The 42,394-nt window shown below is 43.9% G+C and carries 44 protein-coding genes; 10 read left to right on the top strand and 34 right to left on the bottom strand.

Annotated features, from left to right (window positions below; genetic code table 11):
• The 3 genes from modB to AB4232_RS07570 all read right to left on the bottom strand — a co-directional run.
• Window positions 1-656: molybdate ABC transporter permease subunit (gene modB, locus AB4232_RS07560; RefSeq protein WP_372086796.1), on the bottom strand; the 656-nt coding region annotated here is incomplete at its 3' end.
• A complete protein-coding gene (modA, locus tag AB4232_RS07565; protein WP_372086798.1) occupies window positions 657-1,415 on the bottom strand; it encodes a molybdate ABC transporter substrate-binding protein in 759 nt (252 codons plus the stop codon).
• 57 nt (window positions 1,416-1,472) lie between these two features.
• Window positions 1,473-2,939 (bottom strand): cobyric acid synthase, encoded by a 1,467-nt coding sequence (locus tag AB4232_RS07570; RefSeq protein ID WP_102582277.1) that lies wholly within the window; start codon window positions 2,937-2,939, stop codon window positions 1,473-1,475.
• Between the two features lie 262 nt (window positions 2,940-3,201).
• Between AB4232_RS07570 and AB4232_RS07575 the strand changes: the two genes are divergently transcribed.
• The 3 genes from AB4232_RS07575 (at window position 3,202) to AB4232_RS07585 (ending at window position 6,429) form a co-directional block, all read left to right on the top strand.
• Window positions 3,202-3,615, top strand: coding sequence for a YgiW/YdeI family stress tolerance OB fold protein (locus AB4232_RS07575; RefSeq protein WP_012600619.1), 414 nt, complete (start codon window positions 3,202-3,204; stop codon window positions 3,613-3,615).
• 112 nt (window positions 3,616-3,727) lie between these two features.
• A complete protein-coding gene (locus AB4232_RS07580) occupies window positions 3,728-4,252 on the top strand; it encodes a hypothetical protein (protein WP_009845348.1) in 525 nt (174 codons plus the stop codon).
• Between the two features lie 290 nt (window positions 4,253-4,542).
• Window positions 4,543-6,429 (top strand): methyl-accepting chemotaxis protein, encoded by a 1,887-nt coding sequence (locus AB4232_RS07585; protein ID WP_017098265.1) that lies wholly within the window; start codon window positions 4,543-4,545, stop codon window positions 6,427-6,429.
• A 239-nt stretch (window positions 6,430-6,668) separates the two neighbouring features.
• On the opposite strand, the gene AB4232_RS07590 is transcribed toward AB4232_RS07585, so the two are convergent.
• The 4 genes from AB4232_RS07590 to AB4232_RS07605 all read right to left on the bottom strand — a co-directional run bounded on the left by AB4232_RS07590 (window position 6,669) and on the right by AB4232_RS07605 (window position 11,542).
• Window positions 6,669-8,276 carry an ABC-F family ATPase gene (locus AB4232_RS07590; protein ID WP_080518033.1) on the bottom strand — a complete coding sequence of 536 codons (1,608 nt, stop codon included), beginning with the start codon at window positions 8,274-8,276 and terminating at the stop codon, window positions 6,669-6,671.
• Window positions 8,277-8,568: 292 nt separating this feature from the next.
• Entirely contained in the window at window positions 8,569-9,255 is a 687-nt protein-coding gene (locus AB4232_RS07595; RefSeq protein ID WP_371726744.1) for a RimK/LysX family protein, read from the bottom strand.
• Window positions 9,256-9,266: 11 nt separating this feature from the next.
• Window positions 9,267-10,451, bottom strand: a complete 1,185-nt coding sequence (locus tag AB4232_RS07600) for an amino acid aminotransferase (protein ID WP_372086800.1) — start codon at window positions 10,449-10,451, stop codon at window positions 9,267-9,269.
• A gap of 251 nt (window positions 10,452-10,702) precedes the next feature.
• Window positions 10,703-11,542, bottom strand: coding sequence for an AraC family transcriptional regulator (locus AB4232_RS07605; RefSeq protein ID WP_017098263.1), 840 nt, complete (start codon window positions 11,540-11,542; stop codon window positions 10,703-10,705).
• Window positions 11,543-11,632: 90 nt separating this feature from the next.
• On the opposite strand from AB4232_RS07605, the gene AB4232_RS07610 reads away from it, so the two are divergent.
• Complete coding sequence (locus tag AB4232_RS07610; RefSeq protein WP_372086802.1) at window positions 11,633-13,060, top strand: MATE family efflux transporter; 1,428 nt, start codon at window positions 11,633-11,635, stop codon at window positions 13,058-13,060.
• 114 nt (window positions 13,061-13,174) lie between these two features.
• Here AB4232_RS07610 and nrdG read toward each other — a convergent pair whose 3' ends face one another.
• A complete protein-coding gene (gene nrdG, locus AB4232_RS07615) occupies window positions 13,175-13,645 on the bottom strand; it encodes an anaerobic ribonucleoside-triphosphate reductase-activating protein (RefSeq protein ID WP_372086804.1) in 471 nt (156 codons plus the stop codon).
• Between the two features lie 174 nt (window positions 13,646-13,819).
• Window positions 13,820-15,940: an anaerobic ribonucleoside-triphosphate reductase gene (gene nrdD / locus AB4232_RS07620; protein ID WP_372086806.1), complete on the bottom strand. Its 2,121-nt coding sequence runs from the start codon at window positions 15,938-15,940 to the stop codon at window positions 13,820-13,822.
• Window positions 15,941-16,241: 301 nt separating this feature from the next.
• On the opposite strand from nrdD, the gene AB4232_RS07625 reads away from it, so the two are divergent.
• Window positions 16,242-17,117, top strand: a complete 876-nt coding sequence (locus AB4232_RS07625) for an endonuclease/exonuclease/phosphatase family protein (protein WP_372086808.1) — start codon at window positions 16,242-16,244, stop codon at window positions 17,115-17,117.
• A 147-nt stretch (window positions 17,118-17,264) separates the two neighbouring features.
• Here the strand turns inward: AB4232_RS07625 and AB4232_RS07630 are convergent, their stop codons facing one another.
• The 5 genes from AB4232_RS07630 to AB4232_RS07650 form a co-directional block, all read right to left on the bottom strand.
• Window positions 17,265-17,696, bottom strand: a complete 432-nt coding sequence (locus AB4232_RS07630) for a DUF6691 family protein (protein WP_372086810.1) — start codon at window positions 17,694-17,696, stop codon at window positions 17,265-17,267.
• Entirely contained in the window at window positions 17,696-18,172 is a 477-nt protein-coding gene (locus tag AB4232_RS07635; protein WP_372086812.1) for a YeeE/YedE family protein, read from the bottom strand. The genes AB4232_RS07630 and AB4232_RS07635 overlap by 1 nt, the downstream gene beginning before the upstream one ends.
• Before the next feature lie 199 nt (window positions 18,173-18,371).
• Window positions 18,372-19,604 carry a glycosyltransferase gene (locus AB4232_RS07640; protein WP_017101878.1) on the bottom strand — a complete coding sequence of 411 codons (1,233 nt, stop codon included), beginning with the start codon at window positions 19,602-19,604 and terminating at the stop codon, window positions 18,372-18,374.
• A 99-nt stretch (window positions 19,605-19,703) separates the two neighbouring features.
• Window positions 19,704-20,168 carry a GNAT family N-acetyltransferase gene (locus AB4232_RS07645; protein WP_029223895.1) on the bottom strand — a complete coding sequence of 155 codons (465 nt, stop codon included), beginning with the start codon at window positions 20,166-20,168 and terminating at the stop codon, window positions 19,704-19,706.
• 22 nt (window positions 20,169-20,190) lie between these two features.
• Complete coding sequence (locus AB4232_RS07650; protein ID WP_372086836.1) at window positions 20,191-21,288, bottom strand: ketoacyl-ACP synthase III; 1,098 nt, start codon at window positions 21,286-21,288, stop codon at window positions 20,191-20,193.
• A gap of 122 nt (window positions 21,289-21,410) precedes the next feature.
• Here AB4232_RS07650 and trxC point away from each other — a divergent pair, with 122 nt between their 5' ends.
• The gene (gene trxC / locus AB4232_RS07655) at window positions 21,411-21,845 is read left to right on the top strand and encodes a thioredoxin TrxC (protein ID WP_017097619.1); all 435 of its coding nucleotides are present in this window, start codon (window positions 21,411-21,413) and stop codon (window positions 21,843-21,845) included.
• Between the two features lie 145 nt (window positions 21,846-21,990).
• On the opposite strand, the gene AB4232_RS07660 is transcribed toward trxC, so the two are convergent.
• Complete coding sequence (locus AB4232_RS07660; RefSeq protein ID WP_372086814.1) at window positions 21,991-23,640, bottom strand: GMC family oxidoreductase; 1,650 nt, start codon at window positions 23,638-23,640, stop codon at window positions 21,991-21,993.
• Window positions 23,641-24,089: 449 nt separating this feature from the next.
• On the opposite strand from AB4232_RS07660, the gene AB4232_RS07665 reads away from it, so the two are divergent.
• The gene (locus AB4232_RS07665; protein ID WP_372086816.1) at window positions 24,090-25,241 is read left to right on the top strand and encodes an MFS transporter; all 1,152 of its coding nucleotides are present in this window, start codon (window positions 24,090-24,092) and stop codon (window positions 25,239-25,241) included.
• A gap of 153 nt (window positions 25,242-25,394) precedes the next feature.
• On the opposite strand, the gene AB4232_RS07670 is transcribed toward AB4232_RS07665, so the two are convergent.
• From AB4232_RS07670 to AB4232_RS07680, 3 genes are all read right to left on the bottom strand, one after another.
• Entirely contained in the window at window positions 25,395-25,730 is a 336-nt protein-coding gene (locus tag AB4232_RS07670; protein WP_102258000.1) for a winged helix-turn-helix domain-containing protein, read from the bottom strand.
• A 171-nt stretch (window positions 25,731-25,901) separates the two neighbouring features.
• The gene (locus tag AB4232_RS07675) at window positions 25,902-26,075 is read right to left on the bottom strand and encodes a winged helix-turn-helix domain-containing protein (protein ID WP_240798054.1); all 174 of its coding nucleotides are present in this window, start codon (window positions 26,073-26,075) and stop codon (window positions 25,902-25,904) included.
• Between the two features lie 321 nt (window positions 26,076-26,396).
• Entirely contained in the window at window positions 26,397-27,290 is an 894-nt protein-coding gene (locus AB4232_RS07680) for a helix-turn-helix domain-containing protein (RefSeq protein ID WP_372086818.1), read from the bottom strand.
• A gap of 50 nt (window positions 27,291-27,340) precedes the next feature.
• On the opposite strand from AB4232_RS07680, the gene AB4232_RS07685 reads away from it, so the two are divergent.
• Window positions 27,341-28,738 (top strand): MATE family efflux transporter, encoded by a 1,398-nt coding sequence (locus AB4232_RS07685; protein WP_372086820.1) that lies wholly within the window; start codon window positions 27,341-27,343, stop codon window positions 28,736-28,738.
• Window positions 28,739-28,858: 120 nt separating this feature from the next.
• On the opposite strand, the gene AB4232_RS07690 is transcribed toward AB4232_RS07685, so the two are convergent.
• The gene (locus AB4232_RS07690; protein ID WP_065680040.1) at window positions 28,859-29,254 is read right to left on the bottom strand and encodes a nitrous oxide-stimulated promoter family protein; all 396 of its coding nucleotides are present in this window, start codon (window positions 29,252-29,254) and stop codon (window positions 28,859-28,861) included.
• A 93-nt stretch (window positions 29,255-29,347) separates the two neighbouring features.
• Between AB4232_RS07690 and AB4232_RS07695 the strand changes: the two genes are divergently transcribed.
• A complete protein-coding gene (locus AB4232_RS07695; protein ID WP_102249609.1) occupies window positions 29,348-29,557 on the top strand; it encodes a DUF2986 domain-containing protein in 210 nt (69 codons plus the stop codon).
• A 129-nt stretch (window positions 29,558-29,686) separates the two neighbouring features.
• Here AB4232_RS07695 and AB4232_RS07700 read toward each other — a convergent pair whose 3' ends face one another.
• The 9 genes from AB4232_RS07700 to AB4232_RS07740 form a co-directional block, all read right to left on the bottom strand.
• Window positions 29,687-30,610, bottom strand: a complete 924-nt coding sequence (locus AB4232_RS07700; protein ID WP_009845394.1) for an ABC transporter substrate-binding protein — start codon at window positions 30,608-30,610, stop codon at window positions 29,687-29,689.
• A gap of 2 nt (window positions 30,611-30,612) precedes the next feature.
• Entirely contained in the window at window positions 30,613-31,488 is an 876-nt protein-coding gene (locus tag AB4232_RS07705) for a metal ABC transporter permease (protein ID WP_012600593.1), read from the bottom strand.
• Window positions 31,488-32,222: a metal ABC transporter ATP-binding protein gene (locus AB4232_RS07710; protein WP_122047366.1), complete on the bottom strand. Its 735-nt coding sequence runs from the start codon at window positions 32,220-32,222 to the stop codon at window positions 31,488-31,490. The genes AB4232_RS07705 and AB4232_RS07710 overlap by 1 nt, the downstream gene beginning before the upstream one ends.
• Window positions 32,222-33,157 (bottom strand): metal ABC transporter solute-binding protein, Zn/Mn family, encoded by a 936-nt coding sequence (locus AB4232_RS07715; RefSeq protein WP_135381447.1) that lies wholly within the window; start codon window positions 33,155-33,157, stop codon window positions 32,222-32,224. The genes AB4232_RS07710 and AB4232_RS07715 overlap by 1 nt, the downstream gene beginning before the upstream one ends.
• 49 nt (window positions 33,158-33,206) lie before the next feature.
• Complete coding sequence (locus tag AB4232_RS07720; protein WP_372086822.1) at window positions 33,207-33,803, bottom strand: DUF6162 family protein; 597 nt, start codon at window positions 33,801-33,803, stop codon at window positions 33,207-33,209.
• Window positions 33,800-34,135, bottom strand: coding sequence for a hypothetical protein (locus AB4232_RS07725; protein ID WP_372086824.1), 336 nt, complete (start codon window positions 34,133-34,135; stop codon window positions 33,800-33,802). Before AB4232_RS07725 ends, AB4232_RS07720 begins: the two co-directional genes overlap by 4 nt.
• A gap of 115 nt (window positions 34,136-34,250) precedes the next feature.
• A complete protein-coding gene (locus AB4232_RS07730) occupies window positions 34,251-35,087 on the bottom strand; it encodes a DUF4198 domain-containing protein (protein ID WP_017102108.1) in 837 nt (278 codons plus the stop codon).
• 113 nt (window positions 35,088-35,200) lie between these two features.
• Window positions 35,201-35,719 carry a DUF2271 domain-containing protein gene (locus AB4232_RS07735; RefSeq protein ID WP_372086826.1) on the bottom strand — a complete coding sequence of 173 codons (519 nt, stop codon included), beginning with the start codon at window positions 35,717-35,719 and terminating at the stop codon, window positions 35,201-35,203.
• Window positions 35,720-35,789: 70 nt separating this feature from the next.
• Window positions 35,790-36,419 carry a PepSY-associated TM helix domain-containing protein gene (locus AB4232_RS07740; protein ID WP_065680034.1) on the bottom strand — a complete coding sequence of 210 codons (630 nt, stop codon included), beginning with the start codon at window positions 36,417-36,419 and terminating at the stop codon, window positions 35,790-35,792.
• Window positions 36,420-36,786: 367 nt separating this feature from the next.
• Between AB4232_RS07740 and AB4232_RS07745 the strand changes: the two genes are divergently transcribed.
• The gene (locus AB4232_RS07745; RefSeq protein WP_372086828.1) at window positions 36,787-37,104 is read left to right on the top strand and encodes a hypothetical protein; all 318 of its coding nucleotides are present in this window, start codon (window positions 36,787-36,789) and stop codon (window positions 37,102-37,104) included.
• A gap of 344 nt (window positions 37,105-37,448) precedes the next feature.
• Here AB4232_RS07745 and AB4232_RS07750 read toward each other — a convergent pair whose 3' ends face one another.
• The 6 genes from AB4232_RS07750 to AB4232_RS07775 are packed head-to-tail and all read right to left on the bottom strand — an operon-like array spanning window position 37,449 to window position 42,368.
• The gene (locus AB4232_RS07750; protein WP_372086830.1) at window positions 37,449-38,627 is read right to left on the bottom strand and encodes a hypothetical protein; all 1,179 of its coding nucleotides are present in this window, start codon (window positions 38,625-38,627) and stop codon (window positions 37,449-37,451) included.
• Window positions 38,624-39,244, bottom strand: coding sequence for an energy transducer TonB (locus AB4232_RS07755; RefSeq protein ID WP_372086832.1), 621 nt, complete (start codon window positions 39,242-39,244; stop codon window positions 38,624-38,626). The genes AB4232_RS07750 and AB4232_RS07755 overlap by 4 nt, the downstream gene beginning before the upstream one ends.
• 19 nt (window positions 39,245-39,263) lie before the next feature.
• The gene (locus tag AB4232_RS07760) at window positions 39,264-39,668 is read right to left on the bottom strand and encodes a biopolymer transporter ExbD (RefSeq protein WP_004731145.1); all 405 of its coding nucleotides are present in this window, start codon (window positions 39,666-39,668) and stop codon (window positions 39,264-39,266) included.
• Window positions 39,665-40,225 (bottom strand): MotA/TolQ/ExbB proton channel family protein, encoded by a 561-nt coding sequence (locus tag AB4232_RS07765; protein WP_065680030.1) that lies wholly within the window; start codon window positions 40,223-40,225, stop codon window positions 39,665-39,667. The genes AB4232_RS07760 and AB4232_RS07765 overlap by 4 nt, the downstream gene beginning before the upstream one ends.
• On the bottom strand, window positions 40,225-41,601 hold the full coding sequence (locus AB4232_RS07770; RefSeq protein WP_135381455.1) for a MotA/TolQ/ExbB proton channel family protein: 1,377 nt from the start codon (window positions 41,599-41,601) through the stop codon (window positions 40,225-40,227). The genes AB4232_RS07765 and AB4232_RS07770 overlap by 1 nt, the downstream gene beginning before the upstream one ends.
• Window positions 41,601-42,368: a DUF3450 domain-containing protein gene (locus AB4232_RS07775; protein WP_372086834.1), complete on the bottom strand. Its 768-nt coding sequence runs from the start codon at window positions 42,366-42,368 to the stop codon at window positions 41,601-41,603. The genes AB4232_RS07770 and AB4232_RS07775 overlap by 1 nt, the downstream gene beginning before the upstream one ends.
• Window positions 42,369-42,394: the final 26 nt, after the last annotated feature.

A 42,394-nucleotide genomic window follows, 5' to 3' on the forward strand; every position in this document is an offset into this window, starting at 1 on the left:
CATTCAGAAAGCATCAGTGAACTCAGTGCGATCACAATAGAAATGACACACAAACGAGCCGCTTCCATTTCAGCTCCAGGGGTTTCAATAAAGGTATACATGGCTAAAGGAATAGTTTGAGTTTCTCCAGGGATATTGGAAACGAAGCTGATGGTCGCACCAAATTCACCCAGACTTCTTGCGAATGAAAGCATGGTGCCAGTAATGATCCCTGGGATCATCAGCGGTAATGTAATAGTGAAGAACACACGAAGCGGTGTAGCGCCCAATGTAGCTGCGGCCTCTTCAAGTTTACTGTCTACGGTTTCTAAGCTCAGTCGTATAGAACGTACCATCAGAGGCAACGCTACGACCACACACGCTAGAGCAGCGCCCTTCCAACTAAAGCTGAATACAATACCAAACACGTCATTAAGCCAAGAGCCAATAACGCCTTGTCTACCCATCATCACTAGCAGCAAATAACCGATGACCACAGGTGGAAGCACCAAAGGCAAATGGACAATACTTTCTACAATGCTTTTGCCCACAAATTGTTTCTTAGCAAGCAGCCATGCCAAGCCGATGCCGATTGGAATAAGCCACAAGATGGCAAAACCAGCGACTTTCAAGCTCAGTATTAAGGCTTGGTATTCGTATTCCGATAGATACATCATTTAACGCACTTCAAATCCAAAACTGTTCAAGGTGTCCTTCGCTTTTTCGCTCTTTAGGAAAGTATAGAACTGTTCTGCGACGACTTTATCGCTCAATTTAGCTACAGGGTAACGTATTGACGTATGTAAATCTGATGGGAACGTCGACACTAGGTTCACTTCTTTAGATAGCAATGCATCTGTTTTGTAAACAATGCCAAGCTTAGCTTCACTACGCTCTACCAAAGCCAATGCCATACGTACATTGTTACTTGGTGCCAATCGAGTCTTCACATCGTCCCATACACCTAACGTTTCTAGCGCTTCTTTCGCATAGATACCCGCAGGAACCGACATGGTGTTGCCAACTGCAAGTCTTTCATTCATTAGAAGTTTAGCCCATTGGTCACCGCTTGAGAGGTCCAAAGATATTGGCGTCTCTTTCGGGGAAATTAACACGAGTTCGTTTTCGCACAAGTTTGTGACATTGTCACTAGTGACCAATTGGCGATCGACTAAATGCGTCATCCATTTTTCGTTTGCCGAGATAAAAATGTCTGCTGGCGCACCTCGTTCAATTTGGCGCACCAAAGACGACGTGCTCGCATACACTGGAATAACATCGACAGAATGATCTTTCTCAAACTCTTCAACCAACAAGTTAACCGCGTTCGTCATCGACGATGCAGCATAAACTCGTAGTTTTTCAGCAGCCAAAAGATGAGTAGAACTCAGTGCTGAAACTAAGACGATAGTTAAAAGGATGACTCGTTTTTTCATTATTCTCATTTAATCTATTGTTCGTTTAAATTCTTGAGCTAACTTCTAAGTTGCGGCCTAAGCTGTTAATTCAGGCCAAAGCAGGTCAAGGTTCAAGTGATCTTCGATGGCATCAGCGATTCGATTGATACCCAACTCTTTAAGCTGTTCATGGTCAATCGCTGTCACATCATTAGCACCTGCCCATTCGCAAATAAGCGACAATGCATCACTGTTATCGAATACGCCATGCAGGTAAGTACCAAAAATTGAGTTATCTTGATTCACAGCACCATCAACACTGCCAGATTCTAACTGAACCGGTAATACCGTTTCATTGACATCAGTCCTACCTACGTGGATTTCATACCCTTTTACTTGTGCAGTTTTGCCATCAAGTGTCATGGTTCCACACACATTGGTTAAAGTTTTCTGCTGTGTTAGTGTCGTTTCAGTATCAAGATACCCCAACCCTTCACTGCTTCCAGATTTCCCTTCAACGCCATCTGGGTCGTGGATGATATTCCCTAGCATCTGATAACCGCCACAAATACCCATCACTTTCCCGCCCAAGCGAAGATGACGCTGAATATCTTTATCCCAACCTTGCTGTTTTAGGTATTCCAAATCGGCTCTTACCGATTTTGTTCCCGGCAATACAATCAAATCAGCGTTGTTCAGGCGCTCGCCTTTGCCTACGTAACGTAAATCAATCGACGGGTTAAGTCGCAGAGCGTCAAAGTCTGTATGGTTACTGATTCGAGTTAGTACTGGCACTACAACCTTAAGTTTAGCTTCTCCATCAGACTCTTGGGCTGAGGTTATCGCATCCTCCGCCTCTAAGTTAAAACCATGCAGATAAGGCAAAACCCCTATCACAGGCTTACCTGTTTTCTCTTCTAGCCAATCTAAACCAGATTGAAGTAACGCAATATCGCCTCTAAAACGGTTTATCACAAAGCCTTTTACGCGCGCTTGTTCAGATTCAGATAATAGAGCTAATGTGCCGTAGAGGTGTGCAAAAACGCCGCCACGATCAATATCAGCAACGATGATCACTGGGATGTCTGCCTTTTCAGCAAAGCCCATGTTCGCGATATCGTTTTCTCGAAGATTTATCTCTGCGGGACTGCCCGCACCTTCAATCATCACGCTTTGGTATTCTTCAGAAAGTCGATCAAACGAATCGATAACCGAATTCATCGCAACTTTCTTGTAGTCGTGATATCCGGTCGCTTCCATATTCGTCAGTGCTCTTCCTTGTAGAATCACTTGCGCACCCGTATCTGAATTGGGTTTTAGCAATACAGGATTCATATGGACGGTAGGCTCAATATTACAAGCTTGTGCCTGAACCGCTTGAGCACGACCAATTTCGCCACCATCTTTTGTCACTGCGCTATTTAGCGCCATATTTTGAGGCTTAAAAGGTGCCACTTTGATGCCTTTCCTTGCCAAAACACGGCATAAACCTGCCACCAAAACACTTTTTCCGGCATCTGACGTTGTCCCTTGAACCATAAGGGCGTTTAACGGTGATCGCATCTGTACTTAAATCCTTTATTTCTTAATTTTCAATTTATAGCTGTGGGCAATATTTCTCTGCCTCCATCTTAACGTCATTGTCGTGTAGATGCTCAATAAAATGAATGGAAAATGAATGTGTTACTCACTCTGGATTCAACCCCAGTGTTGTTTAATAGCTCCATCGAAACGAAGCTTACAAACAAAATAAGCGCACTCACGAAAAGAAACGTTTCAAATTAAGAAAAACGTTTCTAATAAAAACAACATTAAGGGATTCACCATGAAAAAAACTGTATTAGCTATCGCATCTACTATTATCCTCGCTCCTACTTTCGCAATGGCTAGTGACCATCACAGCGACAGTAACAGTAATCACAACAATAGCGACAGTAACCACAAGCATCAGAGCGCTATTGCGTACACGGGACCGATTGAAACCGTTTCAGTTGCGACTCTACTAGCAGACACCAGCATGTTCGCAGAGCAAGAAGCAATCGTAGATGGCAAGATTGTTCGTCAACTAAAGAACGATACGTTCGTATTCTCTGATGGTCAGAGTGAAATTCAAATCGAACTGGATGACGATATCCTTCTAGCGCAACCGCTCACCGCAGATACAAAAGTTCGTATATTTGGCGAATACGAAGGTGGTAAAACGCCAGAGATCGAAGTAGATCATATTCAAGTTTTGTAAGATACGAACTCCGTACCGTCGACTTCTAAGACATGATTTATAACAAATGGCCTGCATATTGCAGGCTTTTTTGCATTATAATGCCGAAAAATATAATTAATATGGAGTCACCATGCTAGGTAGCGCAAACAAGACGGTCCTTTTGGGGTTGGTTACACTGTGTTCATTCTCTGCGTATGCAAACAACTTTAACTACAATACATTTGAGCTACGCACAGGTATTAGCCCTAGTACATTTGGTGGCGAAGTCACAACAATGTTCACTCAAAACTCACACTTTGTTGCTCGAATCGATTCTGAATTTGAAGGGGATTGGGATGCGGCTGTAGGTATGGGGTTCAACGGCCCAATTAATCAGTTGGCTGATATTACTGGACAGATGTTACTGCACAACATCGAACGTAATGATGGTAACCACATTAAAACTGAAATCAATATTGGTTTAAGAGCTTGGTTGCTGGCAAACATTGAAGTTAACGCCCGCCTTGGTCAACTCGTCGACAGCGACGACACGAGTTCAATTGTCGGTGTAGGGGCTCGCTTCCACTCAACAGAACAGCTTTCAGTAGGTATTGATCTTCGAAACAACGGTACTTACGGCCACCAATTCTTAATGTCAGCTCGATTTGGCTTTTAAGTCTATTCAACACTTATGATCCATCAGTGAGCAAATGTTAAATTCGATTGGTTAAACGGTAACTTAAAGGCTAATAGTTTCATGATTTATTGGCCTTAATGCTTGATGTTTCAACTAAAAACTAAACATTTAGCTTAAAACCCTCGAAAATAACCCTTTCTCGTCACTTCCGTTTATAACTCATTTTTATACTATTCACTTATTGATAGAAATCAGTAATAAAATATCTTTACGGTAATACGGCGTACTGCTACTCTCTTCCAAATTTCTAATAGAGTGAAGTACCGTAAATGGGTGTTAGCAATATTTCAATCAAGAACAAATTAACATTAATGTTTGTTGTCATTATTTTCGCAATGACTATGATTCAGACTTATGTAACAGGTAAGCAACTTCTTAACGAAACCTATCGTTCCATTCAGCAGTATTCAAATACACTAACTGATACAACGGTATCGGGTATAGAAAAATGGATTGAAGGCCGAATCAACGTTGTAAATGCAGCGAAAAATTCGTTTACTTTTACCGATGACCCAACCAGCTATTTAACTCAAAGTACGAGTGCTGGTAAGTTCCAAATTGCCTACGCAGGACTTTCTGACGGTCGCTTTCTTCTAGGTGGTGATTTGCCAGTACCGCAAGATTACGACCCACGTACTCGAGATTGGTACAAAGCGCCTATGGCGGCAGGTCAAACAGTCGTCACTGAACCCTATGTTGATGTGGCTACGAATGACCTAGTGGTAACAATTGCAAGCCCATTCAATGCCAACGGTTTCTCTGGCGTTATTGGTGCAGACCTGAACTTAAACACCCTCATCAATGATATTGTAAGTATTGAGCAACCTGGTGTTTACGCTTTTCTTGTCGATGGTAAAGGTAACATTGTTGCCCATAGAGACCGCAGCCTAACGCTAAAGCCTGTTTCTAATATTTCAAACAACCTTTCTGCTCAGAAAATCAAATCACTTGCGCAAAATCCAGAATTTGAAGAGCTAACGATTAAAGGTACCGACTCCCTTCTTTCTGCTCAGAAAGTTCCTCATACAGACTGGTATTTCACTGTTGTTATCGATAAAGACCACTCTTTTGCTTCTTACTATTCATTAGTTCGTCAGTCGGTAATATTTGGTCTAATACAACTTGCTGTAATCGCATTCGTTGCGATGTTTATCATCAAGAAAGCACTGTCGCCATTAACGACACTAAGCTCGGCAATGGAAGCATTGTCCAAAGGTGACGGCGACTTAACACAGCGTATGACTGTTCATAGTAAAGACGAGATTGGCACCCTAGCGCATCACGTCAACGCGTTCATAGCAAAACTTCAAGAGATAGTGCGTGATATTGCGGGCTCTTCGAACCAACTTAATCAGCAGTCTGAAATTAGTACCAATGTCGCTCGTCAAACAAGTGAAGGTCTATCAGTCCAACTTCACGAAATTTCTCAGATTGCTACAGCCGTACATGAAATGTCGGCAACAGCAGAAGAAGTAGCAAACAACGCGCAAATGACGGCTGATTCAGCGATCAGTTCAACAGAGAATTGTGAACAAGGTAAGCAAGTCATCATTCGTAACCAAGATTCCATCACTAGTCTTGCTCAACAAGTTGAGAACGCTTCAGGAATCATTCAAGAAGTTGAGAAGAATGCGTTAGACATCAACACTATTCTATCAACCATTTCTGATATTGCAGAACAAACTAACCTATTGGCCTTAAACGCAGCGATTGAAGCAGCACGTGCGGGTGAACAAGGTCGCGGTTTTGCGGTTGTGGCAGATGAAGTTCGTGTTCTTTCTCAACGAACTCACAGTTCTACAGACGAGATTCGCGAAATGATCGAGACTCTTCAGAAAAACAGCGTCAGTGCGGTTGAATCAATGCAACGTAGCCAAGACTTGGCGCAATCAAGTGTCGATGATGCAAACAATGCGACTATCGCATTGGAAGAGATCGCGACATCGATTCAACAGATCTCGGAGATGGCTTCACATATCTCGAATGCTGCTTCTGAGCAAAGATCGGTTACCGGTGAAGTCAGTAAGAATATTCAGTTGGTTAATGATGTATCAGAAAACATGTCTACTGAGGCTGATAACTCTCGTCACTTGTCTGAAGAGTTGCGCGGTATTGCTCAACAGTTGAATACTCAAGTTCAATTGTTTAAATACTAGACGTACGGATAATTCGTTCTCGTTCTTGGGCGCGGTTAAACAATTTTTTTTAACCGCGTTTAAAATTAGAACCAACATCAGAACGACAAAAAGCCCCGACCACTATTGTGTTCGGGGGCTTTTTTATTCTTATTACTTTCTTATTATAGTCAGCAAATAAACAGTTAGCTGCTAGCCGTTTACCTAATTACTAATGCAACTATAGGTCAACCAATACGGTTATAGACCGACTAAGACTGTTATAAGCTAACCATCAGCATCTTTTTCTGATGATCCAAGTACTCTTCATAAGTACCTTGGAAGCTCACTAATTGTTGGTCTTTTACATCAATGATGTGTGTTGCTAGCGAAGAAACGAACTCACGGTCATGGCTTACAAAGATAAGCGTCCCCGTGTAAACCTTCAATGCGTCGTTCAGGGCTTGGATTGCTTCCATGTCCATGTGGTTCGTTGGTTCGTCCATCACAAGCACGTTGATGTCTTGCATCATTAGCTTGCCGAATAACAGACGGTTCTTCTCTCCACCAGAACAGTTACGCGCTTTCTTGTTCGCATCATCAGCAGTAAACAATAGACGACCTAGAATACCACGTACCATAAGGTCATCGTGCTTCACTGTACGCCATTGTGAGATCCAATCGAAGATACTCAGATCGTTATCAAAGTCAGACGTGCTATCTTGTGGGCAGTAGCCTACTGATGCGTTTTCAGACCATTTAACGATACCTTCGTTTTGCTCTAGCTCTTGAACTAGGCATTTCAATAGTGTTGTTTTACCCACACCGTTCTCACCGATAACGGCAAGACGTGTACCCGCTTCAAGCAGCAAGTTACCACCAGCAAACAGTGTTTCGCCATCGAAGCCGTGACCAAGCTCTTTAAGTTCAAGCGCTTGACGGTGTAGTTTCTTGCCTTCACCAAAATCAATTGATGGGCTCATACGGCTCGATGATTTCACTTCATCAAGCGTGATCTTGTCCATCTTCTTAGCGCGAGAACTTGCTTGTTTCGCTTTAGATGCGTTAGCACCAAAACGGTTTACGAAGTCTTGCAGTTCGCTGATCTCAGCCGCTTTCTTAGCATTGCTCGCTAGAAGTTGATCTCGAATCAAACCTGACGCTTCTAAGAAGTACTCGTAGTTACCCGGGTAAACACGTAGCTCGCCGTAGTCGATATCTGCCATATGTGTACATACAGAGTTAAGGAAGTGTCTATCGTGCGAAATGATGATCATTGTACATTTACGCTGGTTTAGCTCTTCAGCAAGCCAGTTAATCGTATGAATGTCCAAGTTGTTGGTTGGTTCATCAAGAAGCAGGATATCTGGGTTTGCAAACAGTGCCTGTGCCAATAGCACACGCAGTTTCCAACCCGGAGCAACTTGTTGCATCAGGCCGAAGTGAAACTCTTCTTCAATACCCGCTTGGATTAGGATATCACCAGCACGGCTTTCTGCTGTGTAGCCATCCATTTCCGCGAATTCACTTTCAAGCTCCGCGACTTTCATACCATCGTCTTCGCTCATTTCTGGCAAAGAGTAAATACGGTCACGTTCTTGTTTTACTTCCCACAGTTTTTTGTCACCCATGATCACTACATCGATAACGCTGTACTGTTCAAAAGCGAACTGATCTTGGCTTAGCACACCCAGTTTCTCTCCAGGAGTGATCGAAACGTTGCCCGAGCTTGGCGTCAATGCGCCACTTAGGATTTTCATGAACGTTGATTTTCCGCAACCATTGGCGCCGATCAAACCATAACGGTTTCCGTTACCAAATTTAGCAGAGATGTTTTCAAACAGCGGCTCTGCGCCAAATTGCATTGTGATGTTCGCGGTAGATATCAAAGAACTAATTCCTAAGCGTGTACTGACAGATAATTATTTGGCTATTTCAATTAGCCAAAATAAGAAGTACGAAAGTATGGATTAAACATAAAACGAAGCGCGGATTATATAGAGATCAGGATCACATTGTCGAGGTTAAACAGTGAACGAATGAAGAACAACGCGCAATAAAGTGTATTTCGTCGTTTATTACATCATAAAAAGAAAAAATCCCCACTAATTCCATTAGTAGGGATTCCATTTCTCATCAATAAAAGCATCAGACTCTAATTCGAATGAATACCGATTGACGCTATTTAGTTACTTTTTTCTGAACGTATTTTTGACCAACATCGACAACGGCAACATCTCTAAAGAAGCTTCTACCCAACAGAATTGGGAAAGAAAGATGCGTTCGGTCTGCTAGCGTAAACTCAGTCTTATCTTTTAGATCGCCGATTTGAATTGAAGCGACAACAACAGCACGTCGTTGTGTACCTTCCGCGCTCGACTGCTTGATCTTAACCCAACGCTCTACCGGCAAGCTGATCTCTTCAGTTGTTATGCCGTCATGTTCAATTTTGAACTTAACCCAATCTTTACCGTCACGTTCGAAATCAACAATATCAACGGCACTGATTGATGATGTTGTTGCACCTGTATCAACTCGTGCTTTAAACGCTTCTTTAAGACCAGGAACAAACACCCACTCCTCTTCGCCAAGAATCAGTTTGCCATCACTTGTCTTGGTTGGTTTTGCAGTCGGTTTTTGTTCAGGCTTTGGTTTCGCTTCTGGTTCCGTTGGTTTTACTTCTTCAGGCTTCTCTGTAGGTTCCGTTACTTTCTCGCCTTCCGTTGCGTCAGTCTTAGAAGAGTCATCGACAACAGGTTGTTCTACTTGAGGCTTTTGCTCTGGCTCGACAGGAACTTGAGTCGTTGTCGAACAAGCAAACAGGCCACCACTTAGCATTAAAACTACAATCGCTTTCCAATTATACATTCAGTCACCTTCTATTTTGAAACGTTGGCTATCGCTTTAGCCACATAAGGAATATGGGATTCAGAAAGGCCCGCGATATTGATGCGTCCGTCACCAACACCATAGACTCCATATTCTTCACGTAGTTGATTCATTTGAGTTTCTTTAAAGCCTAGTACACTAAACATGCCTTTATGGCTTTCGATGAAGTCAAATTGTGACGTGTTGTAAGTATTTCGCAATTCATCACATAAACTTTTGCGCAGATTTAACAAACGTTGCTGCATTTCACTCAACTCTTGTTTCCAAATCGTCGTTAGTTCTTGATTCTGAAGAATTGTTTTAACCAACGCGGCACCATGATCTGGCGGCATTGTGTAAGTTGAACGAGCCAGTGTCAGTAGCTTACCTTTAGCATTGCCTACGTGTTCGCTGTTCTTACCGATAACAATCGCGGCACCCGTTCTTTCACGGTACAAACCGAAGTTTTTCGAACATGACGTCGTAATCAACATCTCTTCTACGTTGTTCGCCATATGTTGAAGACCTTTTGCGTCTTCTTCTAGGCCATCACCAAAGCCTTGGTAGGCAATATCAACAAACGGTAAGAAACCATTCTTTTGCGATAACTTAGTAATTTCCTGCCACGCTTCAAAATCAATGTCAGCACCCGTTGGGTTATGACAGCAACCGTGAAGAAGTACCACGTCTGATGGACCCGATTTTGAAAGGTCGGCCAACATTTTAGCAGTATCAACTTGCTTCGTTTCAGGACTGAAGTAATTGTAGTATCGAACTTTTAAGCCCGCCGCTTCCATCACCGGTTTATGGTTAACGTAGCTTGGGTTTGAAATCCAAACCGTTGTGTCTGGTTGAGAGACTTTCATCAAGTCACCCAACATGCGAAGTGCACCACTTGCACCTGGTGTTTGAATCGCAGCAACGCGACCTATTGCAGAAGTCCCTTTAAGCAACAGATCAACCATGCTCTGGTTAAACTCTTCACAGCCTGCTAGGCCAACATAAGCTTTGGTTTTCTGTGTTTCAACAACGATATCTTGAGCCTTAGAGACGGCTTTCATGATCGGTGTTTCACCTTGGTCGTTTTTGTAAACGCCAATGCCTAAGTCGACTTTATCAGTGCGAGTATCGCCGCGGTAAGCGACAGACAGAGATAGAATTGGATCTAAAGTTGGTTTTGGTAGATGTGAAAACATGAAAGTCACAACCCTTTGAAATTCAAGTATGAGTTTCACGTTAACATTATCGTAGACAAATCAGAAACATTTTTTAATAGAAGCGCTTAGTTACCATTAGTAATTAGAAGTAATCAGAGATTGGTCATTTCAAACGGATAAATAGTGCAAATTTCAAACACCTAATAACCAATTGCACAATTCAAAGCGCTGTATTTCTATGTATCTTATGCTTCTATGTGTCTTATGTTTGCATGCGCCTATAAAGATCGCTATTGGGCACTTTGTTTGAATTGTCTTGGTGTCATTCCTGACCACGCCTTAAACCGAGTGCTAAAGTTAGCGGCATTTGGATATCCGACTATCTCACCAATGTGTTGAATCGACCAATCACTCGATCTAAGTAGCCGTGCAGCGTATTCCATTCTCATACGCATGATATGAGTCATAGGGCTGTGCGAGTAATAGCGCTGACACAAACGATGGAAGTGTGGCTCTGAGCACGGGAATAAGCTCGCGAGTTCATGAACGTTCCATTCTTTATGGAGCTGCTTTTGTACATTATCGAAAACGCGTCTTAAGCGGATCAAATTGCGCGATTGCTGCTGCGGAACCGGCGCATTAATCATGAACTCTATTTGGGCAACGCTGTGAGTGGCAATCGCTCCACCTAAATCTATGGGTAAGGCAATACTTCTCAACAGAGTATGAATGCACGACGAGACGACTTCTGCCGCCGGAGACAGCGTATAACTCACCTCATCATTGACGACATTTTCCCATAGCTTGTCGGGCGAGAGAAAGATCCATGCGATCTGCCATGTTTCCTCTTCAATACCAAAACCATTCTCTATTCCTGCTGGAACAGTAATGCACGAACCCGGTTCTAAAATGTAACGACACGCCCCACTTTCTAACCAACCTTTTCCTCTCACGGTATACAACAGCATGTGTTTCTGTTGGTTCTTACGATACACCGAAAAGAAGTCTCGACACGACGCCGTCCCACATTGAACGATACCGAGCTCTTCAAATGCCAAAACATGGCTTTGATCGACAAACTCTTGGTGCGTCTTTTCAGAGATCTCATACCTTTCTTGTTTATCACTCATATCACTGCTAACTCATTCAATTGGCCAACTTATCAAAGTGGATAGTTTGGCAAAAGTTTGTGATGAGTCTGAAGAATACAGCGAAAACAAATGCCGATAAACTTCTCGCATAATCACTACCGGGGAAATGCGATGCTCTCGACATATCGTCATTTAGACAAAGAATTTTGGCAAAAACTATTACACATAGGTTTACCAGTCTCGTTGCAAACCATGTTGTTTTCACTGCTTGGCGTGGTCGATATTTTTATGGTCAATCAGCTTGGTGATTCTGCAACCGCCGCGGTTGGTGTTGGCAACCGTATCTTCTTCTTCAACTTGATCATGGTATCGGGGATTAGTGGAGCCGTGAGCGTGCTAGCTTCGCAATATTTTGGTGCCGGTGATTTCAACGGAATTCGACGTACACTAGCGCAATCATGGGCACTTTCGATCTTTGCCATCATGCCCTTTGTGTTCATCTATACATTGGCTCCTGAATCAGTCGTGTCTGTGGTGGCCTCAGACCCTGATTACGTCCGCTTGGCAACGGATTACCTTTGGATAACAGGAGCCAGCCTTATTGGTACCGCTGTAGTTGTGCCGCTAGAGAGTGCACTTCGTTCTGTGGGCGAAGCCAAGCTCCCCACCAAAATCAGTATCTGGGCAATCATCGTCAATGCAATTCTCAATGCCCTATTGATCTTCGGCTTGTTTGGGTTTCCAGAACTGGGTGTGGTTGGTGCGGCAATTGGTACTACGGTGTCTAGGTTCTTTCAAACGGTTGCCCTGCTTGCTATGGCAAAGAGACACTACGCCCACCTATTTCCAACACTAAGCAATTGGCGAGATACGATATTACCGAAGCACAGAAAGAAGTACTTCACGATAGCCATACCTATGTTGGTGCATGACACTGCATGGGCGGGCGGGATTCTTATTTACAACGTTATTGTTGGCCAAATGGGTGTTGGAGAACTTGCGATCATTTCCTTGCTATCGCCTGTCGAAAGCATTTTGATCTCTGCTTTTTTGGGTTTTGCGGTTGCGGCTTCCATCATTCTAGGTAACGAGATCGGTGCGAAGAACTATCAACGTGTCGAGAATACAGCTTGGGGTTATGTGTTAGTGAGTTGTGGGCTTGCTGCTTTACTGGCGTTAATGTGCTTTATCGCCAAACCCGCGATCGTATACATGATCGGTCTTACTCACTTAGCGCTCAAAGATACGGCCGTTAACGTTACCTTAGTAATGGCACTCGGTATGGTACTAAGAGTCTTCAATATGGTTGGTATAGGCGGAGTGCTGAAAAGTGGTGGAGACATCAACTACAGCATCTTCATCGACCTGTTTGGCCACTGGGCAATCGGTATTCCCCTCGCCTATTTCACCGCTTTGGTACTGGGTTGGCCGCTAGAATGGGTTTTGATGATTGTGCTGCTAGAAGAGTTAGCGAAAATAGCTTTAACTAGCCAGCGGATTCACTCTAAGAAATGGATCAACAACTTAATAGAAGAGCCAGATCAGGTCGTTGCTTGAATGGTAGTTTAAGCGAATAAACGAAAAGAACTCACACCCAAGGGCCGATTGGTTGCATTGCGCTAACCATGACGCCCTTTTTCGTTTTACGAGTGTGCTAAGCCACGACAACTGTTATATGTCAGTAAATCGATGAATGATTTGGTTTGAGCTACCACGCCAATCCAACATCGGATCCGCTTTGTCTTGCTCGAAACGACCATCAATCAAAGTATCCACGTATTCAAGCACTTGCTTCTGCTTTTCATCGAGTTCGTCGAGCTCGTAACCCGTCCACACCCAGATGTCTTTACCTTCACACTCCGCTTTTACACGCTGAACAAGCTTAAGCACTTCAGATACGTTTGCAGGATGCAGAGGATCACCACCAGAAAGCGACAAGCCACGGCGCTTGATTCGCGGATCGTTCAGATCAGCGATAATGTGGTCTTGCAGTTCTTGAGTGAACAAGTGCCCTGAGTCCAACCTTTGCGTCGATTGGTTATAACACCCGCGACACTGGTGCACACAGCCCGACACAAACAAAGTGCAGCGTGTTCCTGGGCCGTTTACAACGTCGATTGGGTGATATTGATGGTAGTTCATAAGGCAGTATTGAAAACTCTTTATTGCTCAATAGTTTGAAGCGAAATGCTGTAAGAGCTGAAATAAAAGAATTGGTATCGACATAACGCCGATACCAATCTTATTTCTTGAAACCTAGCTCTTCCAAATTGACTAGCTAAAGATCGCAGATCTTAATTAAGATCCTTCGTTAGATTAAAGGTGCTTCACGCGGCGTTTAACTTCTTCTTGCTTACCGAAGTTAAATGGTCGTGCATCTGGGCTACCAAGGTAACCACAAACGCGGCGCGTTACCGACACTTTGGTTGAGTCATGGTTACCACACTTAGGACACGTAAAGCCCTTACTTGTACAGTCGAACTCACCGTTGTAGCCACATTCGTAACACTCATCAATAGGCGTGTTGGTGCCGTAGTAAGGAACACGTGTGTAGCTGTAATCCCATACGTTTTCTAGCGCTTCGATGTTCTTCTGCATGTTCGGGAATTCGCCGTAACAGATGAAACCACCGCTAGAGATTTCTGGATAAGGCATCTCGAAATCGATCTTGTCGTATGGGTTCACTTTCTTCTGTACGTCTAAGTGGAAGCTGTTTGTGTAGTAGCCACGGTCAGTTACACCATCAATTACACCAAACTCTTTGGTATCGATGCTGCAGAAACGGCTGCATAGGTTTTCACTTGGTGTGCCGTATAAGCTGAACGCGTAACCTGTCTCTTTTGTCCAAGATTCCACTTCACGCTTCATGTACTCCACCAGCTCAAGCGCTTTAGCACGCATTTCGCCATCGTCATACAGGTGAACGTCTGTGCCGTAAAGTGCTGTCATCGCTTCATGGATGCCAATGTAACCAAGAGAAACAGATGCACGGCCATTCTTGAAGATATCGGCAATAGAATCGTCTGCTTTCAAACGAACGCCACAAGCGCCTTCCATGTATAGGATTGGCGCAACACGCGCTTTCACGTTTTCTAGACGAGAAATACGAGTTTCTAGAGCGCGACGAGCTAGCTTTAATTTTTCATCAAGCAGTTCGTAGAACTTAACCATATCTTGTTTTGCGTTAATCGCAATACGTGGCAAGTTCAAGCTAACAACACCTAAGTTGTTACGGCCTTCATGAATCAACTCACCGTTTTCTTCGTAAGTATTCAAGAAGCTACGGCAGCCCATAGGCGTTTTAAATGACCCTGTCACTTCTACCACTTTGTCGTAGTTAAGAATGTCTGGGTACATACGCTTAGATGCACACTCAAGCGCTAATTGCTTGATGTCGTAGTTTGGATCTTGCTTCTGGTGGTTCAAGCCATCTTTGATTGCAAATACCAGTTTAGGGAATACCGCTGTTTTGCGGTTCTTACCCAAACCGGCAATGCGGTTCTTCAAGATAGATTGCTGGATAAGTTTTGAACCCCAGCTTTCGCCTAGACCAAAACCAAACGTAACGAATGGTGTTTGACCGTTAGCTGTATGTAGCGTGTTTACTTCGTACTCCAAAGACTGGAATGCGTCGTAACACTCTTTCTCTGTACGAGAGATAGCAAAAGCTTCTGGGCTGTGAATGTCCCACTCTTTCGCTAGTGATAGGTGTTTCTCGTAACTCGTCATTACGTAAGGTTCTAGAACCTCGTCGATACGGTTAATCGTTGTACCGCCGTATATGTGGCTTGCCACTTGCGCGATGATCTGTGCGGTTACCGCTGTCGCCGTAGAGATCGATTTAGGTGTGTCGATTTCCGCGTTACCCATCTTAAAGCCATGCGTTAACATGCCTTTAAGATCGATAAGCATACAGTTAAACATTGGGAAGAACGGTGCGTAGTCTAAATCGTGATAGTGAATGTCACCACACTCGTGAGCTTGTACGATATCACGCGGCAAAATGTGAGTTTTTGCATAATGCTTAGCCACGATACCCGCCAGCAAATCACGCTGAGTTGGGATAACTTTGCCATCTTTGTTGGCATTCTCATTGATCAGATCAACATTGCTTTCTTCGATCAGACCTTCGATCTCGCGAGTTAAAGCGCTTTGCTTTTCACGTGCGATGTCACGGTCATGACGATATTCAATGTAGGCACGAGCAAGAGACTTGTATGGTCCCTGCATTAGCTCGTTCTCGACCATGGTTTGAATTTCAGAGATATGAACTTCATCGTAGTCTTCGAGCTTCAACTCAACTGCTAATGCCACATTCAGAGCATAAATAGCAATTTCCTTATCGGTTTTGTCTGATGCTGCTTCCACTGCAGCTTGGATGCGATCTCTACTGAATGGAGCTCTTGAGCCATCACGCTTGATTACGATTGATTTCACCACTTCTCCTTACTCTTGAGGTATTCACAGACTTATCCACAAACACACTATAGAGCGATTTATCGTTTAACTAACACTAGATATTGTGGCGTATTTAACGAGAACCACCAACATTGAGTATTGATTTGGATCAATAAAATAGGCACGCCGAACAAGATAAATCCAATATTATTACGTGAGATCTCAAGTCGAAAAGAAACAATGTAACAATAAAAAAACTGCTAAAAAGAGTTGAATTTTCGGTAAGTGTTGTAGGATAACGGCTCAACTATATTGCACACCAAAATTAGGGATATTTGGGATGAAACGACTTCAAAACTGGATAATGTTAGGTTGCTTACTCAGTAGCCAGACTTTTGCTGAACCTTTAACCATATCCAGTTGGAATATCGAATGGTTATCAACCAACGAGGCTGTGAATAAGTTTTCTGCCCAACGTGATCAAGCTGATTTCGACAAACTTGAAGAATACTTTCAATCCTTAGATGCGGATGTGGTCGCCTTTCAAGAAGTCGACGACGTCAATGCCATTCAGCGCATCGCTGGCGATCAATACAAGATATTGATGTCTGACCGGGCATTACCAGAAAACAGTAACCGACAATTCAAAGAAGTGAATCAATATACGGGCTTCGCGGTGCGTAAAGGGATTACTCTCACTGACTACGCTGACTTTCCTCTGGAAACGAGTGCTAACAGCAAGCTCAGATTTGCCAGTTATATGGTTGTGGAAACGGATTCAAATCCAATTCACATGTTGTCTGTGCATTTAAAGGCGGGTTGCAGCGGCGCGTATAAATCTAACCGTGACTGTTCAAGACTTAAAGACCAAGCTAAGCAACTGAATAAGTGGATACAGCAAAGAGAACGCCAAGGTCAGGATTACGCAATATTAGGCGATTTCAACCATAACCTTTCTTACTCAAGAGATTGGATGTGGAAAGACTTAACTCAAAATGCCGATGCTCAGTTGGCGACAAGAAAAACTCGAGCAGATTGTAAGGTACGCTCTAACCGCAATAACCATCGCACACACCAGTTCCGTTCTGTGATTGATCATATTGTAGTGAGCAAATCCTTAGATGCCTCTCCTGCTAAACAGAAGGTCTTTGAAACGCAAGATGTGCTTGATTACAAACTTAGCGACCATTGCCCAGTTTCAACGACTATTAAATAGTAGATTTTAGATAACGGCAGATCATAGCTAACGGTAGATATAGAAAGAGGCTAACTGGCTTTTTTGCTAAAAGCGAGTCAACCTCTATGCTTGGTCAGTTCAGAACAAATAACGTCAAAGCCAATGAAATCAGCGATAGGCTTGCTACTAACAGGTTTTGTTCGTACGACCCGCCAACCACGTTCCCACCAGCATGCTTAAGACGAACAACCATACCGTTGGGTTACCCCCACTAAGGCTGGTTACTGCAGGGCCCGGGCAAAAGCCTGCAATCCCCCAGCCTAAGCCAAACGCTGTAGAACCTAGAATCAGCTTTCTGTCTATCAACGGATTGCTACGGCTATCTAACGGTTCGCCATTGACGGCTTGAGCGCGCTTTTTAATGACCAGATGATAAAACGGAGCGAAGACCAATAGCGCGCCACCCATAACAAATGCCAAACTAATGTCCCAGTTACCGGTAATGTCTAAGAACCCAAGTACTTTGTTCGGGTCAACCATGCCTGAAATGATCATACCTGAGCCAAAAAGAATACCTGCGACCAAACCGATAACGATAGTAAGTGAAGAGTTTTTCATTATGCCCCCAAGCCAATCAGGTTTTTAACCAGCACTGTTGCCATCGCGACACCCATGAATACACAAGTAGCGATAATTGAGCGCTTGGACAAACGAGCCATCCCCACAATGCCATGGCCGCTAGTACAGCCATTCGCCATCTTGGTACCGAAGCCCACCAATAATCCGGCTATGATAACCACTGCGAAGTTGATCTCTTCTAATTGCGGAAGTTGGTAGCCTGTTGGAATCAATAACCAGCCGCTCACGACCATTCCGACAACAAAAGCAAGTCGCCAATGTTTTTCGGTTTTCTCAATGCTGGAGTCCGAGTTCGATTCGGATCCTGATTCTAATCTTTTGTTCTTTCTCGACGGTAACAAGTGGCCAACAATGCCACTAATACCTGCTACTCGCCCTATTCCTAACATAAGAATAATTGCCGACGCGCCTAACAACATGCCACCGAACAATGCATCCCAAGGTATTAAACTCATCACTGACCTCTCTCATAACGTCGATTAACTCATCATCCTCAATTTAAATTAGAGTTTACTAATAAATATAAATTAGTCAATGCTAATGTATTGCGAGTATGTTCGGTTTATAAGTCTGAAATTAACAAGCGCCCTGCATGAAAAAAGCCCCTAGGTGTTAACCTAAGGGCTTATTATTTGATTCGGTTTATTGTGTCAGTTACTTAGTCTTGTTCTTTTCAGCTATCCACTGCGACATATACTTGGTGCTCGCCATGCTGTGGTGCTTAAGCATCGAACCAAAGAAGTTATCCAGTCGATGAGATTCAAGATCGGACTCTAACGCCGTTAATCGCTCAATCAATGTGTCGCCGAGTTGATTCTGCTCGTAGTGCGCTTCAAGGATTGAATGACATTGGCTTTGTGCTTTAAGCCACTTCTCTTCATCTTTGTATAAACCGACAGCTTGTTCAACAAACTCGTCGATGTCATCAGCCACTGCGCCCGGCCATTGCAATTCTCCTTGTGGTAACATGCCTTCGCTGCCGATTTCACTCGTCACGTTCGGAGTTTGTAACTTCATCGCATCAAGCAACTTGCCTTTAATGCCCGCGCCAAATCGGAGTGGTGCAACACACACACGAGCTTGCTCCATCACTTCTTGAGCGTCTTTCGCCCAACCTTTGATATGGAAACCGGTTTTAGGGTTGTGCAAAGCCGTTGCTTTCGGCGGCGGGTAAGATCCGTAAATATGAAGTTCAGTTTCAGGTAACTGTTTACGAATTTTCGGCCAAATCTTCTGTAACTGAAGCACAGCATCCCAGTTCGGTGCGTGTCTAAAGTTACCTATCGTCATGAAATGCTTACGTTCTTCAAAGCTTTTCGTGCTTTCAGGAAGTGTATTAAGATCAACCATGAACGGCAAGTGATGAAGCAGTTTTGGATCGATATTGAACTCAGATTTAAGCAGATCCATCTCGTAACTTGAAATGATCAACGAAAGATCACAGCGTAAGATTGCGGCAATTTCACGTTTAGCCAAGTCACTGTACAAATGCGCTTTGGTCAGTTCAGTCTCTTTCTTAACTGCTTCATGGCGCGCGTTACGTAGGAACTGTAAGTCTTCCGTATCCAGTAACTTAAAGGCATTCGGACATACTTTTTCCACGCGCCAACCAAACTGCTCTTCCATCATGAAACGGTCAAACATCACGACATCGGGTTGCAGCTCTTCAATGTACTGGTCAAAGCTATCGCAATTTAACTGTATAGATTGGCTCGTGATGCCCTCTTCAGAGAGATCGATCATGTGCTCGGTTTCTTGAGCTGGCGTTGCAAATTCAACGGACCAACCTTGTCTCTTGAACAGGCGTAAAAGAGACATCATATGGCTGCCAGCCGCCGATGAATTCGGTTCTGGCCAAACGTAGCCAATTGCTAAAACTTTCTTCAAAACACTTCCTAAGAAATAACAAAAGGGACTGTAGAAGTCCCTAATTAAACGTAAATCGATTTATACCGCTGATTATAATTGGTTCTAAGAACTCAGCGATCAGATTCGTTCACCCACATTGCGAGCTATCATAAGCACTTCATCCGCAGAGTACAGGTTTGAAATCGTGGTTTCGACTTCTGCACCCAAAGTCGATTGATAAAGCTTTTGTGCAAAGTTGTCTGCTCTGGTGGTCACTAGCACGTGTTTGAGCATCGAGCCTTGATCCGCCAAATGCTGTTTTACCTGCGGCAGGGAATCTAGAATCAGCGTTTTACCCAATCCTTGCCCCTGCGCGCTTGGTAACACGGCAAGTTGCTCTAGTTCTAAAACAGCTTCAGGTCTAAACCCGCTTTTCTGAACCCAGATGATGTAACCCACGATCTCACCTTCGTTCTCTGCAACGAAGTTAAGAAAGCGTGGTGCTGCATTTAAGTTACATTGTAACCAATTTTTTGAGTTTTGCTGTCGAACAAAAGTAGCTTGGTGAACTAAAGCCGCCCCATCGAGGTCGGCTTCTGTCATTAAACGAACTTGCACAATGCTGCTACTCGTTTTCAGAATTAGGACGCGTTTTACAGTGTAAAATGGCTCTTTCTAGAAGCTCTAAAGCAGATTTGTCGGCTTCTGGAAGCTTAGCATCCGATTGACCTAGCGGCTTAACACGGCTACCCCATTTAATATGGCCAGCACCCCACGTTAAACCCGCACCAAACGCTGCAACAAGAATATTGTCGTTAGGCTTAACGAAACCTTGCTCTAGCGATTCACACAATGCGATTGGTACAGTCGCAGCGGATGTGTTGCCGTAATTTTGGATGTTAACAAACGCTTTCTCGCGCTCAATACCCGCCATATCACACAGAGTTTGAATGATTCGGATGTTCGCTTGGTGCGGAATCACAACGTCAATGTTGTCGGTTGAGATACCAGTGCGGCTCAATACTGTGTGTGCCGCTGCACCCATGCCTTTCACTGCACGTTTGAAGATCTCTTTACCAACGAAGTCAAAGTCCCAATAACCGTTGTCAGCAGCAAAGCGATCCATAGATGTACCGAATTTTGGCACCGCTAGAATATCGCGGCCTTCGGCGTCACAACCGATCTGAGCTTCTTGTAAGCCAACTTGTTCCTCGGTGCGAGATAGAACCACAGCGCCAGCGCCATCACCGAAAAGAACCGCGGTATCACGCTTGGTCCAATCAATGAAGAATGACAAGCGTTCTGCGCCCACAACGATAGCGTTGCGGTAGTTACCCGCTTGAATCAGTCGAGTCGCCGTTTCAACGCCGTAGATGAACCCAGTACACGCTGCGTTAAGGTCGAAAGCCGCTGCGCTCTTGATGCCTAGGTTCTGTTGAACTTTAGACGCAGTATTTGGAATAAGGGAGTCTGGGCTGCACGTCGCTATGATCACGAGGTCGATATCTTCGGCAGTAAGACCAGCACACGCCATGGCGTGTTGAGCAGCAACAGTCGCTAACTCAGAGGTATTTACATGACTGATACGACGGTTTTCGATACCAGTTCGAGTTCGAATCCACTCGTCAGACGTATCAATGAAAGTGCTTAGATCATCATTGGACAACACGGCTGGTGGCAGACACTTTCCCCAGCCAGTAATTTCGGCGTAAAATTTTGTCATCATTTACCTATTTATTGTTTGTTTTTATTTAAGTATCGTATTCTAGTTTTAAACAGTATAAGCGCTCCGTGCGTGATTCGTAAATCGCGTTAGACACGGAGTTACAATAAAAAGAGAAAGTTATGTCTACATTCAACACACGTTGCCCTTCTTGTAATGGCGTAAACCGAGTTCCTTCAGAAAGAATTTCAGAAAGCCCAACCTGCGGTAAATGCAAAACAGCATTGCTCGATGGCGCTCCTATCGAGGGAACGTCACTTAATTTCCAATCTATTTTGAATAGTTCACAGCCAGTGGTTGTCGATTTCTGGGCAACATGGTGCAACCCATGTGTTGGCTTTGCGCCAGTGTTCAGTGACGTTGCTAAAGAGCGTTCAGGAGATATTCGATTCGTTAAGATTGATACTGAAGCTCAGCAACAGCTTGCCGCGATGTACCAAATCAGAAGCATTCCAACCGTGATGGTGTTTAAAGATGGTAAACGTGTCGATACGATTAACGGTGCATTACCAAAAGGTCAATTTGATCAGTGGCTTAATCAAGCTCTAACTAAATAACACCATTGTTTAAGCTATTGGTTAAGCGATTGAATTAACTTGTGCTTTATTCTAAGTAAGCACACAAAAATAGGTTAGAGAGTCTTATCAAATCAAGACTATCTAACCTACTGTTTTATTTATGGTTATCATTTAACTTCTTGAATTAAACCACAGCTTCGCCTTTCGCTTGAATACTAGATGCTTGCTTACCAAACCCGTATTCCTCTTTGATTTGATCTGCGACTTTTTCAGCAATCATAATGGTTGGCGCGTTGGTGTTTGCCCCAATCAGTGTCGGCATCACAGAAGCATCAATGACTCTCAAGTTATTCAACCCATAGACTTTAAGATCGTTATCCACCACGGCTAATGAATCACTGTTAGGGCCCATTTTACAGGTCCCGACCGGGTGATACTGAGTGTCTGCACGGTTGCGAATATCTTGCTCAATCGCTTTATCATCACAGGCATCTACCGGATAGAAAGCATCACCACGGATGTCGTCAAACGCCGAACTCTCTAACATTTGATACTGCTTCTTCCAGCCCTTAATCATTATCTCCATATCTTCAGGATGACTGAAAAACGCAGGATCGATCTTAGGCGGATCATAAGGATCATTACTATTGAGCGTTACGCTGCCATGGCTTTTTGGCCTCAGCAAGGTGACATGAGAGGTAAAGCCATGACTGGTATGAATTTTTCTCGCATGGTCATCGACTACTGCAACGACAAATACAAACTCTAAATCCGGCACGACGATATGATCATCGGAACTGAGAAAGCCTATCCCTTCTGCAAAATTGCTGCTCATCTTACCGCGGCGTTCTTTGTGCCATAACGGCAAAGCTTTGGTCATTTCAGAGGCCATTTGCAACGAGATACCGAAGGTTTCACGCTTTTCGCTGCATTTGTACGAATGTACTAAGTCGATATGGTCTTGAAGGTTCTTGCCGACGCCTGGTAGCTTTTGAACCGGTTCGATGCCATGCATCTCTAGTTCAGCTTTCGCGCCGATACCCGACAATAACAGCAGTTGAGGAGAACCAAACGCGCCAGCGGATAGAATCACTTCTTTGTTGCATTGGATCTGATAACGCTGTCCGTTAAAGCCATATTCGACTCCGACCGCTTTCTTACCTTCGAACAAAACTTTATGTGTGGTTGCTTTGGTCACGACCGTAAGATTTGGTCTCGAAAGGTTTGGCGTTAAGTAAGCCTTGGCAGCACTGCACCGTTCGCCATTCAACTGGGTTACCTGCGTCGGCATCGCCCCAAACTGAGCAGCACCGTTGATGTCTTCATTACGGGGAACCCCTATCGACTCACACGCCGTTAAGTAACGTTCCAACATCGGACTTGGCGATCGAAGGTTAGCCACGTTCAGAGGACCACCTTGGCCGTGAAACTCATCTTGGTGGACTTCGTTATTTTCCGCTTTCTTAAAGTAAGGCAAACACGAATCATAGTTCCAACCTGCATTACCCAAGCTTTCCCATGTATCGTAGTCGGAACGGTGTCCACGTGCGTACATCATCGCATTGATAGAGCTAGACCCACCAAGTGTCTTACCTCTTGGTTGATAACCTTTACGACCATTCAAACCCGGCTGTTCAACGGTCTCAAAGGCCCAGTTGTTTAGCTTAGTTGGCATCATCGCGGCTATACCTACGGGTGTATGGATTAATGGGCTTGTGTCTTTACCACCTGCTTCCAATAGGCAAACCGTGACATTGGGATCTTCAGACAGCCTTGCAGCCATTACACATCCTGCCGAGCCCCCGCCAACAACAATAAAATCATAACTATCCATTTGCCTATCTCCATTGGGTATAACTCTCGTTTACGCTATTGCCGTGATTGATAACACCATACGAATGAACATTTTACGCGGGTATTTGTAATCATCAAGTTGAACACAACACCATTCCTCTCTGGCCTACTCTATGACGTTACGTATGTTCATGAAGCACCAATGAGCTTAACTTTTTTCGCTTGAATTATCGTGATGATCAACAACCATCACGGATGACCTACGCGGATGATTGTATCGCTTACAAAACCATAATGAACATAATCCTAGTGGCTTTTTGACCGCATAAAATCTCGCCAAATCGTAAATTCCGCTATGGTATTTTAGCTCAAGATCTCAATAAATTTCTTTTATCTTAACGACTATTTTTATTCGTTTTACCCAATTCAGTTTCTCCCCCATAGTCGCGGAAAATTCATCGTTTCTTTCACTATTTAGAGGCTCCTGCATTGGACAACATCCAACCAACAACTCGCATAACTGTTCCGGTTATTGCATTGTCTTTTTACGCGATCGCTTCAGGCTATTTAATGAGTTCATTACCATTAATGTTGTCTGAGTATGGCTTAGACAAAAATCTATCGAGTTGGTTGGCGAGTGCATTCTATGCAGGGCTTTTAGCCGGTACGTTATTGATTGAACGTGCGATTGCACGTGTTGGTCACAGAGATGCGTTTGTTATCGCTCTGGCTATTTTTATCGCAACGATCCTTGTGTTACCACTCATCCCACATCAAGCGGTATGGTTATTAGCCCGCTTTGTCGCTGGTGTAGCGGTTGCAGGTATCTTCGTGATTGTAGAGTCTTGGTTAATGAGCGGTGACGAATCTCAGCGCGCGAAACGCTTAGGCGTTTACATGTGTTCGCTATACGGCGGCTCTGCCGTTGGCCAACTCGGCATCGGTTACCTTGGTATTACAGGTGGCGTACCTTTCATTGCAATGTTCACCTTGTTGTTTGGTGCAATCATTGTGTTGATGTACGGACAAGCGACAGCACCACAAATTCACGATGCGCAGTCTTTATCATTAAAGCAAATCAGCAAACTGAGCCACAGCGCTTTGATTGGCTGTATTGTATCTGGATTAACACTTGGATCTATTTACGGGCTGATGCCTGTTGAGCTTGCTCAACGCAACATCGCACACCAAGATATTGGCGGTTTGATGGCGTTGGTGATTATGGGTGGTATGGCTGTTCAGCCGATGGTGACATGGTTATCTCACCACATAGGACAAGTGTTATTAATGGCTCTGTTCTGCCTACTAGGGGTTGCAAGCATTGGTGTACTAACGATTAACCACGATTTCTACGTACTAGGCATGAGCCTATTCGTACTGGGCATGGCAACATTCGCACTTTACCCAATAGCGATTAACTTGGGTTGTCGTAACTTAGACCCGAGCTATCTAGTGTCAGTAACTCAGGTTATGTTGTTGTGTTACAGCATCGGTTCTGTCGCTGGCCCATTGGTTGCAGATAGCTTTATGGATTCACAAGCGGGATTATTCACTTACCTGTTCGCGTCTCTACTCGCTACAACGATCTACATGTTGATTGCTAGCTTAAAACGCTCTCCTCTACAGATTACAGGCGAGTAAGTTCGAATGGCAACTATCCTCCTCAGGTAGGATAGTTGCCTCTAGAGCTCTTAGTTATGACTTTCCGTCTAACGAAGAGCTCTTTTTGTTTGATGACTTCTGAGCAAAAGTCGACAAAAAGCATCAATACTAGAAATAGAGGTGTTCTTCAGGTTAAGGCTGAAATATGTAGCCTTCACCAGTAATGGTAATGATTAGGCCATCCCCGAATAGTGATCTGATCTCAGATATCGCAACAATCACTGACGAGTTAGTGACTGACCCATTCTCCCAGCCAATCTTCTTCAATTGCCCGACACTGAACAACTTCCCTCGATGTCGATTCATAAACAGAATGATCTTACGATACGCTAAAGGCATGGTAGCCAGAACATAGCCGTTTTCAACATTGCGAATAAGTTTGGTGTCGAGTTCAACTATTTTTCCGTTGAGTTCAAGTATTACGTTGTGTTCAGAGTGGTGAGTATCTATTACAGGATAGGCGTCCATTTTTATACAATTCCTTTACGATATAGCCAGCAACAAAGTTAAATTCAGTCATTTTTGTATAACGTCGCTTATAAGTGGACGTTTAAAATCGAAGATAATGAAAGCAGCGTATACGGTAAAGAGATTAAATTTTTATTATTAATATATGAACAGGATATCAATAAAGGGTAATTAATCCTCCAGTACATAACCTTCGTTGGAAACCGTTTTTATACAACGACAGTCTAAGATCCTTCTTATCTCGTAGATAGCAACCAATACTGAAGCTGATGTCACGGCTTTACCCGCCCAACCTACACGCTTCAAAACTCGCTTACTGATCACATGTCCTTTATTTTGATACAAGTAAAAAAGAACCTTACGATGAGGCTCTGAAAGCGTCCCTATTATCGAGCCACACTCCTGCTTTCGGACGATCCTCGTATCAGATTGAAACTCTTTTTTATTTAGAACCCACTTAGACGGAAGTTTAAAATCGTCTACGTGATTCGCTATTTTTGGTATGGATTCCTCACGCTTCATAAGCAGTCGTCTTTTAAGATATTTCCAATATTATCGAATGGTACAAAAATACTAAATTGATAGATCACTTAATACCGTACATTTACTGCAAAATTGATCTTGTGGAATTGTTCTAAGAAACGAATTTTTAGTGGACAACCAGCACTACCCGGTAAGTCGATGGCTTTTACGGTATTGGCTTGGAGATAAACCAAAATGCTTTTTAAAGCGATGTGAGAAGTTATAAGGATCTTTGTAACCCAAACGGTTGGCAATCATCGATACCGACCAATCTTGGTATTTTAACAAGCTGGTCGCTTTATCCATTCTTAGTTGAATCAACTTGCTGCGTGGGGATAGGTCGAAGAGCGTTTTGGTAACTCGATTAAGCTGCTCTTCGCTGATAAACACCCTTTGAGCCATACCAGCTACTGTCCATGGTTGATGCAGACTACTTTCAATCTCATTATAGAGTGCTTGAACACGAGCGGTGGTGCTTGTTGATTTGGGTTCAAAACCCGTCAACGTTCGGACTATTTCACTCAAGAGTAACTTCCGGTAACTGGCTCGGCCCCCTATCTCAAAGTAAACCAAGTTCATTAGTGACCAAACCTGCTCACACTCTCCAAAAGGCACAATCCCCTGACCTAAACTTGCTATGTGCTGCCACTGCTTAGTATCGGGGGTCAACATCCACGCCATTTTCCAATAGTTATATTGCGGATCGAGTTCAAAACGAAATGGGGTTCCGGCAGGAAGAACCACCAGCGTATACGGTGTAATCGCTTGTACTGATGTCGTGGTTGTTAGAATGCCGCCACCTTCCATAGTGAAAATCAACGTATGAACATTAACGGATTCTCGCTCAACCCAATAACCATCGTATAGTTTTGCCATACCGCCCATATAGACACCAAAGCTTTTCATCTCTGGGATATCTTCAACGGTCAAAAAACGTTCTTTGCAATGTTCCGCGAGAAAAACATCATCTTGCCACTTTGATTTAGGCTCCATGTCATCAATGACGGATTCGCACAGGTTTTGTTGTTTTTTAAACATGTTGTTACTTCACTCAAATCACTATAGTTCTGCCATAAATCGGAGAACTTATGACAACTAACATCAACCCTAACTCATCTATGAATAACAAGCCAGAGAGCATATTACCTCGTATCGTTAAACTTGGTTTGCCTGTTGCTTTGCAAAGTGCGCTGGTTGCTATTCTTGCCCTTGCTGACGTCTTGATGGTCAGTGATTTTGGTATGGAAGCAGCAGCCGCTGTGGGAATTGCATCAAAATGGCACTTCGTTGCGATTATGATTATGGCAGGGTTGGCCTCAGCAAACGGTACATTAGTCGCTCAATACTGGGGAAAGAATGACCGAAAAAGCGCACGAACAGTATCATCCATCGCGATGGTGTTTGGTTTAAAAGTTCTGCTGCCTGTTACAGCAATCATCACTCTTGGTTCTCAGTTTTTAATGATGTTGCAAACTAGCGATCAAACCGTGATTGAGCTCGGAGCGACATACCTATGGTATGGGTTCCCTGTTCTACTTCTAACTCACATTGTTGTAGTGGTAGAAGCAAGTATGCGCTCATCAGGTGACACCGTAACTCCACTATTGCTAGGTGGTGTTACCATTGCACTCAACATTGCACTTAACTTTATTCTAATTAAAGGGGCTTTCGGCATTCCAGCAATGGGCGTTGCGGGTGCGGCATTGGCGACAACCTTAGCGCGATTGATTCAAGTGGGCTTAATGTATAGCTACATGCGTGTTCGTAAACACTGGCTGCTAACCACCCCAAGCTCACCACACCGTCCATCACTGTGGCTTTCTTACCGTCGTATTGCGTTGCCGCTAACGATGAATGCCGTGTTGTGGGCAATGGGCACAATGGCATATCAAATGATCTTTGGTCACATGGGCACGACTGAACTTGCGGTGTTCTCGATGCTCGCGCCGTTCGAATCGCTGTGTTACTCGATCTTCTTTGGTATCTCCGTAGCGTGTTCAGTATTGCTTGGCCATTCGCTGGGCCGTGATGAATTTGATGATGCTATGAGCATGGGTCTAACATTCATTAAAGCCGTCGTTGGCTTTGGCGCTGTCGTTGGCTTGCTACTGTTTATGGGTAAAGAGTATGTACTATCATGGTTAAACCTTTCTACAGATGCATTGTACCCGCTTGCTTCGCCAGCAATGATGATCATGTGTTTTGCAGTGGTGATTCGTATGCTCAACATGGTGATCATTAACGGTATTATTCGTGCTGGTGGTGATAACGCTTTTTGCTTGCGAATGGATTTCATCGCGATGTGGATGGTGGGCATTCCAGTGTGTGTTTACGGCGCGTTTGTCGCTGGATGGGATTTCAAATACATCTATGGCCTGATGTTGGTTGAAGAAGTGGTGAAACTGGCAATATGCTCGCACCGTTATTTGAGCCGACGCTGGATCAATAACCTGACGGTTACCTACGAAGAGCCTCAAGCGGTGTAGCTTTATACATAAAGTATTCTTTCTACAAGACTGCCTTCTGATAAGGCAGTTAGCAGAAACACAAAAGGTCTGAGCAATCAGACCTTTTTCGTTTCTTCTGCGACCAATTTAAAGCACCAGTTACTTCTTGTTCATTCGGATATGGCGATTAGACACATTCGGCAGTGGCTTCTCTGGCACTTTACGTTTCTCATGAATCAAATGTCGTATTGCTAAAATCGGATGCTTAAGTAGCATTCTTGGCCCTGCATAGCGCATCACTAAACGCATCTGCTCTTTAGGGTCAGGCTTATAACAATGAATCGGACACTTATTACAGGTCGGCTTTGCTTCGCCATAAGGGCATCTATCAAGTCGTGTCTCTGCATAACGCAACAGTTGCTCACACTCTTCACATAACGCGTTATTCTGACGAACCGCACCGTGGTGATCTTTGCAGTAGATGTGTACCATCGCAATAACGGTTTTGTACTCCGTTGCGAGCTCGCCTTGTAGAATGTTGTTATGTTGGAACATGATTAATTACCTAATGAGAGACCGTACAGGTTGAGTTCTAGATCTAAAATGATTATCCTCCACCGCATAAACTAAATACAAGGCTATGCAGCAATGAACCGTAAGAAAAAAATCAATCAAATTCTAAAGAAAAGACAGAAACAGGCGAATTCTAAACTGCATGGTAGCAACAAGCCTCGCTATATTTCTAAAGCTGATCGCGCAAAAATGGAAGCTGAAGAGCAAGCGAAAGCCGCTCTAGAACAAGCAGAAGGATCTGTAGAAGCTGGTATCGAAACTGAAGAGACAAAAGCTGCAGAGTAAGCTTTTGACTCACGAGATACTCTTGCTCAGCGCTCAGATCAGAGCCTGTAGACAAGAACAAAAAAAGCAGCCTCTATTTAGGCTGCTTTTTTGATCCTACCGTATTAACCTAGCGACTTAGCGATTCAATTAACCTTTGAATGGTTTAACTTCCCAGCGTGCGAACGGCGCTTTTGCATTAATCCCTGCTCTTCCCCAGCGGTCTACCGAGTCAACAACAAGAATTCGCTCATTAGGCACCAATGACTTAATCAAAGTCGTCGGCTTTTTCGCTGTCACTAACCATAGCGCATCGTCTTCTGAAAACATCGCTTTGAGCTTCGCTTTATCTTGCTCTGTCCATTCCAGTTCAGCTTTGAACATACGTTCTTCAACAAACAGTTGGCTGCCAGAAGCAAAATCTTCCAAGCTTTCTGAAAGCAACAATACTGAATCTACATCGTTATCCAATAATACCGCTTGTTGCTTGTTAATCAGTTCACGAACATCAAGCATCACACGCTGCAAATTACGATCAATCGTCTCTGCTTGCGCTGGCCACAATAACTTAAAGTCGTCAGCCACGATAGCGGCCATTCGCGTTAGATTGGTTGGATTTAACCAAGCATACTTAGACACATCACCACTCGATAACGTCAACGCAGCGACACCTTGTGCTCGTGGAGTAATCGCTTGAGCGGCATCCACCTCAACCAAGCGGATGTTGCCTTGCCTTGCGTATACAAATGTAGGATCCGCTTGCCAAATAGATGACAGCGTTAACGCAACGGTCGCCTTCTCTCCTGACTTAAGCACCTTGCTTTCACCCTTAGTGCCAAACCAGTTAGGTAAGCGATCAATACCGTAGCGTTTTGGTGGTAGGTATTCGGTCGTAATGTCGGTGCCTTTGGTTAGCTCTGTCGCCAAAGCATAAGTCACAGGTGTACTGGTTAGGATATCCTCTGCGTTAGCGTTCAGTGACACCACAGATCCAGCCATTAACACACTACCAAGTACACCCACTTGAGCCGCTGTTTTTACTGAGCTTGAAATACGATTCATTAAAGGAGTCATGGTTAAGCCTTTCTTATAATTCGGTATAGCGTTGCTGCTAGGAAAAACGTTGCAGAAACGATGATGATTGAAGCGCCTGACGGCACTGGCAGTTTAAGTTCCATCGGTAATACCGTTCCGACTAAACACGCGATGGTTGCCAGCAACGCAGAAAGCAAAACAAAGCTCCCCATGCGTTTAGTCAACAATCGTGCCGTCGCACCCGGAATCAGTAATAACGCGCCAACCAAAACGGCACCCACGATCTTCACCGCGGCAATCGTCACCAAAGTAATCATCATCACAAACAGGTAGTCATAGAAGCTGGTGTTATAGCCACGCACCTTGGCAATATCCGGGCTAATACAAGTGAGAAGAATACGGTTGAACGTCGGTATCAAGAGCAAAATGATGAGCGCGCAGCTGCCTGCAAGAATCGCTAAGTCTTGATCTGTTACCGTCAGAATCGAACCAAACAGCACATTCTCAAGCATGTGAATGTTGATCTTACGTGCCACGTACATCAACAATGCCGCGCCGACCGCTAAAGCGAGCGCAAGGAAAACGCCGACTAAAGTATCGTATGGCACATTGGTTCTGTTTCTTACAAAATGAAGAAGCAAAGCAAAGATCATACAGAAACTAAACAGACCAATAATTGGATTTTCTGGTGGCTCACCAAGTAAAACACCAATGGCAATACCGGTTAATGCGGCGTGACCTACCGCTTCAGAAAAGAATGCCAGACGCTTTGCAATGACCAAAGTACCAAGGCCACCTAATAACGGGCCCAATAACAACGCAGCAACCAGTGCATTCACCATAAACGCATACATGAAGCTGTCTGATAACCAACCCGCTTCAACGCCACTAATGGCAAGTTGTCGTAACCACTCCATTACGCAACCTCCTTCGATTTGGTGATGGCAGATCCACTGCTATAGTGCTGAAACAGACTCTCGATTTTAGTAGGGTGTAGTACTTGTTCATGTGGACCACTATCCACCAAGAATCGATTCACAACATGTACATTCGCTTCAAGACGACGTACTGCGGTTACATCATGGTGAACAGCAAGAATGGTACGCCCTTCATTAACGCATTCACGAACTAGCGATTCTAAATAACGAACGCCCTGCTCATCCATGCCAGTCGTAGGTTCATCCAACACTAATAAACTTGGGTTATCCAACAACGCTTGAGCAAACAACACGCGTTGCTGCTCACCACCCGATAGCTGCCCCATACGGCGGTCGCTACGAGTCGCCATACCAACACGATCGAGTTGTGCTAATGCAAGATCCAATTGCTTGGACTTACGACGCCAAAATAGCGGAATTCGAGTTTGGTTAAGCAGGACGAAATCCATTACCGTCAGAGGTAAGCTCGATTCGAAGGTCGCTTTTTGAGGAACGTAACCAATGCTTGGCTTTTCTGGCCAATGAATATTGATTTGACCAGAGAAAGGCGTCAAACCAAGAACTGAACGAAGCAAAGAGGTTTTGCCTCCGCCGTTTGGCCCCATGATCACATGGCACTCACCCGCTTTAAGATCTAGTGTGATATCATCAAGAATCACGTTGTTGTCGTATTGAAGACCGAGTTGGTTGATTGAAATCGATGGACCTTGCATTACGCCTTCCCGCTTTTAGCCTGGTTAGCCGCAGCAAATTTCATGGCTTCGATTAACGTTTCTAGGTTCTTCTTCATTTCGACTTCCACCTTATTGTCTTGATACTCACCGTGCGTCATGTGAGAAAAACGGTAAAGCTGCACACCCGTTTCGGCTTCAATCGTATCCACAAATCGATTAGGCATGTTCAGTTCGTAAAACAGGACATCAATGCCCGATGCGCGGATTTTCTCGATCGTATCTTGCAGTTGGCTCGCACTTGGTTCAACACCGTGTGCAGGCTCAATCACCGCCGCGACATCCACACCAAACTCTTGAAGGATATAACCATAAGCATTGTGCGTGGTCGCCACTTTCATACCTGATGTATCGAGTTCACCTAATGACAACATCGCATCACGCTTCATAAAGCGAAATTGCTTGGCGTACTTACGTGCATTCTTACGATAAAAAGCTGCATTGTCTGGATCGAGTTTAGAAACTTCACTCGCGATGGTGTACACCTTTTGGATTGTTGTAGAAAGTCCAACAAACGTATGTGGGTTCACCGCGCCTTGGCCAACAGACTGGCCTAATGCAGGAAGTAGAGGTACTTCTTTGTTCGCTTCGATGACCATTAAATCATCACGTTGCGCAGCTGAAATGACTTTTAGTGCGAAGTCATCGTGGCCAATACCGTTTACGACGATTGCGTCCATCTGGCTCAATCGCTTCAAGTCATTCGGTTGTGGTAAGTAGTTATGTGGGTTAAAGCCAGCATCAACCAAAGGAAGGATGTTCACTTTGTCACCTACCACAGCTTTTACGTAGCTATAGTAAGGCTGTAGGGTAATACCTATCGTCAACTTGTCGCTGTCGACTGTGTATTCTTTTGCCAATGCATTGGGTGTCGATAGCACCGCCATTAACGACATCAATAGAGTCATGAATCGCATAGTAAATCTCTTATTATTAGTCAGCATTTTGTTTTTCGAGAGTCCGGGATTAATGTGAAGAAGCTTCATGCTGATCAGCAACTTCTGACTCATTCACCACCTGTTTCCAGCCTGCAGATTCCAATGTGTTTTCATCAAATTGAGTAGGTTGGCTTGCGACACCACCAAAGAAAATCCAGATTTCCGGAGAAACACTGTTCGCGTTCAAAATAAAGGAGTCCGCGAAGCCATGAGTGTTTGGCGTAGCTTGTTCGCTTGGTGTAGCGTATTCACTTGGCGTAGAAAAGTAATAACCACGCTCGTCCAATAACCAAGTATGAGAACCTTTGCGCTTCCAACTCTGGTCTTCAACAAATGGTGCAACCCATTCATCTTTAAGTGACACAACACTTGGCCAATCGCCGTCTAAGTCCATACGAAGATCTCGAATCTCTTCATGAGCTAAACGGAGTTCTGACAGCATCGCCAAGTTTTCTTGCTCAACATCAGTCACTAAGACTTGGTGATCAAGGGTCACTTCGATATGAGATTCTGCTTGATTAAACGGAATAGCAACCGTCGCAAAACAAAGGATGAATATAATGATTAGGCCAACCCACTTACCCTCTCTTCCGCCTGTGTCAGCGCGTACACTTTGAATCATCATTTTTCTTTGATCTCTACAACGTCGACTTCAACAGGAAACTCGTGACCTGAATCAAACACGAGGTAAAACTCAGTATTAGGATTTGGGAATTCGACGATAGAGCGTTTATCCGTCATCTCTTTCGCTATCAAGTTATCTTCGTAGTCGTACATCGCGACCGCGTAATCTATCGCTTTACTACCATCAGAGTAACCTGCCTCACAGGCAACCGTTTTGCCTTCAAACCAACAGCTCATCAATGGAAAGTGAGCTTGCGCAGGCAATGCCGCTAAACCAAGCCCCAGAGCCAAGCACGGGGCAATTATGGTGTTTGCTTTTATTGTTATTTTCATCGTTCGTACCCTCGCCACGTTACAAATTTTCAGTGGAATACTGACCGTTAAAGGGCTCTAATGAGCCCTTGTCTTTTTTATCTAATAATCAGGAGCTTTCTCCCGATAAAACCGACTATTGAAGCAATGCTTCGAATGTCAGGTGCACATTCGTACTTGCTTTGTCTGCCAGTGGGTTGTCAACCAACTCACCTTTGTAGTTCGCTTTCATTACGTAACGACCCGCTACGTCTGGAGTAAACGTGATTTCACCGTTTTCATCGCTCACTACATCAATCTGCTCTTGGTGATTGCGGTAAAGTGTACCTTCACGAGTAATTTCCGCTTTCACGTCTTTCTGGATTTCACCGTTGTAGAAGAATTGGAATGTCACCGGTTCGCCTTCAACGATGTCTGAAGGGTGTGTAACAGGCTTCATTTCAAGAAGCTTGCCTTCAATTTTGAAAACTGAATCCGTCGGCTTGCCTACTGTGATGTAACTTTCTGCGCGAGTGAAACCGACTTGAGTTACAACGTCACGTGATTTTTCAGGTAATAGTGCATCACGCTCAGCTTTAGTCGCTTTAATCCATTTTACTGTGTCACGACGACCCGCTTTGTACTGTGTCCAGTACGTTGGTTCGTTGTTGATTGCTACTTTGTGTGTACCTTCTTCCTCAAAATAGAAATCAAACATTGAGCGACGCTTGCCTTTTACAACGAAGTTAGGACGCTCGTTACGGCCATCAGGCATGATAACGAATGCTTTATCACTTCCTGCTGGCTTATCAAACACAAACGTACCGTGGGATGCCGTCACATCAAATGTTAACCAGTCACCACCTTCTTTAGAAACGGTGAAATGAGAAGGCAAAACCCAACGAGGGTGAGCTTGCGCAGTCGTCGTTGCTGCTAGACCGAACGCCATTACACCTGCAAGAGCAAGCGCCTTTATTTTTGTCTGTTTCATCATGTTCAATTCCATTATTTGTAATCTTTAACCGTGTCGCTCAATGGCGCCTACGATTCCAATCTTTGATTTTTCTGTCGCTTGTAAAGCACAGCTTGTGTTATCCGACGTGCTAATTATTTGGCAATGTAGCTCAAGATAATTTTCCCCGTCTCTTCCGTTGCTTTTAATTCATAAGAGGCGTTTGAATCTGTCAGTGATACTTTTTGGCGAAGGTAATTACGGCCACCGTGTTCACGAACGACTTCGACATGCACCGTGTACTCACCTTGTTCAAGGGTTTCACCGCTGTCGCTCTTGCCATCCCAAACGAAACGATATTGACCAGCCGGGCGTGTTGCAGAAGTCACAGCATCGACAAGTTCACGATCGTAACGGCCAACTTTTCTCCACCAACTGCGTAAGTCTTTTAGCCATTCGTCTTTACCGACCCAAAGCTCAATGGTTTTCACTGACTTTCGTTCACTGTTTTCTACCCACACCGCCACGTAAGGACGTGCATACATAGAGGTATCAATCTTTGGAAGCTCAAAGTTCACATCAAGTTTTGCCGTATCAGGGATCGCTTGTGCCATACCTAGGCTTGGCAAAAGAGATAAAGCAAGAAGCGCCTTACTCCAATTCATTTTTTTCATGTTTAACAACCTTTAAAATCCGTTTAACCTTTGATCAACTCATCTTGTCGACTCATCAATCTTCTAAAAGTTAAGGCACGGCAACAAAATAGATAGCAAGTGAGATTGCAGACCCAAACACCGTCCATTTGATGGAAGTATTGAGTGTCTTTTTCTTAGGTAACAGTAAGCACACGCCAGTCAGTACAAAGAAGATCATCAGCAGCGCAGTGATATCGATAAACCACTTCCACACTTCACCGCTATTACGCCCTTTGTGTAAGTCATTCAACAATGCGATAACGCCATAATTCGTTGTTTCGACTTCCACCATTTCAGAAGTCACATCGACAAACACAGAAGCGTTGTAGCCAGGTCCTTTGAAGTCCATAGACACTTCACCGATGAGTAACTCACCGTCTTCAATCTCTGCGTAGATGTCTAACCCCGAAGGAACGCCAGATAGGTTTGCTTCTTCAAATAAAAACTTTTCAAAAGCAGACTCGTCGGCTTTCAGTCGACCGTCTTGGATCGTAAACAAACTCGTGGGAAGCGTTAGCGTAGAACGTTGGATATTGGGTTGGCTTGATTCGAATAGCTCAGGGCGATTAAGGGTGATGCCTGTCACTGAAAAGAAAAGAACAACAAACAGCAGCGCCATAGAAATATAAACATGAAGTCGACGAGCCCATGATTGAACTGCCCTACTTTTTAACGACATACAAACCAGTACCTATAGATTTTATGGCGATAATTTAGTTGATAATAATTCGTATTGGCATTCAATTTACATTGTTTACGTTTCTCGCGCGTCGCAAGGAAATTTACATAACATCTACTGAAGAACAATCGAACTGTATACGTATAAGAATCGCGGCAATATAAGTGGGAAACGTAGATATCCTGAGCTCTAGAGCTTATAAAAGGCCCTGTTTAGTAGGAGTTCCGTGCATTTAAGAAAGGAATGTTGAAGCTATTTAGAACAGAGATCACTATCAAGGGCATTGGCATGACGATTAGCTCAAGAGTGGTTTAAGCTTATTGACTATAAAACAGACATAACCATGCAAGTTTAAAAGGATTTAGAAATGCGTATTATTGTAGCTTTGGCTGTATTGGTAACGGCTTGTACTAGCCAGATTGTTAGTACTGACGAACATATCGAGAGTTACATCGGTTCCAATATTACCGATGCGCAAGCTTTGTATTTAACGCCCCACTCTCAAGCAGTTACATTTTGGGAGTCACGCACATTTGCTTGGGTAGAAACTCAAACCTCACTCCAGAATGGTGAAATACAACATTCTTTCAAAAACCCCTATCGTGACTGCACCATTAACTGGATTGTAGACCAAAGCGGAGTGATCATTGCGGGATCACACAGTGGCGATATGTGCAGCCTTTAACTTGAATTTTCTTTATCTTTATACCAATCGTAGTAAATAACTGTTCATCCTAGCTGGTTAAAACACTCGATAACATCGTTAGAAATTTTGATTGTAGAATAACTACTTATCGAAAATTTCCGCCTTGTTCTCAAGCATTTTTCCAGCGCTATTTATGTACACTTACTTACTGTAATTGGTATTATTCTTACCTCAGTCAAACAACAGCACCGCTCAGGCACCTAGGTTTAAGGTTTAGGTTTAAGTCTATAGAATACAAAAAAAGAGTGTCATTTGAACATTCAAATGACACCCTTTCACTGTCTTATTTAGTACTCTGTTTTCTAGCTTCTAACTATATGTGATTAGGCGTTTCCACTTTCGCTTACCGTTCTCAGCTGGGTCAAATATTTGATCCACCCTTTAGCCTCAGGAGACGGTTCAATGTTGTTCGCGCGCTTAGCTTGAGCGAGAGCATTATCTAAGTTCTTCAACTTATACCATGAACGTACTTTCGCTAATGCAACGTCAGCTTGCTTGTTCTTGTCTTTCACTTTGTCTAAAACAACCAGAGCTCGCTTGTAGTAACCTTGCTGAACCAATAATTGAGCAACATTCCAATGGTATCGAGTGTTCATATTCGACGCTAACGTCCACACTTCAATAGCATTGTCCCACTCTTTCGCTAGCTGCCAGTAGGTTGCTTGCTCAGCCAGAAGTTGAACATCGCTGTTTGCGTCATCTAACTTGCTAATTTCTTGCGCAGCGCGCTCAGGGATGCCTCGTTTCGCGTACAGTTGAGCAAGTAGCCTACGGTCTGAATTATTCAGTTCAACACCTTGTAGCTCAGCAAGCGCTAAGGTATTCAACGCATCTCGGCTACGCTCTAGCCTTAACTGAATCCCGACCAGTTGACGCCACCAGTTGTCTTTTTCGGGTTGAAGTTCAACTAAACTTTCTAACGTAGGAATTGATTGCTTCCATTGTTTTAACTGTAGTTGAGCACCCAGCTTTAACGAGAGAGGCGACAACTGTGGTTTTGAATTGAACTTGTTATGATTACCTATAGCCGCCAGTACTTTCGTCCAGTTTTCAATTTGGTATTCAGCTTGAGCAATTCGCATCCAAAGCGTGTCTTTCTTTTCAGTTTCCGGTGCTGTTTCAACGAGCTCATAATAGTGTGGTAATGCCGATTTAAAATGCTGCTCGCTAAGCAGTAAATCAGCTAACATACGTTTCGTTACCCAAGCTTGCTCATCCACCAATAAGCCACTATCCACTGCATAAGTAAGCTGCTTGATTGCCGTCTCTGTTTTACCATCTTGCCAGTAAAACACACCAAGTATGCGAGCGACATAGGCTTTGTCATAGCCTTTAGATAACTCCAAACTAGCCAAAACCTCAATCGCCTGTTTAACCTGCTCCTCTTGAGCAAGTTTATTCGCCTTTTGAACACGAATAACGGTGTATTGGGTTAGCTCTTTTGCCGGTACTGTAAGGGGCATTATCAACAAGCCCACTAATATCCATATCTGTTTCATCATTTTGCCAACTTAAACTCTAGTTTCACGGTTTGACCAACCTGAGCTACCGCTTTTCCATCGACGACTTTGGGTTGATACTTCCATTTTTTAAGTGCTCTTATCGCTTCACGTTCAAACATACGACGTGGATTTGCATCCGTAACTTGAATATCAACAGAACGTCCTGTTTCATCGATTGTAAAAGACAAAATGACATACCCTTCTGCGCCACGCTTGAGCGCTTTTGCTGGATAACGAGGTTCAACTCGATAAAGCGGCATTACCTGTTGATTTGACCCCAAATCAGAAAATGTTGGAGCGTTAATCGCTAGGCCTTCAATTGAAGTATTCAAATCCAGTGAAGACAGTGAAGACAGTGAATTCAGAGGCGTTACTTCAGCTTGCGACTGAGACGTTTGCGCTTGCGGTGGCGGCTCTGGCATTTCGGGTTGTTCCGGGACTGCACGTTGTCTTCTCTGTACTTCTTGTTCTTGTTCAACCATTACCATGTTGAAACTTAACGTCTCACTGTTGTCTGGCGAACGTTGGTGTCCATTATCGACCATCCAAGCCATGAAAGAAAATAGAGCTAAACCCAACGCTCCCGCTAAAGGTAATGCAAGAAATAGGCGAATCATTGATTAAGATCCTCCAAGATCATCGCTTTTCAGCTGCAAGCGCAATATTTTTAACACCCGCACCTTTGGCAGCGTCCATCACTTTAACAACCGTACCGTTATAAGCATGCTCGTCCGCCTGAATAACCAAAGAAGCATCAGGTTGTTCTAGCAACAAGTGTTCTAACGTCGCTTGAACACGTTCAACATCCACAACACGTTTATCTATGAAAATGTCATTCGCAGAAGTAATCGCGACAAAGATACCTGCATCTTTTTGGCTCACTACATTTGAAGCTTGCGGGCGATTGACTTCAACACCAGATTCACGAACAAATGAACTCGTCACAATGAAGAAAATAAGCATGATGAATACGATATCAAGCATCGAAGTAAGGTCTATTTGAGCCTCTTCGTTTTTAGAATGACGTCGACCGAGTCTCATCGTTGACTCCTTAAAGATTTTTCTAATTTCAATTCTAAGCGGTTACAGACTTTCGCTAAACGAGCATGAACAAACATGCCCGCTAATGCAGCAACCATACCCGCCATCGTTGGTAAAGTTGCCAACGAGATACCTGAGGCCATCAATTTAGGATCACTGCTTCCTTGAGTCGCCATGACATCAAAAACGGAGATCATACCGGTTACGGTACCGAGCAAACCCAACATCGGACAAATAGCAACTAACAGCTTAATAAAGTTCAAGTTTTGGTTAAGTAAAATACTCGCTTGCCCCAACCAACCTTCACGAATGGCTTTAGCATGCCAAGAAGAGTGATCTTCTCTTTCATGCCACTGATTAATCCAAGCTTGACGCTGCTTTGGAAAGTAGAACGCGAGATAAAGCACGCGTTCTACCACAAGTACCCAAAAAACGAGGACGACAGCCGCTAGCCACCACAGGACGAAACCGCCCTGCTCCATAAAGTTTGATAAAGACAGCAGCCAGTTACTCGTTAACCAACTCGCTGGTAATAGAGAACCCGACAAAATATCCATTACGCGGCAGTCCCAACTTGTGAAACAACAGCGCTTGGTTCAATAGACTTCTCTGCCTGCTCAGCAACAAGGCCAATGCCCTGCTTCTCCAGAATATTTCGAATGTTCTCTGACTGAGTACTCAGAATGTTGTGTGCCAATAGCAGTGGCATTGCAGCAACAAGGCCAAGTACCGTTGTAACAAGTGCCATCGAAATACCGCCCGCCATTACTTTAGGGTCACCATTACCAAACTGTGTGATCACTTGGAATGTTTCGATCATGCCGGTTACGGTACCTAGCAAGCCAAGCATTGGTGCTAGAGCAGCTAGAAGCTTCAGCATTGATAAACCTTTCTCTAGGTGAGTTTGTTCATCCACTACCGCTTCTAAAAGTCGCAGTTCTAATGCTTCTACTGTTTGATTTTTCTCTTTGCTGTAAACCGCAAGAACACGACCCAGAGGGTTATTACCTGCTTGTTTTGGGTTCTTAAGCTGTGCACGAATCTTCTGACGAGCGATAGCCAAAGAAATACCACGAACCAATGCGATGATTAAGCCAATTGCCAACAAGCCAAGAATAACTTTACCTACTAGGCCACCAGCTTGCAGACGATCAGCTAGGCTTGGTTCCAAAGCTAATTGTTCTAGCATGAATCCACGAGAAGGATCGACGACCACGTTAGACACTTCGCCATTCGCTAAAGTAGAAAGTGACGCCAGTGTTGGACCTTGTGATGGCTGCTTCAAGTACACTATTGCATCTTGATGTTTAGCATCCCACCATACGTAACCAGACTCAGCGACTAAACCAATAGAACCCAGTCGATAAGCTTCTGCCTTTTCAGTGACCCCTTCACTATTAACTAGTGAAACTGTCGACTTACTTATCTCTGAACTTGCTTGAATTTGCTCCATCATGCTCAACCAAAGACCTGTTAACTGGGGCATTGACGGTAATGATTTTGCATCCACGATTTGGTAAACAGTTTCTGTATACGCTGCGCGATCTACGTTAGTTACTGTATCCGTTAGCTCAAGTTCAAGGTCTTTTGCATTTTGTCTTACAACGCCAAACAACTCACCTAAGCTACCGGTTTCTAAACGCAGTTTCTCTTCTAAACGAGCAAGCTTGTTTTCGTTATCACTGAATGTCTGAGTCAGAACATCGGTCGCACCTTGAATAGAGCTACGTTTAGCTTCAAGCTGTGATTTGATCGCTTTGAGTTGTTGTTCTGTCTTTTTAAAGTCAGCTTCACGAATTACGTTATGAGACGCTTGCGTGCGACTCTCTGATTTTGCTTTATTAACAAGCTGAGCAGTCGTGTCTGATGCAGAGAAAGCAGAAAATGAAATTGACGTAATGCAAAGCAATGCTGCTAATGGCTTTAAGTTCATTACTTAACCTCCGCAACAGTTAAAGAAACAGGTAAAGTGATTAAGCTTGGAGACGCTTGCTTATTAGCAATATCGTACGCTTTGTCCAACTCAGATTTCATCGAAGAATCCAACTCTTGCCATTGATCGCTATTTTGGTCCCAAGACCAATATTGAGTACCATTTAAGTTACGAGCGACCAGTGAAATGCGGCCAAGATGCAAAACATCAACTTCAAGCACTTTATCTTGACTTAACTCGACACGGCTTGAATAAGAACTTAGCTTAATACCGTAATCCACTTCAATTTGGTACGCCTCTAAAATACGGCGATATTTTTCAGCATCACTGACATCAGCACGAGTCATCATCGCCTTCAGCTTTTCAACGCGACGCAGACGGCTATTTGTCTTGAAAGGTAGATCGCTTTCAATAACTTCTTGGAGACCATCGATCATCTTGTACATCAAAGGCACTACACCTTGACGTGTTAGTTTGATTTGGTCGATCTGCCCTTCAATACTCTGCGCTTCTTGATCTTGGCTGTTAACCAATGCGGCAAGGTGATCGTGATAGATTTCTAAATTTTTCACTTCTTCTTGCAGACGCTCAACCTCAGCTTGCAGCAATAATGTTGCTTGTGAACTTTTATTAATAACCTTTTGGCTCGAAGCCGACGCGTTATTGGTCTTGTTTTGAATTGATTGAGCTTGATCCAAGCTGTTTGCCATCGATGACGTTGCAACCAAACTGATGGCAAGTGCTAGGCTAGTTTTTAAAAGATTCATAATTGTAGTCATTTACTTTAGAAGAA

This window comes from Vibrio sp. 10N.286.46.A8 (assembly GCF_041470165.1).
In the GTDB taxonomy this organism is placed as follows: Bacteria; Pseudomonadota; Gammaproteobacteria; order Enterobacterales; family Vibrionaceae; genus Vibrio; species Vibrio tasmaniensis_A.

Excerpts from the sequence above, each read along its gene's own strand:
- AB4232_RS07710 (WP_122047366.1), bottom strand. The coding sequence starts at position 32,222 with ATGCAAGGTCCATCGATTTCAATCAACCAACTCGGTCTTCAATACGAC.
- AB4232_RS07605 (WP_017098263.1), bottom strand. The coding sequence starts at position 11,542 with ATGAGTGATAAACAAGAAAGGTATGAGATCTCTGAAAAGACGCACCAA.
- AB4232_RS07730 (WP_017102108.1), bottom strand. The coding sequence starts at position 35,087 with ATGATGAAACAGACAAAAATAAAGGCGCTTGCTCTTGCAGGTGTAATG.
- AB4232_RS07700 (WP_009845394.1), bottom strand. The coding sequence starts at position 30,610 with ATGACTCCTTTAATGAATCGTATTTCAAGCTCAGTAAAAACAGCGGCT.
- AB4232_RS07750 (WP_372086830.1), bottom strand. The coding sequence starts at position 38,627 with ATGATGAAACAGATATGGATATTAGTGGGCTTGTTGATAATGCCCCTT.
- AB4232_RS07610 (WP_372086802.1), top strand. The coding sequence starts at position 11,633 with ATGCCGATAAACTTCTCGCATAATCACTACCGGGGAAATGCGATGCTC.
- AB4232_RS07625 (WP_372086808.1), top strand. The coding sequence starts at position 16,242 with ATGAAACGACTTCAAAACTGGATAATGTTAGGTTGCTTACTCAGTAGC.
- AB4232_RS07645 (WP_029223895.1), bottom strand. The coding sequence starts at position 20,168 with ATGACAGAAGCCGACCTCGATGGGGCGGCTTTAGTTCACCAAGCTACT.
- AB4232_RS07650 (WP_372086836.1), bottom strand. The coding sequence starts at position 21,288 with ATGACAAAATTTTACGCCGAAATTACTGGCTGGGGAAAGTGTCTGCCA.
- AB4232_RS07720 (WP_372086822.1), bottom strand. The coding sequence starts at position 33,803 with ATGATGATTCAAAGTGTACGCGCTGACACAGGCGGAAGAGAGGGTAAG.
- trxC (WP_017097619.1), top strand. The coding sequence starts at position 21,411 with ATGTCTACATTCAACACACGTTGCCCTTCTTGTAATGGCGTAAACCGA.
- AB4232_RS07775 (WP_372086834.1), bottom strand. The coding sequence starts at position 42,368 with ATGAATCTTTTAAAAACTAGCCTAGCACTTGCCATCAGTTTGGTTGCA.
- AB4232_RS07575 (WP_012600619.1), top strand. The coding sequence starts at position 3,202 with ATGAAAAAAACTGTATTAGCTATCGCATCTACTATTATCCTCGCTCCT.
- AB4232_RS07725 (WP_372086824.1), bottom strand. The coding sequence starts at position 34,135 with ATGAAAATAACAATAAAAGCAAACACCATAATTGCCCCGTGCTTGGCT.
- AB4232_RS07570 (WP_102582277.1), bottom strand. The coding sequence starts at position 2,939 with ATGCGATCACCGTTAAACGCCCTTATGGTTCAAGGGACAACGTCAGAT.
- AB4232_RS07660 (WP_372086814.1), bottom strand. The coding sequence starts at position 23,640 with ATGGATAGTTATGATTTTATTGTTGTTGGCGGGGGCTCGGCAGGATGT.
- AB4232_RS07685 (WP_372086820.1), top strand. The coding sequence starts at position 27,341 with ATGACAACTAACATCAACCCTAACTCATCTATGAATAACAAGCCAGAG.
- AB4232_RS07715 (WP_135381447.1), bottom strand. The coding sequence starts at position 33,157 with ATGCGATTCATGACTCTATTGATGTCGTTAATGGCGGTGCTATCGACA.
- AB4232_RS07760 (WP_004731145.1), bottom strand. The coding sequence starts at position 39,668 with ATGAGACTCGGTCGACGTCATTCTAAAAACGAAGAGGCTCAAATAGAC.
- AB4232_RS07670 (WP_102258000.1), bottom strand. The coding sequence starts at position 25,730 with ATGGACGCCTATCCTGTAATAGATACTCACCACTCTGAACACAACGTA.
- AB4232_RS07580 (WP_009845348.1), top strand. The coding sequence starts at position 3,728 with ATGCTAGGTAGCGCAAACAAGACGGTCCTTTTGGGGTTGGTTACACTG.
- AB4232_RS07585 (WP_017098265.1), top strand. The coding sequence starts at position 4,543 with ATGGGTGTTAGCAATATTTCAATCAAGAACAAATTAACATTAATGTTT.
- AB4232_RS07695 (WP_102249609.1), top strand. The coding sequence starts at position 29,348 with ATGAACCGTAAGAAAAAAATCAATCAAATTCTAAAGAAAAGACAGAAA.
- AB4232_RS07755 (WP_372086832.1), bottom strand. The coding sequence starts at position 39,244 with ATGATTCGCCTATTTCTTGCATTACCTTTAGCGGGAGCGTTGGGTTTA.
- AB4232_RS07690 (WP_065680040.1), bottom strand. The coding sequence starts at position 29,254 with ATGTTCCAACATAACAACATTCTACAAGGCGAGCTCGCAACGGAGTAC.
- AB4232_RS07745 (WP_372086828.1), top strand. The coding sequence starts at position 36,787 with ATGCGTATTATTGTAGCTTTGGCTGTATTGGTAACGGCTTGTACTAGC.
- AB4232_RS07595 (WP_371726744.1), bottom strand. The coding sequence starts at position 9,255 with ATGTATAATTGGAAAGCGATTGTAGTTTTAATGCTAAGTGGTGGCCTG.
- AB4232_RS07765 (WP_065680030.1), bottom strand. The coding sequence starts at position 40,225 with ATGGATATTTTGTCGGGTTCTCTATTACCAGCGAGTTGGTTAACGAGT.
- AB4232_RS07635 (WP_372086812.1), bottom strand. The coding sequence starts at position 18,172 with ATGAGTTTAATACCTTGGGATGCATTGTTCGGTGGCATGTTGTTAGGC.
- nrdG (WP_372086804.1), bottom strand. The coding sequence starts at position 13,645 with ATGAACTACCATCAATATCACCCAATCGACGTTGTAAACGGCCCAGGA.
- AB4232_RS07630 (WP_372086810.1), bottom strand. The coding sequence starts at position 17,696 with ATGAAAAACTCTTCACTTACTATCGTTATCGGTTTGGTCGCAGGTATT.
- modA (WP_372086798.1), bottom strand. The coding sequence starts at position 1,415 with ATGAAAAAACGAGTCATCCTTTTAACTATCGTCTTAGTTTCAGCACTG.
- AB4232_RS07600 (WP_372086800.1), bottom strand. The coding sequence starts at position 10,451 with ATGTTTTCACATCTACCAAAACCAACTTTAGATCCAATTCTATCTCTG.
- AB4232_RS07770 (WP_135381455.1), bottom strand. The coding sequence starts at position 41,601 with ATGAACTTAAAGCCATTAGCAGCATTGCTTTGCATTACGTCAATTTCA.
- AB4232_RS07680 (WP_372086818.1), bottom strand. The coding sequence starts at position 27,290 with ATGTTTAAAAAACAACAAAACCTGTGCGAATCCGTCATTGATGACATG.
- AB4232_RS07735 (WP_372086826.1), bottom strand. The coding sequence starts at position 35,719 with ATGAAAAAAATGAATTGGAGTAAGGCGCTTCTTGCTTTATCTCTTTTG.
- AB4232_RS07740 (WP_065680034.1), bottom strand. The coding sequence starts at position 36,419 with ATGTCGTTAAAAAGTAGGGCAGTTCAATCATGGGCTCGTCGACTTCAT.
- AB4232_RS07705 (WP_012600593.1), bottom strand. The coding sequence starts at position 31,488 with ATGGAGTGGTTACGACAACTTGCCATTAGTGGCGTTGAAGCGGGTTGG.